The organism is Micromonospora sp. RTP1Z1, assembly GCF_033804685.1.
Classification (GTDB): domain Bacteria; phylum Actinomycetota; class Actinomycetes; order Mycobacteriales; family Micromonosporaceae; genus Micromonospora.
The window spans coordinates 1-55,977 of sequence record NZ_JAPFQV010000004.1 but is presented as its reverse complement, the minus strand read 5'-3'; the positions used below and the strand labels follow the sequence as shown (position 1 = coordinate 55,977).

Genomic DNA, 55,977 nt, shown 5'->3' with positions numbered 1-55,977 from the left:
CGGCGGGAGGACGACCTCCTTGACGGCAACGTCGCGGCGCAGCAGCGTGTCTGTGGCGCGCCAGACCGTGCCCATGCCGCCGTTGCCTACCGGGGACACCAGCGAGTAGCGACCACCGATGGTGGTGCCGGGTGCCGCGCGTCCGTTGGGAGGACTGACTGGTCCGCCGCTCCACGTCGGGATCTGAGTCACAGAAAAGCCACCGGGGGATATCGAGGGGGGCTGGGACACAACCCCCCTATCTTGCGGGTTCCGACGGCCGATGCGAAACCCGACGCGGCGGACGTTTACCTACTCGACGGTATGTGGGCCAGGTGTTCACCTCTCGTCGACCTCCGTCGGCCGGGTGTGCGGTATCCCTCACCCACCGACGTCCGATCCCGTCCTACCATCCGGTAATGAGCGAACGGCGGTCAAGCGAGTCCGGTTTCCCCATCAAGGGCGTCTACACGGCGGCCGACCTCCCCGGGGAGCTGGCGGACCGGCTGGGCGCCCCGGGCGAGTACCCGTACACCCGCGGGGTCTACCCGACCATGTACACCTCCCGCCCGTGGACCATGCGGCAGTACGCCGGCTTCGGCACCGCCACCGAGTCCAACGCGCGTTACCACCAGTTGTTGCGGGCCGGCACCATGGGCCTCTCCGTCGCCTTCGACCTGCCCACCCAGATGGGGTACGACTCCGACGACCCGATCGCGCACGGCGAGGTGGGCAAGGTCGGCGTCGCCATCGACTCCATCGAGGACATGCGGCTGCTCTTCGACGCCATCCCGCTGGACAAGGTCTCCACCTCGATGACCATCAACGCGCCCGGCTCGGTGCTGCTCCTGCTCTACCAGCTCGTCGCGGAGGAGAACGGGGTCGCCGGGGGCGTGCTCAACGGCACCATCCAGAACGACATCCTCAAGGAGTACATCGCCCGGGGGACGTACATCTTCCCGCCGAAGCCCTCGCTGCGCCTGGTCGCCGACACCTTCGCGTACTGCCGCAAGGAGGTGCCCAAGTGGAACACCATCTCCATCTCCGGCTACCACATGGCGGAGGCCGGCGCGACGCCCGCGCAGGAGATCGCGTTCACGCTGGCCAACGGGGTGGACTACGTCCGCGCCGCGCTGGCGGCCGGGCTGGCCGTGGACGACTTCGCGCCCCGGCTGTCGTTCTTCTTCGTCGCCCGGACCACCCTGATCGAGGAGGTCGCCAAGTTCCGTGCGGCCCGGCAGATCTGGGCCCGGCTGATGCGCGACGAATTCGGGGCGAAGGACCCGAAGTCGATGATGCTGCGGTTCCACACCCAGACCGCGGGCGTGCAGCTCACCGCCCAGCAGCCGGAGGTCAACCTGGTCCGGGTGGCGATCCAGGGGCTCGGCGCGGTGCTCGGCGGCACCCAGTCGCTGCACACCAACAGCTTCGACGAGGCGATCGCGCTGCCCACTGAGAAGGCGGCCCGGCTGGCGCTGCGTACCCAGCAGGTGCTGGCGTACGAGACGGACCTGACCGCCACCGTGGACCCGTTCGCCGGGTCGTACGTGGTGGAGGCGATGACCGCAGAGCTGGAGGCGGCGGCGACCGAACTGATGGAGCGGGTGGCCGACCACGGCTCGGCCGTGGACGCGATCGAGGCGGGCTTCCAGAAGCGGGAGATCGAGCAGTCGGCGTACCGGATCGCGCAGGAGATCGACTCCGGCGAGCGGGTGGTGGTCGGCCTCAACCGGTTCACCCTCGACGAGGAGGAGCCGTACGAGCCGCTGCGGGTGGACCCGACGATCGAGGCGGCCCAGGGGGAGCGGCTGGCGAAGCTCCGCGCCGAGCGGGACAACGGCGAGGTCGAGCGGGCTCTCGCGGAGTTGCGCGATGCCGCCGAGGGCTCCGCGAACGTGCTCTACCCGATGAAGGAGGCGCTGCGGGCCCGGGCCACGGTGGGTGAGGTCTGCGGCATCCTGCGTGGGGTGTGGGGCACGTACCGGCCGAGCGACCGGTTCTGACCTTCGTCGACGGCGGCCTCCGCCGGCGCCCCGGCGTCGGCGGGGGCCGCCGTTTACGCTTCCGAGCTGCGAAAACGGGCGTCGCCGGAGGTCGTCGGACGGCGCTACAGTCGGTGTTCTCCCCGTACGTCGGCGGAGCGGAAGGCGCGGCACGGACCTCCCGGGCGACGTCGCCCGGCCAGTCCGTCCGGCCCGGGGCAGTGGGGCCGCCGCCCGCGCGAGTGTGCGGATCGGGAATGCGGGTAACCCGATCGGGTGAACCGGACGGACAGCCTGTGCGGTCGCGTTCCGGTCGGTCATGTCACCGTCGGGAGTCGTCCGGCAGCCGAGTGTCGTCGGCTAATTGTCGAAGCGGCAGTTAATTGTCGCGACTAATGCGACAATTCGGAACGACGGCCGGGTTTTCGTGACCGCCGAAACGGTTACGCGTTGTAGGAGGTGGGGGGCAGATGACGGCGTTCGACCGCGATCTACCTGCTGTCCCGCAGATATTCGAGCCCTCTCACCAGGGCATTCGTGACGCTACGCGGTCCGATCGCTACGGGAAAGATGTTGCCCAGCGTCACCGCCGAAGGTCTAGGCTGTCTGCTGTTCTCCCCGATGATCCATCCATCTCTAGTGATCGAGAATTCGACGTGACGAGTGCGTTGACGCTGCCCACCGGTGGCCAGCTGGCGTCGTCCTGGCCGCAGGCGCCATCCGGGTCCCAGCCCCTGCCCTTCGAGCTCGACCATCTGCTCGCCCTCCGGGTACCCGGCCTCATCGCCACCCGCCGTCACATCCACTCCCACCCGGAGCTCTCCGGCGAGGAGTTCGAGACGGCGGCCCTGATCGCCCGGGAGCTCGCCCTCGCGGGGCTGAACCCGCGCCTGCTGCCCAAGGGCAACGGCGTCATCTGCGACATCGACGGGCGGCCGGACGGTCCGGTGATCGCGCTCCGCGCCGACATCGACGCGCTGCCGCTGACCGACCCGAAGGACGTGCCGTACCGGTCCACGGTGGACGGCGTCTGCCACGCCTGCGGGCACGACGTGCACACCTCCGTGATGCTCGGCGTCGGCATGCTGCTGGCCCAGCTCGCCGACCTGGGTCGGCTCGACGGCCGGGTCCGGCTCATCTTCCAGCCGGCCGAGGAGATCCTGCCCTGCGGCTCCCTGGAGGTCATCGAGGCCGGCGGCCTCGACGACGTGGTACAGATCTTCGCCGTGCACTGCGACCCGAACCTGCCGGTGGGCAAGGTCGGCCTCCGGGTCGGCCCGATCACGGCGGCGGCCGACAACGTCACCGTCCGGCTCACCGGGCCGGGTGGGCACACCGCCCGCCCGCACCTGACCGTCGACCTGGTCGACGCGCTCGGCCGGCTGGTCACCGAGGTGCCCACCCTGGTCAGCCGCCGGGTGCCGGCCAACAGCGGACTGCTGCTGGTCTTCGGCCACGCCTCGGCCGGCACCCGTTACAACGTCATCCCGTCCGAGGCCTGCGCCGCTGGCACCCTGCGGGTGATGGACCGCGACACCTGGGAGCTGGCCCCGAAGATCGTCGCTCAGGTGGTCCGGGACGTCATCGCCCCCACCGGGGCCACGGTCGACCTGGAATACCTGCGCGGTCGCCCGCCGGTCAGCAACGACGCCCGCGCCATCGGGGTGCTGACCGCCGCGACCGCCGCCGCGCTCGGCCCCGAGGGGATCGCGGAGACCCCGCAGAGCATGGGCGGCGAGGACTTCTCCTGGTACCTGGAGCACGTGCCGGGGGCGCTCGCCCGCCTCGGCGTCGGCCGGGCCGGTCCCAACGTGGACCTGCACCGGGCCTCGTTCGACCCGGACGAGCGGGCCATCCCCGCCGGGGTGCGACTCATGGTCCAGACCGCGCTGCGGGCACTGGCGGCGGCGCGGTAGCCGCCGGCGGGCGCGGCCCGGTGGGAGCCGGCGGCTGCGGCCCGCCGTCCGGCCAGGTCGGCGGTGCCGGTGGCGCGGGCCGATGCCGACGCCGCCGGCGCAGCACCACCATGACCACCACCAGGGGTACGCCGAACATCAGCAGCCAGGGCAGCACCGCCCCCAGCACGGTCAGCAGGATGGTCATCGAGGCCACGAAGACCTTCCAGCCGCCGCGCAGCCCGACCATGAAGCCGGTCTGGGTCTCCTCCTCCGCCGTCGAGGCGTCCTTCCCGACGAATGTCACCGTGATGGTGGAGAGCGCCGTCAGGTCGGCCAGCCGACGCTTCTTCGCCTCCAACGAGGCGAGGTCGGCCTCCCGCCGGCCGAGCTCGTTCTCCAGGTTGATCAGCTCGGTCGTCGAGGTGGCCCGGTCCAGCAGCAGCTTGCGGGCGCTCTCCACCCGGGCCCGCTGGCTGATGATCCGGGCGTCCAGGTCGACCGTCTCCTCGGTGACGTCCTGGGTGTGCACCTCCCGCCGCTGCTGCCGGCCGAGCTTCGCCAGCTCCTCGACCACCGCGGTGAACTTCGCCGCCGGCACCCGCAGCTCCAGCTCGGCCCGCGCATCCGCCGACTGGCTTCGCCGCTGGTCGCCGCCGACGAACCCACCCGCTGCGGTCACCGCGGCGATCGCCTCCCGCGCGGCCCGCTCCACGTCGTCCACCTGCACCTGCATCGTCCCGGTGTAGATGATCGACCGCTGGTCCACCCGCAGGTCCGGTGTGCCCGCACCGGCCTTCCCCGGCTCCGCGGCCCCGCCCACCGGTGCCCCGCCGGCCGGCGCCTCGGCCGCCGAGTCGCCCGTCGAACTCGAGCGGTCCGCCGCTCCGCAACCGGCCAGCAGCACCGCCGCCAGTCCCAGCGCCGTCAGGGCCCTGCCCCGGCGTCGTCCCGTCTGTCTGCCCATCCCCGCTCCGTCCTCTGACTGCCCCGGTCCCGGGGCGATAGTTCGGACGCGGCGCGACACCGCGCCGGTTCCGGCAGACTGCGCTGAGGACATCACGATTCGATAATCGAGGAGTCACGATGCAGGTCACCAAGTACGCCCACTCCTGCCTCCGGGTGGAGCACGACGGGGGAGTGCTCGTCGTCGACCCCGGAGTGTTCAGCGAGCCCGAGGCGTTGGACGGGGCGGACGCGGTGCTGATCACCCACCAGCACCCGGACCATGTGAACCCGGAGACGCTCGCCCGGGCGCTGGAGCGTCGCCCGTTCACCGTCAACGGTCCGGCCTCGCTCGCCGGCGTCCTCGGGGACGCGGCCGACGCGCTGACCGTGGTCGCGCCGGGAGAGTCGTTCACCGCCGCCGGCGTGGCGATCCGCGCGTACGGCGGCCAGCACGCCGTCATCCATCCCGAGATTCCCGTGATCGAGAACCTGGGCTATCTGATCAACGACGTGGTCTACCATCCGGGGGACTCTCTGGTCGTCCCCGAGGAGGTCCAGGTGGACACTCTCTTCGCGCCGATCCACGCGCCCTGGTCGAAGTTCTCCGAGGTGGTCGACTTCATCCGGGCGGTCGCCCCGCGCCGGGCGTACGCCCTGCACGACGGCCTGCTCAACAGCAACGGGTTCGCCGTGCTCGACCGGCAGTACACCGCGCTGTCGAACACCGAGTACCAGCGGCTCGAGCCGGGCTCCCGGTTCGACGCCTGACCCGTGGCCGGCCCCTCCCGCGAGCTGGTCGAGCAGCTCTACGCGACCCCGCCGGACCGTTTCGTCGCCGCCCGGGACGCCGCCGTCGAGGAGGCCCGCCGGGCGGGTGACCGGGCCACCGCCCGGGAGGTCGCCCGGCTGCGCCGACCCACCGTGGCCGCCTGGCTGGTCAACCTGCTGGCCATCCGCCGGCCCGAGCTGGTCGCCGACCTGGCGCAGCTCGCCGACGCGCTCCGCGCCGCCCAGCGCGACCTGCGCGGCGCCAAACTCCGTGAGCTCTCCGCGCAGCGCCGGGCCGTGGTCGGCGCCCTGGTCGCCGAGATACGCAAGCTGGCCGCGGAGACCGACGACGCCCCGCCGGCCGGGAAGTTGCCGCTGGCCGAGGTCGAGGCGACCCTCAACGCGGCGCTCTCCGACGCCGAGGTGGCCGAGCAGGTCCGCTCGGGCCGGCTGCTCCGGGCCACCAGCTACGCCGGCTTCGGCGAGGTGCCCCGCCCGCAGCTGCGGCTGGTCACCGGCGGTGCGGAGGAGCCCGCCGTACCGGACCGGGCGGCCGAGCGGGCCGAGGCCCGGCGGGCACGCGACGACCGGGCGGCGGACCGGGCGGCCCGGGCCGAGCGGGCGAAACGCCGCCGGGCGCTGGACCGCGAGCTGGCCCGGGCCCGATCCGACCAGGAACGCGCCGAGGCGGAGCTGACCGGCGCGGTGCGGTCCGCCCAGGACGGCGCGGCGGAGCTGGACCGGATCGAGACCGAACTCGCCGAGCTGGAACGCCGGCGGGCCGTCGCCGAGCAGGAGCTGAGCCGCGCCAAGCTGGCCCGCCGAGCCGCCGAACGGGCGGTCACCACCGCCCGCCGGCGCGCCGGTGAGGTCGAGGCCGCCGTGGAGGCGCTGGACGCCGAAGAGGGGGATGCCGCCGGCGGCGGTCAGGAGGCAGACTGACCGGGATGGATGACCACGGTGGACGGACGGTGTCCGCGCCCCCCCGCTGCGGTGTCCCGCGGATGACCCCGGAACAGGTCGCCGCCGCCAGCAAGCCGCTGGTGCTGGAGCTTGGCGAGGCCTTCAGCCGCTGCCCGGGGACACTGCGCCGGGCCCGGCTGCTCGGCATCCCCGGCTGGGCGTTCTACATCACCGGCCGGGCCGGCGCGCTCGGCGACGTACGCGCCGAGACGGTCGCCGCGGCCCTCGGCTTCATCGCCCCCGACGCGGTCGCTGACGGCTGGGACGCGGCTGTCCGTACGGTCCGACCGCTGGAGGTGGCCGCGGCGAACCTGGCCGAGTGCTGCCGCTGGGGCGCCCAGCATCTCGGCGACGCGCCGGAGGTGGCCCGGCTGGTCGGGCTCCTGGAACGGATCGTCGACGCGGCGGAGGCCAGCGGGATGCCGCTCTTCGCCGCCTGGCGGGCCATGCCGGTGCCGGACCGGTCGCCCGGGGCCCGGACGGCCGTCGGGCTGCTCCTGCTCCGCGAGCACTTCGTCGGGGCGTACCTGCTCGCCGTCCGGGCGGCCGGGATGACCCCGCTGGAGGCGGTGCTGGCCGGGCCGGAGGGCGAGGCGGGCGCCGCCGCCTGCGGCTGGCCGCCGCCGTACCCGCCGGTCGGGCCGCTGGTCCGGCGGCGGCTCTGGGCCGAGGCGGTGACCGACCGGCTGGCCTCGACCGCGTTCCGGGCACTCGGGCCTGGCGAGGGGGCGGAGCTGCTCGACCTGCTCACCACCCTCCGGCTGCACCTGCGTGGTCCTGCCGGCTGAGAGGGCGCGACCCGTTCGGCGACGGTACTTCCGATGCCCCGATGTAACAGGCCCGTCGCGCCCTGCGACCCGGTACCCGCCAGCTGACTACCCGGCGATCGTCGGGCGATAAATGGGGGGCGTGGGCGGCGGGCGGGCTGTCAGGATCGGCGGCGTGACGCTCCCCGCCGGCTGGACCGCCCGCCGACCCACCCTGGACGACGTACCGGCGATTTTGAAGGTGGTGCACGCCGCCGACACCTTCGCCATCGGGTACCCGGACTTCTCCGCGGAGGACGTGACGGAGTGCCTGACCGCACTCCACGTGGACCGGGCCGCCGACTCGTGGCTCGGGCTGGACCCGGACGGCACGGTCGTGGCCTGGGCGATCATCGACAACCCGACCGGCGTCGGACGCGAGTTCGTCGAGGTGTACGTCGACCCGGACCGGGGCCGGCCGCTGCGCGCCCCGCTGTTGGCCCGGCAACTGACCCGGGTCGCCGAGCGGGCCGCCGCGCGTGGCCTGCCGGCGCTCACCGTCCGCTGCGCGGTGTACGGGCCGGAGAAGGAGTGGGAGCAGACCCTTCTCGACGCCGGGTTCATCCTGGCCAAGCGGTATGTCCGGATGAGTCGTCCGCTGGCCGGCCTGCCCACCGCGCCGCCCGCCCCGCCACAGGGCGTCACGGTCCGCCCGGTCCGCCCCGACGACGACGCCGAGCTGCGCACCTTCCACCGGATCTATGACACCGCCTTCCGCGACACGCCGGACCACGAGCCGCAGGACTACGACCGTTGGCGGGCCCGGATCGGTGACGTCGCCGCCTGGGACGAGTGGTTCGTCGCCGAGGTCGACGGCGAGCCGGCTGGCGTCCTTCAGTCCTCCGACCAGGGGCTCGACCAGAACGAGGGCTTCGTGAAGAACCTCGCGGTGCTGCCCGGGCAGCGGCGCCGGGGGGTGGGCGCCGCCCTGCTCCAGCACGCCTTCGCTCGGTACGCGGCCAAGGGTCGCGCCGCCGCGGGCCTCGGGGTCGACCTGACCAATCCGACCGCGCCGGTCTCGCTCTACCGGTCGGTGGGGCTGCGCGACGCGCGGATCGTCGACATGTACCAGCTCGCCGTCCCGGCCACCGCCTGACCCGTTTCGCCCCGGCGAGTACCACGGGTGTGTGATTGACGACCCGTGCCGGGGTCGGCGGCCGGCCGGGGTGGCGGCCGGAGCAGACTGGAGGCGTGCGATACGCGCTACGCCGACGCGGTGCCGGTGGGGCGGGACCGCAGCTCGGTGACGTAGTCGTCCGGCGCGCCCGCCTTCTCCGCCGCGTTCGCGATCTCCGACAGGTACCACGACGTCGGCAGGCCGCCCTCGTACCCGTCGAAGACGTAGACCCAGGCGGTCGCGTCCCCGTCCAGGGTCGAGACGCGGACGGTGAGCTTGCGGTACGTCCCGGCGGTCACGCCCTCGATCTCGTCGAGCTGGGCGGCGTCGTACAGGTGGATGTCGTAGAGCGCCACGAAGACCCGGTCACCCGGGGACTCGACCACCGTGCTGACCGAGCCCTCCCAGCCGATGACGTCCGCGCCCGCGAAGGTGAGCCGCCAGCCCTCCAGCCAGCCGGTGCCCACCATCGGCGAATGCGGGCAGTAGGCGCGCATCCGAGCGGGGTCCAGGTTTGAGCCGTAGGCGGCGTAATGACGCACGGCGATGACGATAGCCCGGCCGGCGGGTGGAGGAGAATACGACGGTGCGTGTCGGGCGCGTTGGGGAGAAGAAAGTCACTGTGAGCACTGACGAGGGGCGAGCGCTGTGAGCCAGATCGTGATCATCGGCGGGGGGCCGGCCGGGTACGAGGCCGCGCTGGTCGCCGCCCAGCTCGACGCCGAGGTCACCGTGGTGGAGGCGGAGGGGGCCGGCGGCGCCTGCGTGCTCTCCGACTGCGTCCCGTCGAAGACCTTCATCGCCAGCTCGGAGGTGGTGACCGGCTACCGGGACACCGAGGAGTTCGGGGTGCACTCCGACGGGCTGGAGGCGGTCACCGTCGACGCCCGGGCGGTGCACGGGCGGGTGAAGCGGCTCGCGCTGGCCCAGTCCGCCGACATCCACGCCAAGCTGGTCAAGGCCGGGGTGGAGTTCGTCGCCGGCACCGCCCGGCTCGGCGAGGACACGCTCGGTCACACCCACCGGATGATCGTGACCCCGGCCGACGGTGCCGCGGAGTACTCCATCGCCGCCTCGACCGTGCTGGTCGCCACCGGCGCCACCCCCCGCCAGCTCGCCACCGCCGTGCCGGACGGCGAGCGCATCCTGACCTGGCGCCAGGTGTACGACCTGCCGGAGCTGCCCGCGCACCTGATCGTGGTCGGTTCCGGCGTGACCGGCGCCGAGTTCGCCTCCGCGTACCTCGCGATGGGCGTCGAGGTCACCCTGGTCTCCAGCCGCGACCGGGTGATGCCCCACGAGGACGCCGACGCGGCGATGGCCATCGAGCGGGTGTTCCGCAACCGAGGCATGAGCATCCTCAACAACTCCCGGGCGGACGCGGTCCGCCGTATCGAGGACGGCGTCGAGGTCGAGCTCTCCGACGGCCGCAAGGTGTACGGCACGCACGCGCTGATCGCCGTCGGCTCGATCCCGAACACCGCCGGCCTCGGCCTCGCCGAGTACGGCGTGGAGCTGGCCCGGGGCGGCTACGTCACGGTCGACCGGGTGTCCCGGACCAACGTCCCCGGCGTCTACGCCGCCGGCGACTGCACGGGGGTGCTGCCGCTGGCCAGCGTCGCCGCCATGCAGGGCCGGATCGCGATGTGGCACGCGCTGGGCGAGGCGGTCCGCCCGCTGCGGCTGCGTACCGTCGCGGCGAACGTCTTCACCGACCCGGAGCTGGCCACCGTCGGCGTCTCGCAGGACGAGGTGGACGCCGGCAAGGTCCCGGCCCGCCAGGTGATGCTGCCGCTCTCCGGCAACGCCCGGGCGAAGATGGACGACCTGGCCGACGGCTTCGTCAAGCTCTTCTGCCGCCCGGCCAGCGGTCAGGTCGTCGGCGGCGTGGTGGTGGCCCCCAAGGCCAGCGAGCTGATCCTGCCGATCACCATGGCGGTGGAGAACAACCTCACGGTGAACGAGCTGGCCCAGACCATCACCATCTACCCGAGCCTGTCCGGCTCGATCACCGAGGCCGCCCGCCAGCTCATGCTCCACGAACTCGAGTAACCCCGGGTCAGTGGAAGGCGGCGGCATGGTCGGCGGCCCATTCGGCGTACGGGCGGGCCGGTGGACCAGGGTCACCGCGACCACGGCGAGCACGCCGACCTCGGCGAGGATCAGCAGCCGTTCGGCGAGGCCGATCAGCACCCGGTCGCCCGGGTAGGCGGACCAGACCATGGCGCCGGCCAGGGCCAGGCTGGTCAGGGCGAGCGCACGCAGCCAGGCCGCACCGCGCCCGCCCAGCCGCCCGGCGAGCAGCCAGCCGGCGGGCGGCAGCGCGAGGAAGGCGACCACCGAGGCGTACCGGTGCAGGTAGGCGGCGGTGTCCATGGGCAGGCCGGGCTCGTTGGTCGGCACCAGCGCGGCGACCACCAGTCCGGCGGTCCACGCCCCGAGCAGGACCGCCACCAGCCGGCCGGATCCGGCGCCCGACCCGGCGGGCCCCGACGTCTCCGTCGTCCCGTCCGCGCGGCGGGCCCGACCCGACCGGCCGGGGGCGCAAAGGACCCGGATCAGGACGGCGCTGGCCGCGGCCAGCACCGCCATCGCCACGTCGATTGCGCCGCCCCGATCCGAGACGGCGAAGTCGCTGACGGTCAGCGACCAGGGACTCAGGTCATCGTTCACCTCGAGGTGACCGATCAGGGCGAGCACCAGCGCCAGGGCGATCCCGCCGAGGGCGAGCAGCCCGTGTCTCCGGGTTCCAGGCATGCCTCAGCCTGTCGTCGCCAGCACCCGAAGCGGATCCGGGACCGCCACCGACCTCGATCCCCGGGACCACCCCTACAGGGAACCGGACTGCGGGGCCCCCGCGCACCTCCGTCGAGCCGGCCGAGCCAGGTCGCTGAGTGTCAGTCGACCGGGACCTCGGGGCGGGCGTTGCGGGCGCTGATCGCGGTGATCGCCCAGCCCGCGCCCGCGAACCCGGCCGCCGCCGCGCCGCCGATCAGCGCCAGCCGCCAGGCCGACTCGGTCAGCGCGGTTCCGCCCAGGTGCCCGACCAGCGTCCCGTACGTCGCCCAACCGGCCGCCGCGGTGGTCTCGTAGAGCAGGAAGAGCCGGTACGGGTAGCGGCTGCGCCCGGCGGAGAAGCAGGCCGCCATCCGGCCGCCCGGCACGAAACGACAGAGCAGGATCACCAGGGGTCCCGGTTCGCGCAGCCCCCGGGTGACCCGGCCGGCCATCCGGCGGGCCCGGCCGGGCATGGCGTGCCGGGCCTCCCGGCGGTCCGGGGCGCTCCGTCCGAGCAGGTAGCAGGCCAGGTCGCCGGCGAAGACGCCGAGCGCGCCGACGGCGATGGTGAGCGGCAGGCTCAGGCCACCGTAGACGGTCAGCGCGCCGCTGGTGATCATGACGACCTGGGTCGGGATGACCGGTATGAAGGCGTCGGCGACGAGCAACCCCAGCAGCACGAGGTACGCCCACGTCGGCGACGCGACGTCAGTGATGAGTTCGGGCACGACTGCCACCTCGCCGGTTTCCCCCGCCTGCCTGCACAGAGCCTGACGGCGCGTCCGGCGTCACGGGGCGGGGCCCTGGCCGGTGGTGACCGCTGACACCGCAGGACCACTGAGTGACAACGACCCTGCGACGCGGGATGTGACGGAACGTCGGCGCGGTAGCGGGCGGCGGATCGGCGAGCGTCGGCGTACCGTTGTCGGCGCGCGGCCCCACGGACGTCGGGTCCCCCGTTCCTGACGACCGGGCCGCCGCGGGTCGCCGGCAGGTCCCGTGCCGGCGACCCGCCCCCGCTCTCCGCCCCCGCTCGTCGTCGGTGCGCGGCCAAAATCCGGGTGCGCGCCCCGTCGGCGCGGGCGTACCGTCGCCCCATGCGCAGCGCGGTGGTGACCACGACGCCGGGAATCCCCGGCGCGCCGCACTGACGTAACCGTCGACGAGGCCCCGGGGCGAACCGCCCCGGGGCCTCGCGGCGTTCCGGGCCGCGTCGCCTCCGGGTCGTACCCGATCAAGGAGAGCGACATGATCGACCACCGCAGGCTCGGCCGTGAGCTGGAGCTGTTCGTCTCCGACCCGCTCGCGGGCTCCGGGCTGCCCATCTGGCTGCCGGCCGGCGCCGCAGCCCGGCACGCCGTCGAGGAGTACGTCCGCGACCTGGAGCGCCGGGCCGGCTACCGGCACGTGTACTCGCCGCCGCTGGGTAAACGGGAGCTGTTCGAGCTCTCCGGGCACCTGGGCTACTTCGCCGACGACATGTTCCCGCCGATGCGGCTGAGCGCCGACGACGAGTTCGTGCTCCGGCCGGCGCTCTGCCCGCACCACGCGCTGGTGTTCCGGGCCCGCGGCCGCTCCTACCGGGAGCTGCCGTTGCGGATCGCCGAGCTGGGCGCGATGTACCGGGCGGAACGCTCCGGCGTGCTGGGCGGCCTGTCCCGGGTCCGCGCCATCTCGCTGAACGACGCGCACAACTTCTGCGCCCTGGAGCAGGTCGGCGACGAGGTACGCGAGATCCTGCGGCTGATCCGCGAGGCGCACGCCGCGCTCGGCGTACGACCGGCCGGATTCCGGCTGTCGCTGCGCGGGCCGGGGGAGAAGTACGTCGGCGACGACGCCCAGTGGGCGCGGGCCGAGGAGCTGCTCCGCGCCGCGCTCCACGGGGTGGACTTCACCGAGGCGCCCGGCGAGGCCGCCTTCTACGGCCCGAAGATCGACATCCAGATCGGCGACGCGGCCGGCCGGGAGTCCACCATCTCCACCATCCAGCTCGACTTCGACAAGCCGGAAAAGTTCGACCTGTCGTACACCGACTCGGACGGGGCGCGACGGCGGCCCGTGATGGTGCACCGCAGCCTGGTCGACAGCATGGAGCGGCTCTTCGCGTACCTGATCGAAGTGCATGCGGGGGCCTTCCCGGCCTGGTACGCCCCGGTGCAGCTGGTGCTGCTGCCGGTCGATGAGGGGCAGGCCGGCGCGGCCGTCGACCTGGTTCGCCGGGCCGAGGCGGCCGGCCTGCGGGCCGAGGTCGACGTGGCCGGCTCGCTGGGCGCCCGGATCCGCGACGCGGCCCGCCGGAAGGTCCCGTACGTCGGGGTGCTGGGTGCCCGCGAGGCGGCCGACGACCGGGTCTCCCTGCGCCTGCGCGACGGCCACGGGTTGGAGCCGATGCGCGCCCCCGACGCGCTCGCCCTGATCGGCCAGGTGGTCGCCACCCGCGCGCACGACCTGCTCCCGGCCGCCTGAGCAGGTCACGACGACAGCGCTCGCTGGACCGACGGTGTCCGCGGGGCCTCGTCGTCGGCCACCGCACCGGTGAACTGGGACCGGTACAGCCGGTGGTACGCCCCCTCGGCGGCGACGAGCTGGTCGTGAGTGCCCTGCTCGACGATCCGGCCGTTCTCCATCATCAGGATCAGGTCGGCGTCGCGGATGGTGGAGAGCCGGTGCGCGATGACGAAGCTGGTCCGGTCCGACCGCAGGGCGGCCATCGCCCGCTGCAGCAGCACCTCGGTGCGGGTGTCCACCGAGCTGGTCGCCTCGTCCAGGATGAGCAGCGACGGCTCGGCCAGGAACGCCCGGGCGATGGTGATCAGCTGCTTCTCGCCGGCGCTGACGTTGTTCCCCTCCTCGTCGATCACGGTGTCGTACCCGTCGGGGAGGCTGCGGACGAACCGGTCCACGAAGGTGGCCCGGGCGGCGGCCAGGATCTCCTCCTCGGTGGCGTCCGGCCGACCGTAGGCGATGTTGTCCCGGATGGTGCCGCCGAAGAGCCAGGTGTCCTGGAGCACCATGCCGATCCGGCCGCGCAGCTCGTCCCGGGGCATGCTGGTGATGTCCACCCCGTCCAGGGTGATCCAGCCCGCGTCGAGCTCGTAGAACCGCATGATCAGGTTGACCAGGGTGGTCTTGCCGGCGCCGGTCGGGCCGACGATCGCCACGGTGTGACCCGGCTCGGCGACCAGCGACAGGTCGTCGATCAGCGGCTTGTCCGGGTCGTACCGGAAGGAGACGTGTGCGAACTCGACCCTGCCGGTGACCCGGGGCGGTGCGGCCCGGTCCGGGGTCTGCTCCTCGGCGTCGAGCACCGCGAAGACCCGCTCGGCGGAGGCCACCCCGGACTGGAGCAGGTTCGCCATCGAGGCGACCTGGGTGAGCGGCTGGGTGAACTGCCGCGAGTACTGGATGAACGCCTGCACGTCGCCGAGGCTCATCGACCCGGAGGCCACCCGCAGCCCGCCGACCACGGCGATCGCGACGTAGCTGAGGTTCCCGACGAACATCATCGCCGGCATGATGATCCCGGAGATGAACTGGGCCCCGAAGCTGGCCCGGAACAGCTCCTCGTTCTTCTCGTGGAAGGCGGCCTCCACCTCGCGCTGCCGACCGAAGACCTTGACCAGCTCGTGGCCGGTGTACGCCTCCTCGATCTGGCCGTTCAGCTCACCGGTGTGCCTCCACTGTGCGATGAACCTGCGCTGCGACCGCTTGGCGATCCGCTGGGTGACGAGCACCGACAGCGGCACCGCGACCAGGGCGACCAGCGCCAGCAGCGGCGAGATCCAGAACATCATCGCCAGCACGCCGACCACGGTCAGCAGCGAGGTGAGCAGCTGGCTGAGCGTCTGCGACAGGGTCTGCGAGATGTTGTCGATGTCGTTGGTGACCCGGCTGAGCAGTTCGCCCCGGGGCTGCCGGTCGAAGTAGGGCAGCGGCAGCCGGTGGAGCTTCTCCTCCACCTCGGCGCGCAGCCGCAGCACGGTCCGCTGCACCACCCCGTTGAGCAGCCAGCCCTGCCACCACATCAGCAGGCTGGCCACCAGGTAGAGCGCCAGGGCCAGGGCGAGCACCCGGCCGAGGGCGGTGAAGTCGATCCCGGCGCCCGGCACCACGTCCATCCGGGCGAGCATGTCGGCGAAGTTGTCGTTGCCGGCGGCCCGGGCCGCCGCCGTGGCCTGCTCCGTGCTGGTCCCGACGGGCAGCTGCCGGCCGATCACCCCGCTGAAGATCAGGTCGGTGGCGTGGCCGAGGAGCTTCGGCCCGATGACACTGAGCCCGATGCTCGTCACGGCGAGCGTGATCACCGCGGCCAGCTGGAGCCGGTGCGGCCGCAGCCGGGCGAGCAGCCGCCGGGCCGACGGCCCGAAGTTCATCGACTTCTCGGCCGGCATCGCGGCGCCCATCCACGGCGGCCCGCCGGCGCGCCGCCCGGCGGGCGGCAGACGCTTCGGCATCGCCGCCTCCGGGCCCTGCTTCTGACCCGGTACGGCGACCCTGCCGTCCCGGGGGCCGAGCTGTCTGTTCGGCTCGCTCACGCCGGCACCTCCGCCGTCTGCTGGGACGCCACGATCTCGGCGTACGTCGGGCAGGTCTGGAGCAGGTCCTCGTGGCGTCCCATCCCGACGACGCCCCCGTCCTCAAGCACGATGATCTGGTCGGCGTCGACGATCGTGGAGACCCGCTGGGCCACGATCACCACGGCCGCGTCCGCGGTGACCGGCTTCAGCGCGGCCCGCAGCCGGGCGTCGGTGCCGAGGTCGAGCGCCGAGAACGAGTCGTCGAAGAGGTAGATCTCCGGCTGGCGGACCAGCGCCCGGGCGATCGCCAGCCGTTGCCGCTGACCGCCGGAGACGTTCGTGCCGCCCTGGGCGATCGGGGCGTCCAGCCCGCCCGGCATCTCGGCCACGAAGTCCCGGGCCTGGGCGATCTCCAGCGCCGCCCACAGCTCGGCGTCGGTGGCGTCCGGGTTGCCGTACCGCAGGTTGCTGGCCACCGTGCCGCTGAACAGGTACGGCCGCTGCGGCACCAGCCCGATCCGGCGCCACACCTCGTCCGGTTCCAGCAGTCGCACGTCCACCCCGTCGACCAGCACCGCGCCGGCGGTCGGGTCGACCAGCCGGGGGACCAGCGTGAGCAGGGTGGTCTTGCCGGCGCCGGTGGAGCCGATGATGGCCGTGGTCCGGCCGGGGCCGGCCCGGAACGAGATGTCGTGCAGCACCGGCGCGCTCGCCCCGGGGTACTGGAAGGCGACGCGGCGCAGCTCCAGCTCGGCGTGCCTGGTCATCGCGATCATCGGCTCGGTCGGCGGCACCACCGACGACTCGGTGTCCAGCACCTCGACGATCCGTTCGGCGCAGACCGCTGCGCGCGGCACCATCATCAGCATGAAGGTGGCCATCATGACGGCCATCAGGATCTGCATCAGGTACTGCAGGAACGCGGTCAGCGCGCCGATCTGGATCTGGCCGGCGTCGACGCGCTGCGCGCCGAACCAGAGCACCGCGACGCTGGAGACGTTGAGCACCAGCATGATCACCGGGAAGATCAGCGCCATCAGCCGGCCGACCCGCAGCGCGGTCGCGGTCAGGTCGGCGTTGGCGACGCCGAACCGGTCCGTCTCGTACGGCTCGCGGACGAACGCCCGGATCACCCGGATGCCGGTGATCTGCTCGCGCAGCACCCGGTTGACCGTGTCGATCCGGGTCTGCATCTCCCGGAATCCCGGCACCATCCGCCAAACGACCAGGCCCAGCGCGATCGCCAGCACCGGCACGCAGACCAGCATCAGGCGAGAGAGCGCGAGGTCCTCCCGCAGCGCCATCACCACCCCGCCGACGCACATGATCGGCGCGGCGACCAGCATGGTGCAGCTCATCAGCACGAGCATCTGCACCTGCTGCACGTCGTTGGTGTTGCGGGTGATCAGCGACGGCGCGCCGAACCGGGCGACCTCGCGGGCGGAGAAGCTGTTGACGTGCCCGAAGATGGCCCCGCGTACGTCCCGCCCGAATCCCATCGCGGTCCGCGCGCCGAGGTACACCGCGGCGATCGAGCAGGCGATCTGCAGCAGGCTGACCACCAGCATCCATCCGCCCGTACGCATGATCTGGTCGGTGTCGCCGAGGGCGACACCCCGGTCGATGATGTCGGCGTTGAGGCTCGGCAGGTAGAGCGAGGCCATCGTGCCGACGAACTGGAGGGCCACCACGGCCGTGAGGAGCCGGCGGTACGGGCGCAGATGGTGGCGGAGCAGGCGGATCAACATGGACGGCTCCCCGGCGTCGGGTCGGTTGCGGAATCCTCGCTCTGGTTCAACCGACTGACCTCCCCGTCGGACATGCTCGTGATCAGCTCGGTCAGGAACTCCCGGATGACCGCCTTCTTCGCCGGGTCTGCGTCGACGGAGGTGAGCGGGCGGTCGCTGTGGATCAGGTCGGTGAGGTCCTGGGCGTGCCGGCGACCCTTGTCGGTCAGGGTCAGTTGCACGGTGCGGCGGTCGGTACCGTCGCGGCGACGCTCGACGAATCCGTCGCGTTCGAGGGTGTCGACGATGCCGGTGAGGGTGGCGGGTCGGACGAAGCAGCGTTCGGCGACCTCCCGGTGGGTGCTGTCGCCGGTGCGGCTGAGGATGAACAGCACCCGCATGCCGGCCGAGGTGAGGCCGTGGTGCTCGGCCAGGTAGCGCCCCCAGTGCTGCTCGACGACATGGCCGGCGATCGCGAGCAGTCGACCGAGCGGCGCGTGCTGGAGCATGTCGGGGAAGCGGACGAGCGGTTCCATCTTCACAGCCGTCAGATTAGCCACCGGATCGTCAGGGACCGAACCATTTTCCGACAGTCACATCTTGTCGCTGCCAAGATATGCTCCAGGGGTGACGACGACGACCCGCGGATACCACCACGGCGACCTGCGACGAGCCCTGCTCGCCGCCGCGGTCGAGGCGATCGGCGAGTCCGGGCCGGCCGCGCTGAGCCTCCGTGACCTGGCCCGTCGGGCGGGCGTCTCACACGCCGCGCCCGCGCACCACTTCGGCGACAAGGCCGGCCTGCTCACCGCGCTCGCCGTCGAGGGCTTCGACCTGCTCGCCGAGGCGCTGCGCCGGCCCGGCGACGACCTGCTCGAGATCGGGGTGGCGTACGTCCGCTTCGCGGCCGACCACCGCGCCCACTTCGAGGTGATGTTCGCGCCGGGGCTCTACCGGGCCGACGACCCCGAGGTGGCCGCCGCGCGCGCCCGGGCCGGGGCGGCGCTGCGCGGCGGGGTCGCCGCCCTGCCCGCCGGGTCGACCCCCGACCGGGACGCGCTCGCCGCCTGGTCGATCGTGCACGGCTTCGCCACCCTCTGGCTGGCCGGCGCCCTGCCGCCCGACGCCGGGCGGGACCCGGAGGCCACCGCCCGCACGGTCATCCGCCGCCTCTTCGAGTGACCGCCTGCTGCCGTTGCTCGGGGCCCGCTCCGTGGTCGGCTCACCAGCTGGTGGGCAGGGGCATGCCCTCGGTGTAGCCGGCGGTGCTCTGCACCCCCACGAGCGCACGCTCGTGGAACTCGTCCAGGTTGCGCGCACCGGCGTAGGTGAAGGCGCTGCGTACCCCGGAGATGATCTCGTCGATCAGGTCCTCGACGCCGGGGCGGGCCGGGTCCAGGTACATCCGGGCCGTGGAGATGCCCTCCTCGAAGATCGCCTTCCGGGCCCGGTCGAACGCGCTGTCCTCGGCCGTACGCGCGCTGACCGCCCGGGCCGAGGCCATCCCGAAGCTCTCCTTGTACCGGCGGCCGTCCGCATCGGTGTAGAGGTCGCCGGGGGACTCGTAGGTGCCGGCGAACCACGAGCCGATCATCACGTTGGACGCCCCGGCCGCCAGGGCCAGCGCCACGTCGCGCGGGTGGCGTACGCCGCCGTCCGCCCAGACGTGCCGGCCCAGCGCCCGGGCCGCCGTCGCGCAGTCGAGGACCGCCGAGAACTGCGGCCGGCCGACGCCGGTCATCATCCGGGTGGTGCACATCGCACCCGGGCCGACGCCGACCTTGATGATGTCGGCGCCCGCCTCGACCAGGTCGCGTACGCCGTCCGCGGTGACCACGTTGCCGGCCGCCACCGGGACCGCCGGGTCGAGCTTGCGCACCGCCCGCAGCGCCGAGATCATCCGCTCCTGGTGGCCGTGCGCGGTGTCCACGACCAGCGTGTCGACGCCCGCCTCGAGCAGGGCGGCGGCCTTGCCGGTCACGTCGCCGTTGATGCCCACCGCCGCCGCGATCCGCAGCCGGCCCCGGTCGTCCACGGCCGGCTTGTAGAGGGTGGCGCGCAGCGCGCCCTGCCGGGTGAGCACCCCGACCAGCCGACCCTCCGCGTCCACCACCGGGGCGAGCCGCCGCCGCCCGGCCGAGAGCCGGTCGAAGCCGGTACGCGGGTCCGCGTCCGCCGGCACGATGTGCAGTTCGGTCGACATCACGTGCCGGAGCTGGGCGAACCGGTCCACGCCGACGGTGTCGGCCTCGGTCACCACGCCCACCGGGCGGCCGGCCTCGTCGACCACGATGACCGCGCCGTGCGAGCGCTTCGGCAGCAGGTGGATCGCGTCGCCCACGGTGTCCGTCGGACCGAGGGTGATCGCGGTGTCGTGCACCAGGTGCCGCTGCTTGACCCAGGCGACGACGCTGGCCACCACCTCGATCGGGATGTCCTGCGGGATCACCGCGATGGCGCCGCGTCGGGCGACGGTCTCGGCCATCCGGCGGCCGGCGACCGCGGTCATGTTCGCCACCACCAGCGGGACGGTGGTACCGGTGCCGTCGCCGGTGGCCAGGTCGACGTCGAGTCGCGAGCCCACCTCGGAGCGGGCCGGCGCCATGAAGACGTCGTTGTAGGTCAGGTCGTGCGCGGGAGCCGCGCCATGAAGGAACCGCACCCGAACATCATTCCTGCTCGCGGCCGCTCCCGCCGCCGCTGGTGTCCCACACCACCCGTCGGGCCCCGCCGGTCGGCCTCGATCCGTGGTCCAGGCCCGCCCGGCGGTGAGTCAGGCGATGGTGCAGATCGCGGCGCCGGCCGTGATGACCGCACCGACCTCGGCGGAGAGGCCGCTGACCGTGCCGGCCTTGTGGGCGTGCAGGGGCTGCTCCATCTTCATCGCCTCCAGGACGACGACCAGGTCGCCCTCGGCGACGGTGTCCCCGTCCGCCACGGCGATCTTCACGATGGTGCCCTGCATGGGGGAGGTGAGCGCGTCACCGCTGACCGTGGCCCCCGCCTTGGCCCCGCCGCCCCGGCGAGCCGGCTTCTTCGCGGCGGGCGCGCCGGTGGTCGTACCGGCGCCGAGGCCGGCGGGAAGGGTGACCTCCAGCCGCTTGCCACCCACCTCGACCACGACGGTCTCGCGCTCGGCCGGCGCCTCGGCGGCGCCGGCGGCGGCGGTGAACGCCGGCACGGTGTTGTCGAACTCGGTCTCGATCCACCGGGTGTGCACGGTGAACGGCTCGGCGGTGAACGCCTCGTCCCGGACCACCAGCCGGTGGAAGGGCAGCGCCGTGGCCATGCCGTCGACGACCATCTCGTCGAGTGCCCGGCGGGCCCGCTCGATCGCCTCGGCCCGGTTCTCGCCGGTGATGATCACCTTGGCCAGCAGCGAGTCGAAGTTGCCGCCGATCACGTCGCCGGCCGAGATGCCGGTGTCCACCCGGACGCCCGGGCCGGTGGGGAGCCGCAGCGCGGTCACGGTGCCCGGGGCGGGCAGGAAGTTGCGGCCCGGGTCCTCGCCGTTGATCCGGAACTCGATGGAGTGGCCGCGCGGGGTCGGATCCTCGGTGAAGCGCAGCTTCTCGCCGTCGGCGATCCGGAACTGCTCGCGGACCAGGTCGATGCCGGCGGTCTCCTCGGTCACCGGGTGCTCGACCTGGAGCCGGGTGTTGACCTCCAGGAAGGAGACGATGCCGTCCCTGCCGACCAGGTATTCCACCGTGCCGGCGCCGTGGTAGCCGGCCTCCCGGCAGATGGCCTTGGCGCTGTCGTGGATCTGGGTGCGCTGCGCGTCGGTGAGGAACGGCGCGGGGGCCTCCTCGACCAGTTTCTGGTGCCGGCGCTGCAGCGAGCAGTCCCGGGTGCCCACCACGATCACGTTGCCGTGCTGGTCGGCCAGGACCTGCGCCTCGACGTGGCGGGGCTGGTCGAGGTACCGCTCGACGAAGCACTCGCCCCGGCCGAACGCGGCGACCGCCTCCCGGGTGGCCGACTCGAAGAGCTGCGGGATCTCCTCCATGGTGCGGGCGACCTTGAGGCCGCGACCGCCACCGCCGAAGGCGGCCTTGATGGCCACCGGCAGGCCGTGGTCGACGGCGAAGGCCATCACCTCGTCCGGGCTGCCCACCGGGTCCGGGGTGCCGGGGACCAGCGGCGCGCCGGCGCGCTGCGCGATGTGCCGGGCGGTGACCTTGTCGCCGAGGTCCCGGATGGCCTGCGGGGTGGGGCCGATCCAGGTCAGCCCGGCGTCGACGACGGCCTGGGCGAAGTCGGCGTTCTCGGAGAGGAAGCCGTAGCCGGGGTGCACCGCGTCGGCGCCGGCCTTCCCGGCGATGTCGATCAGCTTGTCGATCCGCAGGTAGCTCTCCGCCGCGGTGTCGCCGCCGAGCGCGTACGCCTCGTCTGCGAGGGTGACGTGCAGGGCGTCCCGGTCGGAGTCCGCGTAGACGGCGACGCTGCCCAGACCGGCGTCGCCGCAGGCGCGGATGACGCGGACGGCGATCTCGCCGCGGTTGGCGATGAGTACCTTGCGCACCTTGGTGGCTCCTCCCGGGAGGTCGATGTCGGGAGTGTATCGGCCGGCCTCGCGACCCTAACGATCGCTCAGTGTGGGATGCCGCACTCGAATGCGCGCACTAGTCAAACTTGTTTATTACGCTTGTCCGATGTCGGCGACGCGGATGATGATTCTCGGGCTGGTCAAGTGGATGCAACCGGTGCACGGCTACGACGTGCGCCGTGAGCTGCTGAGCTGGAGCGCCGACAAGTGGGCCAACATCCAGCCTGGTTCGATCTACCACGCGTTGCGGAAGCTGGCCGAGGAGGGGCTGCTCCGCGCGGTCGCCACCGAGCAGGTCGGCGGCCGGCCGGCGCGGACCACGTACGAGATCACGGATAAGGGCGCGGACGAGTTCGAGACGCTGCTGCGCGGACTGTGGTGGCAGTTGCAGGAGCCCGCCGATCCGTTCACCGCGGCCTTCTCCTTCCTGCCGGCCCTGCCCCGGGAGGAGGCGGCGGCGGCCCTGCGGAACCGGGCGATGCTGTTGCGGGCCGGCGTCGAGTCGATGCGGGCGGCGATGGACTCCGAGTGGATGCGGACCACCCGGCCGGTGCACGTGGGCTGGATCTTCGAACTCTGGTCGGCCCGCTCGGAGGCGGAGATCGCCTGGTGCGAGCGGATCGCCGAGCGGATCGAGTCCGGGATGTCGTACCTACCTGCTGGACTGGTCGGCGGGGAGAGTTGGGTCGAGTGGCAGCAGCAGAACCTGGGCGCGGCCGGCGAGTCCGGCGGCGACCGGGGCCTGGACGCGACCACCGAGCAATAATCAACGTTGACTACAGACGCTATATCGCGTTAGCCTGAGCCCCGCACAACGGGGGGAGTACGCCGTCCGGCGTCGTCCCCAGGCGAGAACGGCCGGTGCGCCGGCCCGGACGACCAGGAGCAGAAATGATCGAGACCAGGGGACTGCGGAAGTCGTTCCGCTCCCGGGCAGGTCGCGAGACGAAGACCGTGGACGCCGTCAGGGGCGTCGACCTCACGGTGGCGGAAGGGGAGATCTTCGGCTTCCTCGGCCCCAACGGCGCCGGCAAGACCACCACCCTGCGGATGCTCGCCACCCTCATCGAGCCCGACGGCGGCGAGGCCACCATCGCCGGCGCCGACCTGCGCAAGGACCCGGCCGAGGTGCGCCGCCGGATCGGCTACGTGGCCCAGGGCGGCAGCACCTGGGACGAGTCCACCGCCCGCGAGGAGCTGGTCCTGCAGGCCCGGCTCTACGGCATCGGCAAGGCCGAGGCGCACCGACGGGCCGCCCGCGCGCTGGACGCCTTCCAGCTCACCGAGTACGCCGACCGCAAGTGCAAGACGTACTCCGGCGGCCAGCGGCGGCGGGTCGACATCGCGCTCGGCATCATCCACGAGCCGAAGATCGTCTTCCTGGACGAGCCGACCACCGGCCTCGACCCGCAGAGCCGGGCGCACATGTGGGACGAGATCCGCCGGCTGCGGTCCGACGGGATGACGGTCTTCATCACCACGCACTACCTGGACGAGGCGGACGCGCTCTGCGACCGGATCGCGATCATGGATCACGGCGAGGTGGTCGCCGGGGGCACCCCGGCCGAGCTGAAGCGGGAGATCTCCGGCGACGTGGTGCTCGTCGGCCTCGACACCGCCACCACCCCGCAGGCCGCGGAGCTGCTCGACGCCGAGCCGTACGTCAGCAAGCTGGAGACCGCCGAGGAGGGCGGGCTGCGCCTCTACGTCGAGGACGGCGCGACGGCCATCCCGCAGGTGCTGCGCCGCCTCGACCACGCCGGGCTGGAGCTGCGCTCCATCGAGCTGCACCGCCCGAGCCTCGACGACGTCTTCCTCACCAAGACCGGCCGCTCGCTGCGCGAGTCCTGAGAAACCGGAGACCGACCATGAAACTCGCCCGCGACACCTGGCTCATCTTCGAGCGCCAGATCCAACTGCTGCTGCGCAACCCGGTCTGGGTCTTCGTCGGCGTCTTCCAGCCGGTGATGTACCTGCTGCTCTTCGCCCCGCTGCTCAAGCCGGCGCTGAACGCGCCCACCCAGGCCGCCGCGTACAAGATCTTCGTACCCGGCCTGCTGGTGCTGCTGGCCATCTTCGGCGGCCTGTTCCAGGGCTTCGGCCTGATCGCCGAGCTGCGCGCCGGGGTCATCGAACGGTCCCGGGTCACCCCGGTCAGCCGGCTCGCCCTGCTGCTCGGCCGCTCGCTGCGGGACGTGGTCTCGCTGCTCGTACAGGCCGTCATCATCACCCTGCTGGCGCTCCTGTTCGACCTGCGGGTGTTCATCGGGGACCTGCTCCTGGCGTACCTGATGCTCGCGCTGATCGCGTTGATGACCTCGGCCGTCTCGTACGGCGTCGCGCTCAAGGTCAAGAGCGAGGACGCGCTCGCCCCGCTGATGAACACCGTCGCCCAGCCGGTGCTGCTGCTCTCCGGCATCCTGCTGCCGCTCACCTTCGCCCCCGGCTGGCTCCAGGGCGTCGCCGAGTGGAACCCGTTCTCCTGGGCGGTCGACGGCACCCGTGCGCTCTTCGCCGGCGACCTCGACAACGACAAGGTCTGGCAGGGGCTGACCATCACCGCGGTGCTCGCCGTGGCCGGCGTGGTCTGGGCCGCCCGGCAGTTCGCCCGCAGCGTTCGCTGAGAGAGCTGCCTCTCACCTGGGGCGGGGCGCCGGTCCGACGCTTGTAGCGTAAGGCCGGTGCCCCGCCTCACCCGTGACAAGATCACCTGGCTGACCTACGCCCAGCTGGGGCTGTGGGGCTTCTTCCTCTACGGGTTCGGCCCGGTCGTACCGCTGCTCCGCGACGAGCAGGGCACCAGCGCCGCCGTCGCCGGCCTGCACAGCACCGGCATCGCGGTCGGCGCGCTGCTCGGCGGGGCGCTCTTCGCGCCGGTCGCCCGCCGCCTCGGTCGCGGCTCCGCGATCTGGCTCGGGCTCGCCGGGGTGGCCGCCGGCGTCGCCGCGCTCGGCCTCCTGCATCCGCTGCCGGCGACCATCGCCTCGGTCGCGGTGATCGCCACCTTCGGCATGATGGTGATCAGCGGGGTCAGCGTCGTGCTCACCGCCCGCCACGGCGAGGCCGCCCCCGCCGCCCTCACCGAGGCCAACGCCGCCTGCGCCGGCATGGGCATCCTCGCCCCGCTGGTCATCGGCGCCACCGTCGGCGCGGGCCACGGCTGGCGGCCGGTGATGGCCGTCGAGGTCGGGCTGATCGCGCTGGTCGCCCTCGCCGCCCTGACCTTCCGGGTACGCCTCCCGCACGCCGACCGACCCGTCACCGGGGCCGACCCGGCCGGCTCGCGGCCGGCCTACGCCGGTGCCGGCGACCCGACCGGCGACGGGCCGACCCGGGCAGCGGCCCAGCGGCTACCCCGGACATACTGGATCGCCTGGGTGCTGATGGCGTTCACCGGCTCGATCGAGGTGTGTCTGTCGCTGTGGACCGCCGACGTGCTGCGCACCCACGCCGGACTGAGCGCCGGTGGCGCGTCGGCGGCGGTCGCCGCGATCGTCTGCGGGATGTTCGTCGGCCGGGTGGCCGGCGGCCGGTTCGCCCTGCGCTGGCCGGCGGTGCCGCTGCTGCTGGCGGCGCTGACCGTGTCGCTGCTCGGCTTCGCCCTGTTCTGGGTCGCCACGGTGGGCTGGCTCGCCGTCGCCGGCCTGGTCGTGCTCGGGCTGGGCAACGCCCTGCACTACCCGCTGGTGATCTCCATCGCGCTCGCCGTCGCCGGGCCGGCCGCCGACAAGGCGGCGGGCTGGTCGTCGTACTCGATGGGGGTGGGCTTCGGCATCGCGCCGGTCGCGCTGGGGTGGGTGGCCGACGGCGTGGGCCCGCACCTGGCTTTCCTGCTGCTGCCCGGCTTCATCGCGGCGGCCGGGCTGCTCGCCGTGCGGCTCGGCCGCGCCCTGCGGGCCGCTCACCCGGCCGACGAACGGGCCCCGATCCCGATTCCCGCCTGAGCCCGGGCGCTGCCGGCGGCCCTGCCCCACCGCGCCGGGCCTGTGCCGTCGGCCGGCGCGGCCCGGCTTGACGCCGGCCTCAGCGCACCCGGGCGAGCGTGACGCCGTCGGCGATCGGCAGCATCACCGGCTCCACCCGGACGTCGGCCAGGACCTCGTCGTTGAACGCGGCGATCGCCCGGTCGTCGGCGTTCTGCGGGGCGAGCACCCGGCCGCCGCGCAGCGTGTTGTCCACCGCGATCACCGCGCCCGGACGCATCCGCGGCACCAGTTCGTCCCAGTAGATCGGGTAGCCGACCTTGTCCGCGTCGATGAACGCGAAGTCCAGGTACCGCTCGCGGGGCAGCTCGCGCAGCGTCTCCCCGGCCGGACCGATGCGCAGGTCGATCCGGTCGTCGACGCCGGCCCGGACCCAGTAGCGGCGGGCGACGCTGGTGTACTCCTCGGAGATGTCGAAGCAGGTGAGCCGGCCGCCGTCGGCCAGCCCCCGGGCGATCGCCAGGGCGGAGAGCCCGGTGAACGTGCCGACCTCCACCGCCTGCCGCGCCCCGAGCAGCCGGGTGAGGAAGGTCAGGAAGGCGGCCTGCTCCGGCGCGACCTGCATGTCCGCCTGGGCCGGCAGCGCGGCCAGGGTCTCCTCGGTCAGCTCATGGACGATCTCGTCCGGGGCGGACCCGTGCGCGACGAGGTAGGCGTGCAGTTCCGGGGTCAGTGCCAGCGGCTTCGTGCTCATGACCGGACGTTAGCCGAGATGCTCGATCTCCTGGCCCCCTGGCGCAACCTTCGTCCACAGGTCCGTCACGCTCAGCTCCAACTCGCCGAGCAGGCCGCGCAGCAGCGGCAGGCTGAGCCCGACCACCGTGCCCGGGTCGCCCTCGATCCCGGTCAGGAACACGCCGCCCAACCCGTCGATGGTGAACGCCCCGGCCACGGCCAGCGGCTCACCCGTCGCCACGTACGCGGCGATCTCCGCGTCGCTGATGTCGGCGAAGTGCACGGTGGTGGAGGCGACCCGCTCCGCGCGCGCCTCACGGGTGACGTCGATCAGGCAGTGCCCGGTGTGCAACACGCCGCTGCGCCCCCGCATCCGCTCCCACCGCCGCGTGGCGTCCGCCGCGTCGGCCGGCTTGCCGAGGATCTCCCCGTCGAACGCGAGCACCGAATCACACCCCAGCACCAGCGTCCGCTCGTCCGGGGTGGCCCGCAGCCGACCCAGCACCGCCTCCGCCTTGAGCCGGGCCAGTTCCAGACACAGTTCCTCGGCCCGGTCACTGACCACCTGGGACTCATCCACCCCACTGACCAGCACGTCGGGCTCGATCCCGGCGGCCTGGAGCAGCTTGCGGCGGGCGGGACTCTGCGAGGCGAGGACGAGGCGCAGCGGTACGGAGTTCAGCACCCGACCGACGCTACCGGCTGATCCGCGGCGGCGGGCCGTCGGCACGTCGACGCCGCCGCCAGAGCAGGTAACCGCCGCCCGCCGCCACCAGCACACCGAGCGTGGCCAGGCCGCGCGCCGTCGCGCCATCGTCCCCGCCGGCCGACGCCGGCTCCGCGGCGGTCGTCGTGGTCGGCGCGCTCGCCGCCACGGATTCGAAGCCGAGCGGGGGTACGTCCGCCGTCAGCGCCGCGACCAGGTCGATGACGCCGTAGCCGTACTCGTCGTCCCGGCCAGGTGGGCCCTTGTCGATCGCGGTCGCGGTGAGCCGGTGCGCGACTTCCTGGGCGGGGAGGTAGGGGTACTTCGACCTGATCAGTGCAGCTGCTCCCGCCACAATGGCGGTGGCGTCGGAGGTGCCGGTGCCCTTGCGGTACTTGCCGTCGGTACTGGTGCTGTAGATGTCCACGGCAGGTGCGACAACATCAATCTCTGGCCCACTGACGGATACGGCAGCGTGGTGGCTAGTTCGATCGATACCGCCGACCGCGACGACGCCGGGATACGCAGCAGGATATTTGACTCCTTGATCCCGAGGCTGGTTTCCGGCTCCAGCTACTACGATCACATTTTCTCGGACAGCGTTGTCGATGGCCTTGCGCAATTGGGGGCTGGAGTCCGCAACTGAGGAGATGCTGATAACGTCGGCGTCCTTGGAGACGGCGAAGTTGATGGCAGTGGCCAGATCGTCGCTATCTCCGTCCTCGTTGTCAACCTTCGTGCGAATGGGCAGGATTTTTGCCCTAGGAGCTATGCCTAGAGCGCCGGTGCCGCCTTTCTGTCCGTGGGCAGCGATCAGTCCAGCCATTCCGGTGCCATGGCTATTGCGGTCTTGACGCCCATCTCCGCTGCCTCCCGTGATGATGTCTCGACCATAAAGGAGGTTGTCTCTGAGGTCGGGGTGTGGGTCTACCCCTGTGTCTGGCACTGCGACTATTGTCCCCTCGCCCGTGCTAATTTGCTGCGCTTCCGCGGCCTTGAGATAGCGCAGATGCCACTGGTCGGTGCGGATTCTTTGAGCCCCAGGCGGCTGAGCGCCAGCCGCCTGTGGGGCTGGCGAAGGGATTACGGCGGATGCAAGTAAGAGGCCAACGGTTGCTGGGATGAACTTCATCAGCGGTCGAAGCCGATGGCCGGACCTGGGTTGATCGGGCCTTCTTCGTCTGGCGGTCGAACCACTGGAGAGACCCCTTCCTCTGTCTCCCAAGGATGGTCTGGATTCCAGCGGTGCGATTCGGAGCCGGCGCCACCTTGGGAACGATTGGGCTGCGCACTCCCAAGCCCGGATGTGTTGCCCATGCCCGGCGCTCCACCGATCGGGGATGCGCCGTGCAAGCCGCAAACTTGAGAAGCACGTCCCGCGCCCGGGCGAGAACCCGCGCCTCCCGTTGGCGAAGTGCCAGCACCACCGCTACCAAATACGCCTCCGACTGGGTTCACTCGACGTGGCGGATTGGTGCCGCCGGGTTGACCTAGTCCCATGGCAGGCGTGCCACCTATCAGTCCGCTTGGCGGCATCGATCGCGGCGGGGTAGGCGGAGCAACGTGTGGCAGACCACTTGCTCCACCGGCGCTCGGCCGGCCGATTGGGCCAGTCTGGACGCGAACTGGCCCCGCCGTACCGACATCTCTAGAGGAGCCGGTGAGGGGCGGCAGGCCTATCGTCTGACCAGGCTGAAGGGGGGAGGGAGGTGTGACGGCGGGCGTAACTGGAGCGACTGGGGGCGTCGCCAATCCAGCGCCTGCACCACCGAGTACGGGTCCGGCGCCGAGAACCGGACCGGTGCCAGGCGCCGTCGGCGTCGTCACCTGCCGCGCGCTTGCCGCAGGCCGACCTGCCGTGGTTGCGGGACGGGTTGCTGTGACTGGAATGGGCACGATAGGGGGAATCACCGGGGCAGCCGATGCTCCCGAATACACATCGGCGTTTGTTTGGTCTACCTGAGGGTTGATGCGGGGCCTCGGCGGCGGTTGGCGGAGCATTACTTGGGCTTGCTGGAGTTCGCCGCTGAGCCCCGTCATCAGGCCGCGCGCCTGCACGTTCAGCCGTTCCAGGTCCGCGTCGGTCACCGGTGGCTGCTCCGGCAGCCGGCTCCCGGCCACCGCCTTCGGATCGGCAACTGTCGCCTCGTACGCCTGCTTTTGCTGGAGCTTGGTCGCGTACTCCTTGTAGAGCGGCTCAAGCTCGGCGCGGGTGCTGCCGATGGCGCGGGTTGCGGCGGCGAGCGCGTCGTGGTTCCCGGCGGCCGCGTCGTGGGTTCGTTGCACCTGGTCGATGAGCTGATCCAGCTCGCCGATGTACGCGCGGGCGGCGGCGTTGGTCTCCGGCGGCCAGGCTGCGGCGAGGCCGCGCCGGTATTCCTGCAGACGGCTCAGGTGGGCCAGGGCGAGGTCGCAGACCTTGCGCCAGCCGGCGACCTGCTTCCAGTGCCCGGTGGTGTCGTGGTCCTGGAGGCAGGCCCACATGCTGAGCACGTCCATCAGTCGCCAGTCGGTGAGGCCGGACGTCCGGCCGCTGCCCCGCTCGATCACGGCAGCACCACCCGCCCGCTCTCCGGCCCGGTCGGATCGGGGAGCGCGGGCAGGGGGTGTGCCGCCGTCGCGGAGGGGCCGGCCAGGGCGCGCTCGACGTCGGAGACCCGGGCGGACGAGAACGCGTCGGAGCCGGCATAGTGGTCGGCGATCGTGCCGGCCGCCTGGGCCAGGCGGCCGGTCGCGGGGACCATGCCCCAGACGACCTTGGTGGTGGCTCGCTGGGTTTCGTGGTGCGCCTGGAGGAACTGGACCAGCTCGACGAAAGCGTCGGCCGGGTTGGGGATGGGGGCCTTCATGTCGTCCGCGATGTACGACAGGTGGGGGGCGTAGTTGCGCTCGACCTCGGCCTGGAGCCGGTCGGCGAACTCGCGCATCTGTCGGATGTCGGCCTCGATGCCGGCGTAGTCACGCAGCCAGCCCGCTGGCCGGTCCTCCTCGGGGATCATCGGCCCTCCTGCCCGTCACCGCACCGTTTCCCTGAGTGAGGTTAATGGCTGCGGCGCGATCTCGGCAGTCCCGACAAACTTCTCCCAGCTCAGAAACCGCCGTACCCGGGAAAAGGTCAGCGGGGGAGGCCGGCGGCGCGCCACGCGCCCGGGCCGGCGGCGGGCGTCGCGCCGGCCGGACGGCCGCTGCGCGCCCACGTCGACACGGCGGCCGGCGCGGGGGCGGCGGCCGGGCGGGTCCGGACGACGATGGCGCCGACGAGGGCGGCCAGTTCCTCGGCGGTCGGCGCGCCGCGGACGATCCGGAACAGCGGCTCTTCGGCAGACATGACGTCAGGGTACGCGTCGAGAACTTGACCTTCGCCGCACAGTGGCGTGCCGACGGTGTGAGGGTCGGGCCAGCCGGGTACCGTCTCACCGATGTCGAATGCGCTTCCCCAACTCGTCGCCGACCGATACCGGCTCATTTCGCCGCTCGGCCAGGGCGGCATGGGTCGAGTATGGAAGGCGCGCGACGAGGTGCTGCACCGGGACGTTGCCATCAAGGAACTCGTCCCGCCGCCCAGCCTCACCCCGGAGGAGCGCCGCGAGATGCGGGAACGCTCCCTGCGGGAGGCGCGGGCCATCGCCCGGCTCAACAACGGCAACGTGGTCCGCATCTTCGACGTGCTGCGCACCGACGGCGACCCGTGGATCGTCATGGAGTACGTGCCGTCCAAGTCGTTGCAGGACACCCTCGCCGCGGACGGGCCGGTGTCGCCGGCCAAGGCGATCGAGATCGGCCTCGGTGTGCTGGGCGCGTTGAAGGCCGCGCACAAGGCGGGCGTGATGCACCGGGACGTCAAGCCGGGCAACGTGCTGATCGGGGACGACGGCCGGGTGGTGCTGACCGACTTCGGTCTGGCCACCATCCCCGGCGACCCGAACGTGACCCGCACCGGCCTGGTTATGGGCTCGCCGGCGTACATCGCGCCCGAGCGGGCCAGGGACGGCACCGCCGGGCCGGAGGCCGACCTCTGGTCGCTGGGCGCGACCCTCTACGCGGCCGTGGAGGGCAAGTCGCCGTACGCCCGGCCGTCCGCGATCGGCACGCTGGCCGCGCTGGCCACCGAGCCGATGCCGCTGCCGAAGAACGCCGGGCCGCTCAAACCCGTGCTCAACGGCCTGCTCCGCAAGGACCCGGCCGACCGGATCACCGCCGAGGTGGCCGAGCGTCTGCTCCGCAAGGCCGGTGGCAAGCGTGCGAGGGTCATCCCGCTGCTGGAGGGCGTACGCCGGCCGGGGCCGAACGGCCCGCGCGAGCCGCGCCCGCCGATGGTGCCCGCGCCGCGCCCGGCCGACGCGAGCTCCGGCCGGCCGGCCGCCGCGCCGGCCCCGCGCAAGCCCGAAATGGGTACGGCCGCTGCCGCCGCGTTCGCGGCCGACGCCGCCACCAGGACGCCCACCGGGTCGGACGCCGCCCCGACCGCCAAGGTCGACCCGCCCGTGTCCACTCCGGACGCCGAGCCGACCGCGAAGGTCGAGGCCCCGGCGACCGCCCTCGACGAGACCCGCGTGGACGCGTCGGCACCTACGGCGGCCGACGACGACACCCGGATGGATGCGCCGCCGACCAAGCCGGCGAACCCGACCTCGGTCATGCCGGCACCGGTGAGCCCGGCGCCGTCGACCGGTCGGGCCACCGTCGTTCCCGGCACGAAGCCGGACCACAAGCGGCGCAACCTGCTGATCGGTACGCTGGTCGCGCTCCTGCTGCTCGGGATCGTGGTCGCCGTGCCGCTGCTCAACGGCGGCGACCCGAAGGGCGGCGGGGGCCAGCAGGCTGGCGGCACCACCGCCCCCTCGGAAGGGCCGTCCGCGGCTGCCACCTCGGAGCCGGCCGCGCCGGCCCCGTCCAGCGCCGCGCCCAGCGTGACCCCGTCGGCCAGCCAGTCGACCGGTGCCCGGCTACCTCGCGGCTGGAGTCTCTACAAGGACCCGACCGGCTTCTCAGTGCCGGTGCCCCCCGGATTCGGCCGGCCTTCCCGCGTGCACTTCGGCCGCGGGCCGGAGGACTGGCGGATCCGTTTCTCGGACGGCAAGGGTCGCGCCCTGCTGATCGACCAGACGACGCGGCCGCTCAAGGATGCCGAGGCGGACTGGCGGGACCAGGAGCGTAGTCGCCGGGGAAGCTACTCCGGCTACCAGTTGGTGAAGATCGCCTCGGTGGACTACTGGGACGAGGCGGCCGACTGGGAGTGGATCTACAACGAGAACAATCGGCGGACCCACGTGCGTAACCGAGGTTTCGTGACCGCGCCCGACAAGGGTTACGCCATCCGCTGGGACTGCCCGGAGGCGGACTGGGCGGCGAACGAGCCCAACTTCAAGATCATCGCAGACGGGTTCGTGCCGGTCCGAAAGTGACTCGCATGGCCTTCCGTTGAATGGGGTACTGATCCCGTGACGACGGAAGGAGGTACGACATGAGTTACCGACGCAAGGACATCCGGCCCCGACTGGCACTGTGGATGCTGGTCGCGCTGGGGGACATCGTCCTGCTACTGGTGAGCGCCGGCGTCTCCGCGCTGGTCGCGCTGCTCGGTGTCGTGGCCGTCACCGTCGCCGGGGTGGCCGCCCGGCGTCTGACGCGGCGGAACGCCCTGGCCGGAGAGGGCACGGTGCCCGTGCCGGTCGCGGCCCGACGGAGGGCCTGACCGACAGCAGCGACGGTGGCGGCAGCCGGACCAGCTATCGACCGAAGGTGATAGGCGATCCCGCTGCCGCCGACCTTTCGGGCCGCCGCCGCGGTGCCGTCAGCGGAGGGTGGCGGGGTCGATCTGCCAGCGGAATGGCTCCGTCAGGGTCAGCGTCTCGCCGGCCTTGGCCACCCGTTCCTCGACGTAGTGCGAGCTGTCGAGCTGGTGCAGCCGGAGCGAGTGGCTGTCGCCGTCCTGCTCGACCAGCAGGTAGCACTGGATGCGGGCGATCGCGTAGAGCTGCATCTTGAGTTGACCAGCGGGCAGGTGGCGTCGATGGCCTTGGCGTGGCCTTCCAGGGGAGCCGCGCTCACCGGCGTCCACCTCCCGCTCCGATCGCTACCCGGTCAGTCTCACACGATACGGGTCAGCGTCCGTCGGACGACACAGGTCAAGCCGGTAGGCTCCCCGCCCATGCCCCTGATCGACGGCCTGACCACCCTCTGGGACAAGCTCCTCGGCGCGCAGCCCGACCCGCCGCCGCTGCTTGTCCTGCTGACCGCCGCCGTCGCGCTGGTGGTCGTCGCCACCCGCCTGCCCTGGCGGATCGCCCGCAACGCGGTCACCATCGCGCACGAGGGCGGGCACGCATTGGTGGCCCTGCTGACCGGCCGGAAGCTGCGCGGCATCCGGCTGCACTCCGACACCTCCGGGCTCACCCTCTCCGCCGGCCGGCCCACCGGTCCGGGGATGATCCTCACCCTGCTCGCCGGGTACGTCGCCCCCTCGCTGGTCGGCCTCGCCGGGGCCTGGCTGCTCGCTGGCAACCGGATCACCTTGCTGCTCTGGGTCGCCGTGGCGCTGCTGCTGGCCATGCTGGTGCTGATCCGCAACGTCTTCGGCGTGCTCTCGCTGCTGGTCACCGGCGGGGTGGTGCTCGCCGTCTCCTGGTACGCCTCCTCGCAGGTGCAGGCCGCGTTCGCCTGGACCTCCGTCTGGTTCCTGCTCCTCGGCGGGGTACGGCCTGTGGTGGAGCTGCAACGGCTGCGCAGCCGGGGCCGGATGCCGGAGTCCGACGCCGACCAACTCGCCCGGCTGACACCGTTCCCGGCGCTGCTCTGGGTGACCGTCTTCGCCCTGGTCAGCCTGGCCGCCCTCGGCGTCGGCGCGCTGCTGCTCGCCGGCCCGATCCTGACCGACGCCGGCTTCACCCTCTGACGAACCGGGCAGCCGACCGAGGGGCGGCCGGGACCCGGTCGAGGGGGCAGCCCCGGCCGGCAAACGGTGGCTCTGCCACCTCGCCACGGCGGGATGATCCGACGGCGGGCAGAATCGGACAGATGCGATACGTGATCATCGGGGCGGGCGCGGTCGGCGGCACCATCGGCGTACGGCTGGGGGAGGCCGGCCGGGACGTGACGCTGGTGGCCCGCGGCGCGCACCTGGACGCGATCCGCGCCCATGGGCTGACCCTGCGCACCCCGGAGGGCACGGTGACCTGGCGTGGGCCGGCCACCGACGGGCCGCCGGCGGCGCCGCTGCCGGCGGACACCGTGCTGGTGCTGACGGTGAAGTCGCAGGACACCGACGCGGCGCTGGCGACCTGGGTGGACGCCCCGGTCGAGGGCGGCGGTACGGCCGGGGAGCGGTTGCCGCTGCTCGTCGCCCAGAACGGGGTGGCCAACGAGCGGGCCGCGCTGCGGCTCTTCGCCCGGGTGTACCCGGTCTGCGTCTGGCTGCCCGCCACCCACCTGGAGCCCGGTGTGGTCGTCGCCAACGGCCACCCGCACCCGGGGATGCTGCAGCTGGGCCGCTATCCGTCCGGATCGGACGACACCAGCCGAGTGGTGGCCGCCGACCTGGCCGCCGCCGGGTTCGTCGTCCCAATCCGCGACGACGTGATGCGCTGGAAGTACGGCAAGCTGCTGAGCAACCTCGGCAACGGCTTGCAGGCGCTGCTCGGCCGCGACTTTCCCGATCCACTCGCCGAGCGGGTCCGGGCCGAGGGGGTCGCGGCGCTCGCCGCGGCCGGGATCGCGCACACCACTCCCGAGGAGGAGGCGGCCGAGCGCGGCGACCAGGTCCGGCACCGGCCGGTCGACGGCGAGCAGCGGGCCGGCGGATCCACCTGGCAGAGCCTGGCCCGGGGCGCGGGTTCCGCCGAGGCCGACCACCTGAACGGCGAGGTCGTGCTGCTCGGCCGGCTGCACGGCGTACCGACCCCGGCGAACGCCGCCGTCCAGCTCGCCGTCCGCCGGGCGGTACGCGAGCGGATCCCGGCCGGCGGCTTCCCCCGGGCCGAGCTGGAGAAAATGATCGGCTGACCGGCAACCGCGGGCCCGCCGACAGGCGTCTCCCCTGCGACCGCCACGGGGGAGGTACCAGAGTGCCGGACGTCGACGGGTTCGACGAGTTCTACCGGGGCAGCCGACAACGTTTGCTCGGTTTCGTCTACGTGCTCACCAGCGACCTCGCCGAGGCCCAGGACGCCGTGCAGGAGGCGTACATCCGGGCCTGGCAGCGCTGGTCGACGGTGCGCGACTACGACGACCCGGAGGCCTGGTTGCGGGTGGTGGCCAGCCGGATCGCGGTGAGCCGCTGGCGCAGCCTGCGCAGCCGGGGCCGCGCCTACCTGCGGCACGGCGTCGAGGAGACCAGCCCCGCCCCGAGCATCGACACGGTCGAGGTGGTGGCCGCGCTGCGCCGGCTGCCGGAGGAGCAGCGCACCGCCATCGCCCTCTACTACCTGCTCGGCATGCCGGTCGCCGAGGTGGCCCGGGAGACCTCGGCCCCCGTCGGCACGGTGAAGGCCCGGCTTTCCCGGGGGCGTGCCGCGCTCGCCGGGCTGCTCGCGGTCGTGGATCTGGAGGAGGAGGCCGCAGATGCGTGACGAGGACCTGACGTTCGTCGAACTGGTGCACCGGGACCTGCGGGACGTCCGCTGGCTCGAGGCGGCCGAGCTGCGGGCGCGGGGCAGCCGCCGCAGCCGGCGTGCGACGGTGGCTGCGGCCGCGGTGGTGCTGGCGGCCGTCTGCGGCTCGACGGTGGCGTTGGCCGGGGCGGCCCGGGAACCCGCGGTCACCGCCCCGGCGAGCCGGTCCGGTGCGGCGGAGATCCCCGTCGAGGCGCTGCTGTCCAGGACCGACCCGGAGCTGCGCGCCCTCGGCGCGACCGCCGACATGGAGCTGGGCGACTCGGGAATGGCGGAGCCGGTCCGGGTCGACGCACTGCTCGACGTCTGCGCCCGGGAGCACGGCGAGCCGGCACGAACGCTCGTGTCGCGCTACTCACGCTCCCGCAATCTGCTCCGCCACAGCTCGCCGGATCGGCCTGACTCGGTGTATCCGGTGCTCGCACAGGACATCTACCGGATGACCCCCGACGCGGCCGCTCAGGTCTTCGACGACATCGACCGGCACACGTCGGTGTGCGCGGCCTGGGAGCAGACGGTGCCGAACATGGTCAAGGGGGAGGTGTCGGGGACGAAGCAGCTGCTGCAACGCTGGCAGGTGGTGGACCGGAACTTCGCCGGCGACCGGGCGGTCCTGCTGCGGCACACCGAGTCCGAGGGAACGAGCACGCACATCGTCCGACCCGACCAGCAGCTCAACGTACGAATGGTCGTCCAGGTCGGTGACGTCGTCACGGTGCTCGCCCCCGAGGTCGGCGTGGTGCCCTGGACCACGGATGAGCAGCTACGGACGTTGGCCCGAGGCGCGGCCGCCCGGATGTGCGCCGCAGCCGACCCGCCATGCTGACGCGTCCGGGCCCCCGTCGTGGACACGACGGGGGCCCCGAAGGCGTGGATCAGAGCGGGATGTTGCCGTGCTTCTTCGGGGGCAGGGTCTCGCGCTTGGTGCGCAGCACCCGCAGCGCCCGGACGATCTGGGTCCGCGTCTCGTGCGGCGGGATCACCGAGTCGACGTAGCCGCGCTCGGCGGCGATGTACGGGTTGGCCAGGGTGTCCTCGTACTCGGCGATCTTCTCGGCGCGGACGGCGGCGGGGTCGTCGGCGTTCGCCAGCTCCGAGCGGTACAGGATGTTCACCGCGCCCTGCGCGCCCATCACCGCGATCTGCGCGGTCGGCCAGGCGAAGTTCAGGTCCGCACCGAGGTGCTTCGAGCCCATCACGTCGTACGCGCCGCCGTACGCCTTGCGGGTGATCACGGTGACCTTCGGGACGGTCGCCTCGGCGTACGCGTAGATGAGCTTCGCGCCGCGGCGGATGATGCCGTCCCACTCCTGCCCGGTGCCGGGGAGGAAGCCGGGGACGTCCACGAAGGTCAGCACCGGGACGTTGAACGCGTCGCAGGTGCGCACGAAGCGGGCCGCCTTCTCCGACGCGGCGATGTCCAGCGTGCCGGCGAAGTGCATCGGCTGGTTCGCGACCACGCCGACCGGGCGCCCCTCGACCCGGCCGAAGCCGACCACCAGGTTCTGCGCGTAGAGCGGCTGGACCTCCAGGAACTCCCCGTCGTCGAGGACGTGCTCGATGACCCGGTGGATGTCGTACGGCTGGTTGGCCGAGTCCGGGATCAGCGTGTCCAGCTCCCGGTCGGAATCGGTGATGTCGAGGTCGGCCGGCGCCGGGTAGACCACCGGCTCGTCCAGGTTGTTCGACGGCAGGTACGACAGCAGCGCCTTCACGTACTCGATGGCGTCTTCCTCGTCGGTGGCCATGTAGTGCGCGTTGCCGCTGCGCGAGTTGTGCGTCCGCGCGCCGCCCAGCTCCTCCATCCCGACGTCCTCGCCGGTGACCGTCTTGATCACGTCGGGGCCGGTGATGAACATGTGCGAGGTCTGGTCGACCATCACGGTGAAGTCGGTGACCGCCGGGGAGTAGACCGCGCCGCCCGCGCACGGGCCCATGATCAGCGAGATCTGCGGGATGACGCCGCTGGCCCGGACGTTGCGGAAGAAGATCTCGCCGTAGAGGCCGAGGGAGGCGACGCCCTCCTGGATCCGGGCGCCGCCGGAGTCGTTGATGCCGACGACCGGGCAGCCGATCTTCATGGCCAGGTCCATCACCTTGACGATCTTCTCGCCGAAGACCTCGCCGAGGGAGCCGCCGAAGACGGTGAAGTCCTGCGCGAACACGCAGACCTGCCGGCCGTCCACCGTGCCGTAGCCGGTCACCACGCCGTCGCCGTACGGGCGGGTCCTCTCCAGCCCGAAGTTGATGGACCGGTGCCGGGCCAGCTCGTCCAGCTCGACGAAGGAGCCCTCGTCGAGCAGCATCTCGATGCGCTCCCGCGCCGTCTTCTTGCCCCTCGCGTGCTGCTTCTCGACCGCGCGCGCCGACCCGGCGTGCACCGCCTCGTCGACCCGACGGTCCAGGTCCGCCAGCTTGCCCGCGGTGCTGTGGATGTTGATCCCGGTCTCGGTAGTCACCCAGGGAATATAACGATGGTTCAGGCGGTCGCCGCTGTGCAGTGCGCCTCATCGGGCTCGGGGCGACATCCGGCCGAGCGTGCCACGCCGGGGCCGTAGGCTGGCGGGATGCCCGGCTCGCCGTACACCGATCTGGACCGCCCGCCGCTGTCGGCGGCCCGGCTGCGGCGCGCGCTGGTCGCGCCGCACGGCCCGTGGCGCCGGCTGGAGCTGCGCGCGGAGACCGCCTCGACCAACGCCGACGTGGTCGGGGCCGCCCGGGCCGGCGAGCCGGAGGGTCTGGTCGTGGTCGCCGAGCGGCAGACCGCCGGCCGGGGCCGCCGCGGCCGGGTCTGGCAGTCGCCGCCCCGGGCCGGCATCGCGACCAGCGTCCTGCTCCGGCCCGGCGAGGCCGTCCCGGAGCGCGGCTGGTCGCCCGTCCCACCCGCCGGGTACGGCTGGCTGCCGCTGCTCGCCGGGGTGGCGCTGGTCGAGGCGGTGGTCCGGCTCGCCGAGCTGGAGGCGGCCCTGAAGTGGCCCAACGACCTGCTGATCGACGGCGCCAAGTGTGCCGGCGTGCTCGCCGAGGCGGTGCCCGGCACCGTCCCGGACCAGCCGCCGGCGATCGTGGTCGGCATCGGCCTCAACGTCACGCTCCGCGCCGACGAGCTGCCGGAGAACCCGACCGGGCTGCCGGCCACCTCGCTGCAGCTCGCCGGGGCGGCGGCGACCGACCGGGATCCGCTGCTGCGCGCCCTGCTCCGCTCGCTCGCCGACTGGTACGACCGCTGGCGCGACGCCGGGGGTGACGCGGTGGCCAGCGGGCTGCGCGACGCCTACACGGCCGCCTGCGCGACGATCGGCCGCCAGGTCCGGGTGCTGCTGCCGGACGGGCGCGAGGTGAAGGGGACCGCCACCGGCGTGGACCCGCACGGCCAACTGCTGGTCGAGGGCCCGACGGGGGAGCTGCGCCTCGCCGCCGGCGACGTGCTGCACGTGCGCTGACCTTCTTTACCGCCGCGCGGCCGATCCCCTCGGCGGGCGTCGACCGGTTACGGTCAGCGCGTCCTGTTCTACGAGGAGGTTTCCGTGGCGTTCCCCGAAGACGTGCTCACCGAGGATGAGCACGTCGTGCTCCACCTGCACCCGCACTGGAAGGCGCTGCTCCGGCCGATCCTGGTGCTGGTGCTCGTCGTCGCGGCGGTGGTGGCGGGCTGGGTCCTGCTGCCCGACGGCGACGGCGCCACGATCGCGCTCTACGCGATCGCCGCGCTCGGCTTGGTGCTGGTGCTCTGGCTGGGCTTCTGGCCGTTCCTGGTCTGGCGCACCACGCACTACCTCTTTACCGACGAGCGGGTGCTGCTCCAGGAGGGCGTGTTCTCCCGGAACCGGCGGGACCTCCCGCTGACCCGGATCAACGACCACTCGATGCACCAGCGCTTCCTCGAGCGGCTGCTGGGCTGCGGCACCCTCACCATCGAGTCGGCCGGCGAGCGTGGCCAGTCGGTGCTGAACGACGTCCCCCACGTCGACCGGGTGCAGACCAAGCTCTACGAGCTGGTTGAGGCCCACCACGACAAGCACTCCCTGGGCGACGGCGAGATGCGCGACATCCTCGCCGACATGCATGACGGCAAACCCCTCCGCGACCCCAGCGCCTGACCGACCCTCCGGCCACCGCCGGAGGGCGGGAATGGGGTGGGTTCAGCGGCGGGGGGAGCGGCGGCTGCCGGCTTGGAGTTCGGCGGCGAGCTCGGCGTCCAGGTCGCTCTTCAGGTTGCGGCCGAGGGCGGCGTCCGCCGGGGCGGGGCGACCCTGGGCCGGGGCGCCGTACTCGGCGGTGGCACGCCGGCCGGCCGTCCGGCGGCGGCGCTCCCCGGGCGGGGGCTCCGACTCCTCCAGCTCGCTGACCGACTCGGCCAGCTCCGCCACCGGGTCCATCTCCGCCATGGTGTCCCATTCGTTGCGCGGGATGGTGTGCCAGGTCTCCTCCGCGTGCTGCGGGACCGGCTGGAAGACGAACGTCCGGTACGACCAGAAACGGAAGGTGGTGGCCAGCAGCACGCCGCCGGTCTTCGCCACGTTCAGCGCCAGCAGGCTGGTCACGCCGAGGCCGTACTTCGCCGCGGCCAGCACGCCGAGTTCGATGATCAGGCCGGTCGCGTTGAACACGAAGAACAGGACGTATTCCCGACGCATGGCCGATTTCGGGCGATCACGGTACGTCCAGTGCCGATTCATCAGATACGAGGTGATAGTGGCCACAATGGTCGCGATCACCGTCGCCTTGAGCTGCCCATCGCGGAAAACGGTCAGCGCCAGCGCGTTGAACACCGCGTAATTGATGACGGTGTTGATGCCGCCGACGATGCCGAATTTGAGCGCCTCGTGGATGAACTTCTGCCAACGCTCGGGCAGCAGACGGACCAGACGCATGCGGAACACCTTAGGGCAGCGGGCAGGGCCGACTAGGCCCGGCAGGACGGGGTGGGCGGTAGGTCACGCCCCGGAGTCTCGGTCGAGGCTCGTTTCCGGAACGGGCGGAGTTCCCGCTTCCACGAAAACGAACCGCCGGTACGACCAGAATCGGAACAGCGTCCCGAGGCCGGTGCCGACGATGAAGCTGGCGATGTTGTCGGCCAGTGGGGTCTGGAACACCTCGGGCCAGATGCTGCCCAGCCCGTAGCGGCTGATCGCGAGGCAGGCGATGGCGATGCCCAGGCCGACCCCGTTGAAGAAGAAGAAGAGCGCGTACTCGCGGGCGGGGTTGGAGCGCTGACGGTGCCGCCAGGTCCAGAACCGGTTGCCCACGAACGCCATGGTCGCGGCGATCACCGTGGAGATGGTCTTCGCGGCGACCGGCGGCATGTGGCGGACGCTGGCCAGGTAGTTGAAGAGCGCGAAGTCCACCAGGAACGCGAGCCCGCCCACCGTGGCGAACTTGCTCAGCTCGCGGACGAGGTGACCGAAACGGTCGAGGAGGGAACCGATCAGACCCGGACGGGTCTGCGGAGCGCCCGGTTGGTCCCCGGTCATCGTCGCGGCCACCCGCCGAGCCTACCGGTTGCCGGCACGCCGAACAGGCAGCAATGGCGAGCCGGACGCACCGTCGTCGCCCGGGGCCGGTGAGCAGAGCGTAACCAGCTGTGGCGGAATTGCGGACCGGATCGCTGAATCGTCGCCCTCGGCCCGGGCGGGCGCTTCCGCGCATCGTGCACCGGGACCGGACCTCGCTACCGGCGCCCGCCGGAGGTTCACCGCAGGTTTTGCGTGAAACTGCGCGCGAAAGCGGGTATCAGATCGCGATGCCGCAGCGTGGCCGTACCTTGTGCAGTTCTTCACAACCAGTCCCACTGACTCGGAAGGCCGGCCGGTTTACGCTGAGCCCAATCCCAGGTTTCCACGAAGGCGACGCCTCGCTCGCCAGAACTCGTGCACCCCATACATCGGTCAGCGTCGACCACAAGGAGATGTGACATGGTTGCTCCGGCTACTGTTCGGGGTATCGATCAGGCCCCGACGTCCCACCCCAAACTGCTCGCCTGGGTCCGAGAGGTCGCGGAACTGACCACCCCCGAACGGGTGGTCTGGGTGGACGGGTCCGATGAGGAGTGGCGCCGCCTCACCGACGAGCTTGTCGAGGCCGGCACCCTGATCCGGCTGAACCCGGAAAAGAAGCCCAACTCGTTCTACGCGCGGACGGACCCGACGGACGTCGCCCGGGTCGAGGAGCGCACCTTCATCTGCTCCGTCGACGAGGCGGACGCCGGCCCCACCAACAACTGGATGGCGCCGTCCGAGATGAAGCGGACGATGACCGAGCTCTACCGCGGTTCGATGCGCGGGCGGACCATGTACGTCATCCCGTTCGTCATGGGCCCGGTCGAGGCCAAGAGCCCGATGTTCGGTATCGAGATCACCGACAGCCCGTACGTGGTCGCCTCGATGCGGATCATGACCCGGATGGGTGCCAAGGTGCTCGAGGCGATGGGCGACGACGCGGACTTCGTGCACGCGCTGCACTCGATCGGCGCCCCGCTCGCCCCCGGTCAGCAGGATGTGGCGTGGCCGGCCAACGAGACGAAGTACATCTCCCACTTCCCGGAGACCCGGGAGATCTGGTCCTTCGGCTCCGGCTACGGCGGCAACTCGCTGCTCGGCAAGAAGTGCTACTCGCTGCGGATCGCCAGCGTGATGGGCCGGGACGAGGGCTGGCTCGCCGAGCACATGCTGATCCTCAAGATCACCTCGCCGGAGGGGAAGGTCCACCACATCGCCGGCGCCTTCCCGTCGGCCTGCGGCAAGACCAACCTCGCCATGGTGGAGCCGACCATCCCGGGCTGGAAGGTCGAGACCATCGGCGACGACATCGCCTGGATGCGGTTCGGCCAGGACGGCCGGCTCTACGCCGTCAACCCGGAGTACGGCCTCTTCGGCGTCGCGCCGGGCACCGACTGGAAGACCAACGCCAACGCGATGCGGACGCTGGACCGCGGCAACTCCATCTTCACCAACGTGGGCCTCACCGACGACGGCGACATCTGGTGGGAGGGCATGGGTGAGCCGCCGGCGCACCTGATCGACTGGAAGGGCAACGACTGGACGCCGGAGAGCGAGAGCCTCTCCTCCCACGCGAACAGCCGGTTCTGCACCCCGATCACCCAGTGCCCGATCCTGGCCGACGACTACTACGACCCGAACGGCGTGCCGATCGACGCGATCCTCTTCGGCGGCCGGCGTCGGGACACCATCCCGCTGGTCACCGAGGCCCGCGACTGGGTGCACGGCGTCTACATGGGCGCGACGCTCTCCTCGGAGACCACCGCCGCCGCCTCCGGCGCGGTCGGCGTGGTCCGGCGCGACCCGATGGCGATGCTGCCGTTCATCGGCTATCACGCCGGTGACTACTTCCGGCACTGGATCGAGATGGGCAAGGGCACGGACGGCGACGCGGCCAAGCTGCCCAAGATCTACTACGTGAACTGGTTCCGCAAGGACCCCGAGGGCTCCTTCCTCTGGCCGGGCTTCGGCGAGAACTCCCGGGTGCTCAAGTGGGTCGTCGAGCGGCTCGAGGGCGCCGCCGGCGCCGTGGAGACCCCGATCGGCATGGTCCCGGCGCAGGACGCGCTGGACGTCGAGGGTCTCGACATGACCCCGGAGGACGTCCGGATCGCCCTCAAGGTCGACCCGGAGGAGTGGCGCAAGGAGCTGCCGCTGGTCACCGAGTGGTTCGAGAAGTTCGGTGACAAGCTGCCCGGCGTCCTCTGGGCCGAGCTGGACGCGCTGCGCGCCCGGCTCGACGCGGAACAGCCGCAGAGGTAGGTGTGACGGTTGCCCGTACCGGGCAACATCGGATCCCATGGAGACGGCCGCCGAGACCGAGGTCCGGCGGCCGTCTGCCGTCCGGGCGCTGACCACCCTGCTCGCCGTCACGGCGGCGGCCACCGTCGTGGTCGAGCTGCTCAACTACTGGTACGCCCCGCAGCAGGAGTTCGGGCTGGCCGTACGCACCGGCTGGGCGATGCTCCGCTCGCTCGGCTTCCTGGTGCTCATCGGGCACGTCAACCGCGGTCGTACCGTGGCCCGGCCGTTCGGGCTGATCCTCGGGGTCACCACCGTCTTCGCGGTGGGGCGGCTGGTCGTACCCCGGGAAGGGGTGCCGCCACTGCCCGGCCTGCTCGGCTTCGGCCTGCTCACCGCGCTCTGCGTGGCGGTGGTGGCGCTGCTCTACCGCTCCGACGCGGTCGGCGGGCACCTGGTCCGGCACCGGAAGTCGCTGGTCGTGGAGGGCGGGACGATCTCCTGGCGGGAGGGGACGCCGAAGCGCCCGCCGGTGACCGGGTGGCTGCTCACCAGCCGGGTCGCCGCGTTCACCTACAGCCCGCTGATGCTGGTCCCGGCGCTGGTCGCCGGTGGGTCCATCCTGGACGGCCGGCTCAGCGCCGTGCCGGCCGTGGTCTTCTGGTTCCTCGCCGGGATCGCGGTCAGCTACCTGGTCCTCTTCTGCACCGCCTTCCTGATGCGCGGCCGGGCTTGGGCCCGCCGGTTCCTGGTCGCGATCACCCTGGGCGTGCTCGCCGTCGACCTGCCGCTGTGCTGGTGGCTGCTCGGCCTCGACGGCCTGATCCGCGACGGCGGCCCCCTGGTGGCCGCCGCCCTTCTGTCCCTCTACGGCCTCTTCCGCGCCACCCACCCCGCCACCCCGGACCCACCCGGTTGATCAAGAAGTTTCGGTCGTGATCGGGCCCGAATTCGGACGCGAACTTCTTGATCAACACGGCTGACGGGTGGGCGTGGGCGGGGCAGGATGGCGGAGAGGTCCGGTGAGTGGGGGTGAGACCGGTCCGTGCCGTCGGGTCGTCGGCGGCGACCGGGAGGGGGAGGGGCCGCCGTGGGCGACGAGTTCGACGTGATCGTGGTCGGGGCGGGGCCGGCCGGCTCGGCCGCCGCGCTGTCCGCCCGGCGGGCCGGGGCCCGGGTGCTGCTGCTGGACCGGGCCGACTTTCCCCGGGACAAGGCGTGCGGGGACGGCATCGCCGCGCACGCGCTGGACGTCCTCGCCGAGCTGGGCGTCACCGGCGCCGTCGACGGCTACCCGCCGCTGCCCGCGCCGCGGTGGGTCGGGCGCGGTGGGTCGGCGGGGGCCCGGGCGCTGCAGCGCCCGGCGTACACGGTGCCCCGGAAGGTCTTCGACGCCCGGCTGGTGGCGGCGGCGGTCGCGGCCGGCGTGGAGCTGCGCCGGCACCCGGTGCGCCGGGTGGAGCTGCGGGGCGACCGGGTGGTGCTGGACGGGGAGCTGTCCGGGCGGGCGGTGGTGGGTGCGGACGGCGCCGGTTCGGTGGTCCGGCGGGCGCTCGGCCACCCGGTGAACCCGGACCGCCACCTGGCGCTGGCCATCCGGGGGTACGCCCCGGCGCTGCCCGGCCCGCCCGAGCAGCTCATCGTCACCTCGGCGCCGCGCTGGCCGGCGTACGCCTGGTCCTTCCCGATCGGCGACGGCCGGGCGAACGTCGGGTACGGGGAGGTGCTGCGCGGCGAGCCGCTGACCCGGGCGCACCTGATGGACCGCCTCGCCGTCCTGCTGCCCGACACGGACCCGGCGACGGTCACCGGGTTGCGGGCCCACCACCTGCCGCTGTCCACCCACCGGCCGGCGCCGGGGCGGGACCGGGTGGTGCTGGCCGGCGACGCGCTCTCGCTGATCAACCCGTTCACCGGTGAGGGCATCTTCTACGCACTGCGGTCCGGCGCGCTGGCCGGCGCGGCGGCGGCGGGTTCGCCAGGGCAGGCGGCCCGCCGGTACGCGGACGCGCTGCGCCGGCGGCTCGGCACGCACCTGCGGCACAGCTCGGTCGCGGCCTGGCTGGCCCGGCGCCGGCGGGTGGTCGACGCGGTGGTCCGGGCGGCCCGCCGCGACGACCGGGTCTACCGGACGGTGGTGGAGCTGGGCCTGGGTGACGGACGCCTGGACGCCCGCACGCTGGCCATGATCGGCATCGGTCTCCCGACCGGGGATCGGCCACCGCGGCACTGATCTTCCGCGGGGGTCGCTACCCTGCAAGGTGATGACTCTGCGGAAACTCCTCTACGCCGTGTACGAGCGCCGGCTGACGGCGATGCTCGCGGGTAAGCCGGTGCCCCGACACGTCGGGGTGATGTGCGACGGCAACCGCAGGTGGGCCCGGGAGATGGGCTTCGTCGACCCCAACGACGGCCACCGGATGGGCGCCGAGCGGATCAAGGAGCTGCTGCGCTGGTGCGACGCCGCCGGTGTGGGTCACGTCACGCTCTGGCTGCTCTCCACCGACAACCTCTCCCGGCCCGCCGCCGAGCTGGACCCGCTGCTGCAGATCATCGCGGACCTCACCACCGAGCTGGCCGAGGAGGGCAACCCCTGGCGGGTGCGGCTGGTCGGCGCGCTCGACGTGTTGCCGGCGCAGCACGCCGCCGCGCTCAAGGCCGCCGAGGAGCGCACCCGGGACCGCAGCGGCGGCGCCCAGGTCAACATCGCGGTCGGGTACGGCGGCCGGCGGGAGATCGCCGACGCGGTGCGTTCCCTGCTGCTGGAGCACGCGGCGACCGGCGGGACGATCGAGGACCTGGCGAACTCGATCGACGTCGACCACATCTCCGAGCACCTCTACACCAAGGGCCTGCCCGACCCGGATCTGATCATCCGGACCAGCGGCGAGCAACGCCTCTCCGGCTTCATGCTCTGGCAGTCGGCCCACTCGGAGTTCTACTTCTGCGAACTCAACTGGCCGGACTTCCGCCGAGTCGACTTCCTCCGCGCCCTACGCTCCTACGCCAACCGCCAACGCCGCTTCGGCTCCTGACCCCCGTCCCCACGCTCTCTCCTCACCGACGCCGGTGAGGGGTGGGTCAGGTGAGGTGGGGGAGGGCGCTGGTGAGGAAGGTGGCCAGGGCGGCGGGGGAGTCGAGGGTGAGGTCGGCGGCGTCGGCGACCTCGTGACCGGTCTCCGGGTTGGCGACGGCGACGCAGATGCCGACGAAGTCCGGGTCTGCGTCGCCGCGGGCGCGCAGGGCGGCGAAGGCCTTGATGTCGGAGACGTCGTCGCCGAAGTACCAGGCGCCGCCGACGTCCCGGACGATCTCGCCGATCACCATGCCCTTGTCCCGGTCGACCGGGGGCTTGAGCTCCAGCACCATCCGGCCGGCCTGGCAGCGCAGCCCGAGCCGCTCGGCTTGGGCCCGGCCCCACTCCTGGACCAGGTCGCCGAGCTGCGGGGCGGTGCGCCAGTGCAGGGCGACGGAGAGCCGCTTGAACTCCACCAGGGCGCCGGGCGGCAGCTCGGCGCGGGCCTGCTCGGCCAGCTCCGACATGGTGGGCACCCAGGGCAGGGCGGCCGGCTCGGTGACCGTCTCGCCGCCGGAGTGGCTGTGCTCCAGGCCGTAGAGCCCGTACAGGTCGATCCCGGCCAGGCCGCCGAGGTGGTCGCGGAGGAACTCCACCGGCCGGGCGGAGACGATGGCGATCTGGCGTACGAGCGGCGCAAGCGCCTCCAGTGCGGCGAGCACCTTCGGGGCGGGCTGCACCGCGGTGGGGTCGTCGTCGACCGGCGCGAGAGTGCCGTCGAAGTCGAAGAAGAGCACCGTGTCAGCTGCCCTCTCGGCGGTGACACGCCATGCGTTCTCGGCGTCCAACGGGGTCTTCGGCGGCTGGTTGCCCAGATTCAACGGCGGCACGCGCGACAGCGTACCCCGGCCGGGGCGGCTCATTCCTGGCCGAGACGTGTTGCTCGACGGTCGGGCGGGCTCAGCGTTCGGCGGCTCCCCGTCCCCGGCGTCCGAACGGCACCACGGCCGCCTCCTGGCCGTGGCTGAGCAGGTAGCCCTCCACGAAGCCGGTGTTCCGGTCGCCGGTGTGCGTCTCGATCTCGTTCAGCCGGGCCACCATGAACTCGGTGAGCGCGCTGAGCCGGTCGTTGAGCCGGTCGTGCAGCTCGGCGAGCACGGCGAGGACCACCGCGGTGCCGGCGGCGGTGAGCGCGAAGAGGTTGACGACCAGGGGAAGCTGCCCGCCGTCGATCACGCCGACCACCACGTTGCCGGTCACGCACGATGTCACCGACACCACCGCGACCACGACTGCCAACCATTTCAGGGTCATGAACAGACCCCTCCTTCTGTCCCGCAGGGCTGGGTTCGGCCTTGTCCCGTCCCCCCGCCGATGACGAGCCCAAGCAGTACGAATACGGACGCTAGCGCGCCCATTCCGGCCCCGGAGTCGAACGATCCAGTCTGCCCTACCGTTCTTTCGCCATCTGAGCAATCGGCCCGGGTTGTTAACTACCCGGCCTGCCTGCCTCGTTTTCCCACGTCAACCTGAAGAGTCGGGCGATAGGCGAGGTAGCGGATGGTCTCTCGGATGTGGAACTTCTCCGCGTCGGAGACGTTCGGGTCGACCAGGCGGCGCAGCAGCGCCTCGACGTCGGGATCCATCGACGGCGGGGTGGGGGCGCTGCGCGGCGGAGCGGCCCGGTCCCAGCCGAGCGCGGTGAAGGCATTCGCCGGGTTCAGGCCCAGTCCCTCGCAGAAGGCGACCACCCGCTCCGCCTCCGGGTCGCTGGCCCAGTCGCCGCGTACCCAACGGTTGATGGTCTGGCGGGAGACGCCGGTGCGGCGGGAGACCTCGGTTCCGCTCCAGGCCCGCATGGCCCGGGCGTCGTCGAGCGCGCGCCGCACGAAGGTGGCGAAGGCGATCTTCCGTGCGTTGGCCGTCTCGGTCACCCCGTGACGGTACGACCAGTCGTCCTCGCCGGGGTGGCCGGGCACGCTGTTGTCACGCATACGTGACGGCATTCTCGGATTTCCGGTAAACGATCCAGAACTGCTCTTGAGGGGTGTCACCCGGGCAGAATAGATGCCCGCCAGTACGGCGGTAAACAGACGAAAAGCTGATACTGTCACGCTCATGAGACAACTTACGGTGTGTCACGTGGATGAGACGATTAGTGCTCACATGCGTCACTCCGCGGGTTACAGGGGGGTCCGGTGACCGAGCTCGCCACCCGCGCTCAGGCGTTCGGCCTGATCGCGGAGGGGGTGGCCGCCGGGCTGAGCGCGCCGTGGCGCCTCTACCTCGCCCGGGGTTGCCGCTACCTGTCCCTGAGCGTCGGGGATCGGGACGAGTGGAACGCCTGGCGTACCCACCTCGGCTGTCCCGAACTGAGCGTCCGGGTCTACGACGCCGGCGGCGAGATCCGGCGCTCCTCGGTCGCCGAGGTCGTCCTGGACGGCTGCCGGATCACCGTCGAGCTGGTCGAGGAGGTCAGCACCGCCGATCTGGAACGGCTGCTGGTCGTCGACCCCGCGGCCGAGCCGGAGGAGCGATGACGCGGCGGGCGACGGCGGTGCCCGGCGACCCGACGCCGGCGGGAGCGGCCGGATGAGCCCTTTCCTCGCGGTCTTCCTCGTCCTCGTCCTCGGCTCGACCAGCTACGCGGCGGGCCGGCTGCACGGTCAGCTCAGCTACCGGATCGGCTACCGCTTCGGTTACCGGCAGGGCTACTTCGACGGTGACCGGGGCGCCTGGAACCGCCGGCGTCGCGATGCCCAGGCCGCCATCGCCTCGGCGCTGGCCGGCCCGGTCGTCGCCCCGGCGTCCGCCGCGGTGCCGCCCGGCGGCGGGGGCCCGCGCGACGGTACGACGCCAGCGGTCGCGCTCGGCCGGCCCGCGCCGGGCCCGTCCTCCAGTGGCACCGCGACCGCGCAGCTCGGCGGGATCGCCACCCGGCAGGGCACGACCTACACCGGTTCCTCGTTCACGGCGTCCGTCGTCGGCGGCCGGCGCCCGGCCGGGACGCTGGTCCGCCGGCAGGGCTGAGAGCCGCCAGGGACACGGTGCGTCGTCCGCGGCGGACACGCACCGTCGGGACCACGTCAGACCGGTGACGGTGGTCCCACCGGCCGGGATGCGCGCAGGGGGCATGCATCCCGGCCGGTTCCGCCGCCCGGCGTTCACGCCCCGGTCGGGTGGGATCCACGGTCCGCCCACTAGCCGAAGGGCCCTGACGCGGTTAGCGTCTAGTCATGGCACGGGGTTCTCCCGGGCCAGCCGGCCAGCCCGGACCTGCGACCTCGCGCACGGGGCCCGCATCCGACCCCGTGTCCACCGGGCACCGGACGAGGCGGAACACGGGTGGCCGGGTGCCCATCCACGGAGCAGGCCTGTGACGACTCGCCGTACCCCCGCCGGTGCCGACCAGACCCCGGCCGCGACTGCCACGACCCGCCGGACCACCCGCAGCCGCCGTACGGCGGCTGCCGCGTCGGTCGGCACTGAGGAGCCCCGACCAGCCGGCCAGGCCTTCGTCCTGGACACCTCGGTCCTCCTCTCCGATCCCGCGGCGTTCCACCGCTTCGCCGAGCACGAGGTGGTGCTGCCCCTCGTCGTCATCTCCGAGCTGGAGGGCAAGCGGCACCACCCGGAACTGGGCTGGTTCGCCCGGCAGTCGCTGCGCATGCTCGACGAACTGCGGGTGACGCACGGCCGACTGGACCGGCCGGTGCCCGCCAACGACCAGGGCGGGACGCTCCGGGTGGAGCTGAACCACACCGACGACGGGGTGCTGCCACCCGGCTTCCGCAACGAGTCGAACGACGCCCGGATCCTCTCCGTGGCGCTCAACCTGGCCGCCGAGGGGCGCGAGGTCACCCTGGTCAGCAAGGACATGCCGCTGCGGGTGAAGGCGGCCTCGGTCGGCCTGCGGGCGGACGAGTACCGGCACGGCCAGGCCAGCGACCCCACCTGGACCGGCATGGCCGAGCTGGAGCTGGGCGAGGCGGAGATCGGCCGGCTGTACGCGGGCGAGACGCTCGACCTGGACGGGGCCGCCGGGCTGCCCTGCCACACCGGCCTGGTGCTGCAATCTGCCCGTGGCTCGGCGCTCGGCCGGGTGCTGCCCGACAAGACCGTACGACTGGTCCGCGGAGACCGGGAGGCGTTCGGCGTGCACGGTCGCTCGGCCGAGCAGCGGGTGGCGCTGGACCTGTTGCTGGACGAGTCGATCGGCATCGTCTCGCTCGGCGGGCGGGCGGGCACCGGCAAGTCCGCCCTGGCGCTCTGTGCCGGGCTGGAGGCGGTGATGGAGCGCCGCCGGCACAAGAAGGTGATCGTCTTCCGCCCGCTCTACGCCGTCGGCGGCCAGGAGCTGGGCTACCTGCCCGGGTCGGAGTCGGAGAAGATGTCGCCCTGGGCTCAGGCGGTCTTCGACACCCTCGGCGCGGTGGTGCACGAGAACGTGCTGGAAGAGGTCACCTCCCGGGGCATCCTCGAGGTGCTCCCGCTCACCCACATCCGGGGGCGGAGCCTGCACGACGCATTCGTGATCGTCGACGAGGCGCAGTCGCTGGAGCGGGGTGTCCTGCTCACCGTTCTGTCCCGGATCGGCCAGGGGTCGCGGGTGGTGCTCACCCACGACGTCGCCCAGCGGGACAACCTGCGGGTCGGGCGGCACGACGGGGTGACCGCCGTGATCGAGGCGCTGAAGGGCCATCCTCTCTTCGCGCACGTCACGCTCAGCCGTTCGGAGCGGTCGCCGATTGCCGCCATGGTGACGGATCTGCTGGAGGACATTCCGCTCTGATACCGATCCACTGCCAGGTTTGTCACTGTTTGTGGGTCTTCACTTTGTGGCCCAGATCACAAATGAGGCCCTTGGTTTCCCATCGGCCTCACTGTGCGCGATGGTGTCCAACGAGCGCCCACGCACCAGGAAGATCGTCGGTCATCGTTCGCCCCTCGGGTGACGGAGATCGGTGAAAGCCGGTGCGTCGGCTGCGACCGCCGGGTCGGGGCGCTCACGACGCCGGCGCGGCCGGACGGCCACGCGTCGCGTCGTGCCCTTGCCCCCGACGAAGGGACCACTTCGTGAGTCGGCTGTGGAGCCGGTTCGGCGCCCGCACGGCCGCTGTCGCACTGCTCTCCGTGGGCGTTGCCGGCGGTTTCTATCTGGGCGAAGACCGGGAAACCCAGCAACAAGGCCTGACCGCACAGGTCGGCCTCGAGGTAGACCAGGCGGAGTACGCGTACCAGCGTGACCTGCAGGCCGACCACCGGCTGGACTCGGCCAAGCAGCGGGCCGCCGAGTACCAGGCGAAGCTGCGGGCCACTGCGGCGGCCAAGGAGGCCGCCGACCGGGCCCGCGAGGCCGAGGCCGCGGCGGCGTCCCGGAAGAAGGAGCGGACAGCGGCGGCGGCCGCGGCGGTCACCGCCAAGCCGTACGACGGCCCGATTCCGGCCTCCTGCAAGGAGTTCAGCGGCAACCGGGCGATCGGCTGCGCCCTCATGCTCGACGACGGCTTCGGCATCGACCAGTTCCCGTGCCTGGACAAGCTCTGGACCAAGGAGAGCGGCTGGAACGACAAGGCCTACAACTCCGGCTCCGGCGCGTACGGCATCCCGCAGGCCCTGCCCGGCAGCAAGATGGGCTCGGTCGCCGACGACTGGAAGACCAACCCGGCCACCCAGATCAAGTGGGGGCTCGGCTACATCGAAGGCCGGTACAACGACCCGTGCGGCGCCTGGTCGCACTCGCAGAGCACCGGCTGGTACTGATCTGACGCGCCGACGACGGCGGGTGTGCGGGAAGCCGCACACCCCGCCGTCGTCGTGTCGCGGCGGGACGCGCCCCACGAGTGGCGGTCGACCGCGATTGCTGATAGCCATTGGTACATGACCTGGCGCGGCGGCCCGACGGGCGGCGATCCCCACCGGTTCGGCACCGAGGCGTTCTACGCCTCCCTGGGCCGGGCCTTCGTCGCGATGTGCGCGGTCGTGCCGGTGCTCTTCCTCATCGAGGCGCTCGACGTCGGGCTGCACGCCGACCTCGACGTGGCGGCCGGGATCATCCCGCACCGGATCCAGGGGCTCGACGGCATCTTCTTCTCGCCGTTCCTGCACGCCGGCTGGAACCACCTCTACAGCAACAGCATCCCGCTGATCCTGCTCGGCACCTTCGTGCTCGCCGCCGGCACCCGCCGATTCCTCTGGTCGACGGTGGTGATCATGCTGGTCAGCGGGCTGGGAGTGTGGTTCACCGGCTCGCCGAACTCGGTGGTGGTCGGCGCCAGCGGCGTCATCTTCGGGTACCTGGGCATCCTGCTCACCCGGGGCATCGTCGAGCGGAGCTGGTGGAACTTCGCCGTGGTGCTGTTGGTCGGCCTGCTCTACGGCTGGCAACTGCTCGGCGTCCTCCCCACCGACGAGCGGATCTCCTGGCAGGGCCACCTGTTCGGGCTGCTCGGCGGGATCGTCGCGGCGATCCTGTTCCGGCGTCGCCGCGCCGAGCTGCACCAGCCGCAGCACATGGAGCCGCCGCTCACCCTGCCCTGACCGGTCGTCACGGTCGCCCGAAAGGGTCATGGGAGGTGCTTGCCCGGCGGCACCCGCCCGCCTACCGTCGGCATCAGCACACGTTGATCCGTGAGGCGAAAGTGACGGTACGCATGCGCGAGGTCGATGTCGCCGTGATTGGGGCCGGTCCGGCCGGGCTCTTCGCCGCGTACTACGCCGGGTTCCGTGGGCTCTCCGTCGCGGTGATCGACGCGCTGCCCGAACCGGGCGGCCAGGTCGCCGCGATGTACCCGGAGAAGCTGATCCTCGACGTCGCCGGGTTCCCCGTCGTCAAGGGGCGGGACCTGGTGGCGAACCTGGTCGCCCAGGCGGCGCCGTTCGCGCCGACGTACCTGCTCGGCACCCGGGCGGAGAAGCTCTCCTACGCCGACGGGCTGCCGGTGCTGGGTCTCGCCGGGGGCGAGCAGGTGAACTGCGGAGCGGTGATCGTCACCGGCGGGCTGGGCAGCTTCACACCCCGGCCGCTGCCCGCCGCCGACAGCTTCGTCGGCACCGGGATCGTCTACTTCGTACCGCAGCCAACCGAGCTGGCCGGCCGGGACGTGCTGATCGTCGGCGGCGGCGACTCGGCCTTCGACTGGGCCCTGACCCTCCAGCCGCTGGCCCGGTCGGTGACCCTGGTGCACCGCCGGGAGCGGTTCCGCGCCCACGCGTCGACCGTCTCCCGGGTGCTGGCCCTGCCGGTCCGGGTGCTGGTCAACGCCGAGGTGACCCGGCTGTACGGGGAGGACCGGGTGGCTGCCGCGGAGGTCGTCGTCCGGGGTGGCGCGGCGGAGACGCTGCCGGTGGACACCGTCGTCGCGGCGCTCGGCTTCACCGCCGACCTGGGCCCGCTCGCCGAGTGGGGCCTGCGGCTGGACCGTCGGCACATCGTGGTGGACAGCGCGATGGCGACCAACCTGCCCCGGGTCTTCGCCGCTGGTGACATCACCGAGTACCCGGGCAAGGTGCGGCTGATCGCCACCGGCTTCGGTGAGGCCGCCACGGCGGTGAACAACGCGGCGGTGGCGATCGACCCGACCGCGCACCTCTTCCCCGGCCACTCCTCCGACGGCAGCTGACGGCCGCCACCCGCGCGCCGGTGGGGGCCCCGGGTCGGGCCGGGGTCCGGTCAGGACGCTCGGGGGAGGCCGATCAGGTCGGCCATCAGGTCGGTCTGGTGGTCGAAGTACTCGTCGCGGTGCGGGACGGTGCGGTTCAGCCGGCCGAAGAGCTCGAAGCTGATCAGCCCGAAGAGCTGGGTCCAGCCGGCCATGCCCCGGGCCAGCAGCGCCTCGGGCAGGTCGGGGAAGAAGCCGGCGGCGAGCTCCGCCAGGTCGGCGCGGACCGGCTCGGGGAGCTCCTCGTCGGGCGGGGTGAGCCGGCCGGTGGCGATGCCGTCGTGGAGGATGCCGACCAGCACGACCGGGGGTCGCTGGGCGGGCAGGACGGTGTCGTCGGGGGCGGCGTATCCGGGGACCGGACTGCCGTAGAGCAGGGCGTACTCGGCCGGATGGGTCAGCGCCCAGGCCCGGGCGGCCCGGCAGGCGGCGTGCCAGCGCCCGCGCAGGTCGTGCCGCTCGACGGCCGCGTCGGCCGCCTCCACCGCGTCGCCGAGCGCGTCGTACGCCTCCAGGATCAGCGCGGTCAGCAGGTCGTCGCGGCTGGGGAAGTAGCGGTAGATCGCCGACGAGACCATGCCCATGTCCCGGGCGACCGCGCGCAGCGAGAGGTCGGCGCCGTCCGTGGCCAGGTGGCGGCGAGCCACCGTCTTGATCTCGTCGATCATTCCGGCCCGGACCCGGGCGCGCAGCGAGGGAGCGACCATGTCCCCACCCTGCCACGGCGAGAGCGCCAATCAAAATAGAGAGCACTGCTCTTGACGAAGCGCCGCACCGCGCGTCATGCTGGTCCCGTTCCCGGCGAGAGCAGCGCTCTCGGATCGGATCTCTGCTTCGAAAGGTGGCCTCCCATGGCCCTGCACGTCATCGTCGGCGCCGGTCCTGTCGGCACCGCCACCGCACTGCTCCTCGCCCAGCGCGGCGACCGGGTGCGGGTGGTGACCCGCCGGGGCACCGGACCGGAGCACCCGGCCGTCGAACGGGTCGCCGCCGACGCCGCCGACCCGGACCGGCTGGCCGCGCTGGCCGACGGCGCCGACGCCCTCTACAACTGCGCCAACCCTGCGTACCACCGGTGGCCGACCGACTGGCCGCCGCTCGCCGCGGCGCTGCTCGCCGCTGGTGAGCGGAGCGGTGCGGTGCTCGCCACGGTCGGCAACCTCTACGGCTACGGCCCGGTCGAGGGGCCGATGACCGAGGCCACCCCGTTGGCCGCCACCGGCGTCAAGGGGCGGGTGCGGAACCGGATGTGGGCCGACGCGCTCGCCGCTCACCGGGCCGGGCGGGTCCGGGTCACCGAGGTCCGCGGCTCCGACTACCTGGGCGTCGCCGCCACCGCGCTGCCGATGATGGTGCTGCCGAGGGTCATCGCCGGCCAGCGGGTCTTCCTGCCGGTCGACATGGACGCCCCGCACACCTTCACGTACGTCGACGACGTCGCCCGTACCGTCGTCGCGGCCGCGACCGACCCGCGGGCGTGGGGCCGCGCCGGGCACGTGCCCAGCGCGCCCGCCCTCCGCGTGCGGGAACTGGCGACCCCGACCGCGGGCCAGACCAGC

General features: G+C 72.4%; 54 protein-coding genes and 1 pseudogene (1 of these 55 only partly in view). 32 read left to right on the top strand and 23 right to left on the bottom strand.

What is annotated here, in order from left to right:
• Positions 1–192, bottom strand: the beginning of a protein-coding gene (locus SLP03_RS03440) for a serine/threonine-protein kinase (RefSeq protein ID WP_319459021.1). Its footprint begins 1,806 nt before the window's first position; only the first 192 of its 1,998 coding nucleotides appear in the window; it begins with the start codon at positions 190–192; the stop codon falls past the left edge of the window.
• 206 nt (positions 193–398) lie between these two features.
• Here SLP03_RS03440 and SLP03_RS03435 point away from each other — a divergent pair, with 206 nt between their 5' ends.
• Complete coding sequence (locus SLP03_RS03435; RefSeq protein ID WP_319459020.1) at positions 399–1,982, top strand: methylmalonyl-CoA mutase; 1,584 nt, start codon at positions 399–401, stop codon at positions 1,980–1,982.
• Positions 1,983–2,617: 635 nt separating this feature from the next.
• On the top strand, positions 2,618–3,877 hold the full coding sequence (locus SLP03_RS03430) for an amidohydrolase (RefSeq protein WP_319459019.1): 1,260 nt from the start codon (positions 2,618–2,620) through the stop codon (positions 3,875–3,877).
• Here SLP03_RS03430 and SLP03_RS03425 read toward each other — a convergent pair.
• The gene (locus tag SLP03_RS03425) at positions 3,834–4,823 is read right to left on the bottom strand and encodes a DUF4349 domain-containing protein (RefSeq protein ID WP_319459018.1); all 990 of its coding nucleotides are present in this window, start codon (positions 4,821–4,823) and stop codon (positions 3,834–3,836) included. The genes SLP03_RS03430 and SLP03_RS03425 overlap by 44 nt on opposite strands.
• Positions 4,824–4,942: 119 nt before the next feature.
• Here SLP03_RS03425 and SLP03_RS03420 point away from each other — a divergent pair, with 119 nt between their 5' ends.
• The 4 genes from SLP03_RS03420 (at position 4,943) to SLP03_RS03405 (ending at position 8,437) form a co-directional block, all read left to right on the top strand.
• Positions 4,943–5,572, top strand: coding sequence for an MBL fold metallo-hydrolase (locus SLP03_RS03420; protein ID WP_319459017.1), 630 nt, complete (start codon positions 4,943–4,945; stop codon positions 5,570–5,572).
• Between the two features lie 3 nt (positions 5,573–5,575).
• Positions 5,576–6,514 (top strand): hypothetical protein, encoded by a 939-nt coding sequence (locus SLP03_RS03415; RefSeq protein WP_319459016.1) that lies wholly within the window; start codon positions 5,576–5,578, stop codon positions 6,512–6,514.
• A gap of 62 nt (positions 6,515–6,576) precedes the next feature.
• Positions 6,577–7,323, top strand: coding sequence for an SCO6745 family protein (locus SLP03_RS03410; RefSeq protein WP_319459015.1), 747 nt, complete (start codon positions 6,577–6,579; stop codon positions 7,321–7,323).
• A 154-nt stretch (positions 7,324–7,477) separates the two neighbouring features.
• Positions 7,478–8,437, top strand: a complete 960-nt coding sequence (locus SLP03_RS03405; RefSeq protein ID WP_319459014.1) for a GNAT family N-acetyltransferase — start codon at positions 7,478–7,480, stop codon at positions 8,435–8,437.
• Positions 8,438–8,544: 107 nt separating this feature from the next.
• On the opposite strand, the gene SLP03_RS03400 is transcribed toward SLP03_RS03405, so the two are convergent.
• Entirely contained in the window at positions 8,545–9,000 is a 456-nt protein-coding gene (locus SLP03_RS03400) for a gamma-glutamylcyclotransferase (protein ID WP_319459013.1), read from the bottom strand.
• A 106-nt stretch (positions 9,001–9,106) separates the two neighbouring features.
• Between SLP03_RS03400 and SLP03_RS03395 the strand changes: the two genes are divergently transcribed.
• A complete protein-coding gene (locus SLP03_RS03395; RefSeq protein WP_319459012.1) occupies positions 9,107–10,510 on the top strand; it encodes an NAD(P)H-quinone dehydrogenase in 1,404 nt (467 codons plus the stop codon).
• A gap of 84 nt (positions 10,511–10,594) precedes the next feature.
• Here SLP03_RS03395 and SLP03_RS03390 read toward each other — a convergent pair.
• Positions 10,595–11,050 (bottom strand): annotated as a pseudogene (locus SLP03_RS03390) (DUF998 domain-containing protein); the annotation flags it as partial.
• 305 nt (positions 11,051–11,355) lie between these two features.
• Complete coding sequence (locus SLP03_RS03385; protein WP_319459011.1) at positions 11,356–11,964, bottom strand: DedA family protein; 609 nt, start codon at positions 11,962–11,964, stop codon at positions 11,356–11,358.
• 520 nt (positions 11,965–12,484) lie between these two features.
• Here SLP03_RS03385 and thrS point away from each other — a divergent pair.
• Entirely contained in the window at positions 12,485–13,702 is a 1,218-nt protein-coding gene (gene thrS, locus SLP03_RS03380; protein ID WP_319459010.1) for a threonine--tRNA ligase, read from the top strand.
• A gap of 5 nt (positions 13,703–13,707) precedes the next feature.
• Here the strand turns inward: thrS and SLP03_RS03375 are convergent, their stop codons facing one another.
• The 3 genes from SLP03_RS03375 to SLP03_RS03365 all read right to left on the bottom strand — a co-directional run bounded on the left by SLP03_RS03375 (position 13,708) and on the right by SLP03_RS03365 (position 18,016).
• Entirely contained in the window at positions 13,708–15,690 is a 1,983-nt protein-coding gene (locus tag SLP03_RS03375) for an ABC transporter ATP-binding protein (protein WP_319459132.1), read from the bottom strand.
• A gap of 77 nt (positions 15,691–15,767) precedes the next feature.
• Positions 15,768–17,501, bottom strand: a complete 1,734-nt coding sequence (locus SLP03_RS03370) for an ABC transporter ATP-binding protein (RefSeq protein ID WP_319459009.1) — start codon at positions 17,499–17,501, stop codon at positions 15,768–15,770.
• Positions 17,495–18,016: a MarR family winged helix-turn-helix transcriptional regulator gene (locus SLP03_RS03365; protein WP_319459131.1), complete on the bottom strand. Its 522-nt coding sequence runs from the start codon at positions 18,014–18,016 to the stop codon at positions 17,495–17,497. Before SLP03_RS03365 ends, SLP03_RS03370 begins: the two co-directional genes overlap by 7 nt.
• 91 nt (positions 18,017–18,107) lie before the next feature.
• Between SLP03_RS03365 and SLP03_RS03360 the strand changes: the two genes are divergently transcribed.
• Complete coding sequence (locus SLP03_RS03360; RefSeq protein ID WP_319459008.1) at positions 18,108–18,662, top strand: TetR/AcrR family transcriptional regulator; 555 nt, start codon at positions 18,108–18,110, stop codon at positions 18,660–18,662.
• 40 nt (positions 18,663–18,702) lie between these two features.
• Here SLP03_RS03360 and SLP03_RS03355 read toward each other — a convergent pair whose 3' ends face one another.
• Both SLP03_RS03355 and SLP03_RS03350 read right to left on the bottom strand, forming a co-directional pair.
• Positions 18,703–20,142, bottom strand: a complete 1,440-nt coding sequence (locus tag SLP03_RS03355) for a GuaB1 family IMP dehydrogenase-related protein (RefSeq protein WP_319459007.1) — start codon at positions 20,140–20,142, stop codon at positions 18,703–18,705.
• A 111-nt stretch (positions 20,143–20,253) separates the two neighbouring features.
• Complete coding sequence (locus tag SLP03_RS03350; RefSeq protein ID WP_319459006.1) at positions 20,254–22,005, bottom strand: acetyl/propionyl/methylcrotonyl-CoA carboxylase subunit alpha; 1,752 nt, start codon at positions 22,003–22,005, stop codon at positions 20,254–20,256.
• Between the two features lie 130 nt (positions 22,006–22,135).
• On the opposite strand from SLP03_RS03350, the gene SLP03_RS03345 reads away from it, so the two are divergent.
• From SLP03_RS03345 to SLP03_RS03330, 4 genes are all read left to right on the top strand, one after another.
• A complete protein-coding gene (locus SLP03_RS03345; RefSeq protein WP_319459005.1) occupies positions 22,136–22,795 on the top strand; it encodes a PadR family transcriptional regulator in 660 nt (219 codons plus the stop codon).
• A 125-nt stretch (positions 22,796–22,920) separates the two neighbouring features.
• Positions 22,921–23,880, top strand: coding sequence for an ATP-binding cassette domain-containing protein (locus SLP03_RS03340; protein ID WP_319459004.1), 960 nt, complete (start codon positions 22,921–22,923; stop codon positions 23,878–23,880).
• 17 nt (positions 23,881–23,897) lie between these two features.
• The gene (locus SLP03_RS03335) at positions 23,898–24,653 is read left to right on the top strand and encodes an ABC transporter permease (RefSeq protein WP_319459003.1); all 756 of its coding nucleotides are present in this window, start codon (positions 23,898–23,900) and stop codon (positions 24,651–24,653) included.
• Positions 24,654–24,710: 57 nt separating this feature from the next.
• Positions 24,711–25,973, top strand: a complete 1,263-nt coding sequence (locus SLP03_RS03330; RefSeq protein WP_319459002.1) for an MFS transporter — start codon at positions 24,711–24,713, stop codon at positions 25,971–25,973.
• 79 nt (positions 25,974–26,052) lie between these two features.
• On the opposite strand, the gene SLP03_RS03325 is transcribed toward SLP03_RS03330, so the two are convergent.
• The 5 genes from SLP03_RS03325 to SLP03_RS03305 form a co-directional block, all read right to left on the bottom strand.
• Positions 26,053–26,706, bottom strand: a complete 654-nt coding sequence (locus SLP03_RS03325; protein ID WP_319459001.1) for an O-methyltransferase — start codon at positions 26,704–26,706, stop codon at positions 26,053–26,055.
• A gap of 9 nt (positions 26,707–26,715) precedes the next feature.
• Positions 26,716–27,372, bottom strand: coding sequence for a Maf family protein (locus SLP03_RS03320; protein WP_319459000.1), 657 nt, complete (start codon positions 27,370–27,372; stop codon positions 26,716–26,718).
• A gap of 10 nt (positions 27,373–27,382) precedes the next feature.
• Positions 27,383–28,525, bottom strand: coding sequence for a type VII secretion-associated serine protease mycosin (gene mycP / locus SLP03_RS03315; RefSeq protein WP_319458999.1), 1,143 nt, complete (start codon positions 28,523–28,525; stop codon positions 27,383–27,385).
• 1,414 nt (positions 28,526–29,939) lie between these two features.
• Positions 29,940–30,392 carry a hypothetical protein gene (locus tag SLP03_RS03310; protein ID WP_319458998.1) on the bottom strand — a complete coding sequence of 151 codons (453 nt, stop codon included), beginning with the start codon at positions 30,390–30,392 and terminating at the stop codon, positions 29,940–29,942.
• Between the two features lie 116 nt (positions 30,393–30,508).
• Positions 30,509–30,721, bottom strand: a complete 213-nt coding sequence (locus SLP03_RS03305) for an acyl-CoA carboxylase subunit epsilon (RefSeq protein ID WP_319458997.1) — start codon at positions 30,719–30,721, stop codon at positions 30,509–30,511.
• 91 nt (positions 30,722–30,812) lie between these two features.
• On the opposite strand from SLP03_RS03305, the gene SLP03_RS03300 reads away from it, so the two are divergent.
• Positions 30,813–32,798, top strand: coding sequence for a serine/threonine-protein kinase (locus tag SLP03_RS03300; RefSeq protein WP_319458996.1), 1,986 nt, complete (start codon positions 30,813–30,815; stop codon positions 32,796–32,798).
• 59 nt (positions 32,799–32,857) lie between these two features.
• The gene (locus SLP03_RS03295) at positions 32,858–33,088 is read left to right on the top strand and encodes a hypothetical protein (protein WP_319458995.1); all 231 of its coding nucleotides are present in this window, start codon (positions 32,858–32,860) and stop codon (positions 33,086–33,088) included.
• Between the two features lie 99 nt (positions 33,089–33,187).
• On the opposite strand, the gene SLP03_RS03290 is transcribed toward SLP03_RS03295, so the two are convergent.
• Positions 33,188–33,376 (bottom strand): hypothetical protein, encoded by a 189-nt coding sequence (locus SLP03_RS03290; RefSeq protein ID WP_319458994.1) that lies wholly within the window; start codon positions 33,374–33,376, stop codon positions 33,188–33,190.
• Between the two features lie 168 nt (positions 33,377–33,544).
• Here SLP03_RS03290 and SLP03_RS03285 point away from each other — a divergent pair, with 168 nt between their 5' ends.
• The 4 genes from SLP03_RS03285 to SLP03_RS03270 all read left to right on the top strand — a co-directional run bounded on the left by SLP03_RS03285 (position 33,545) and on the right by SLP03_RS03270 (position 36,828).
• On the top strand, positions 33,545–34,288 hold the full coding sequence (locus SLP03_RS03285) for a M50 family metallopeptidase (protein ID WP_319458993.1): 744 nt from the start codon (positions 33,545–33,547) through the stop codon (positions 34,286–34,288).
• 122 nt (positions 34,289–34,410) lie between these two features.
• Complete coding sequence (locus tag SLP03_RS03280) at positions 34,411–35,394, top strand: ketopantoate reductase family protein (protein WP_319458992.1); 984 nt, start codon at positions 34,411–34,413, stop codon at positions 35,392–35,394.
• Between the two features lie 62 nt (positions 35,395–35,456).
• On the top strand, positions 35,457–35,960 hold the full coding sequence (locus SLP03_RS03275) for a SigE family RNA polymerase sigma factor (RefSeq protein WP_319458991.1): 504 nt from the start codon (positions 35,457–35,459) through the stop codon (positions 35,958–35,960).
• Positions 35,953–36,828, top strand: coding sequence for a hypothetical protein (locus SLP03_RS03270; RefSeq protein ID WP_319458990.1), 876 nt, complete (start codon positions 35,953–35,955; stop codon positions 36,826–36,828). Before SLP03_RS03275 ends, SLP03_RS03270 begins: the two co-directional genes overlap by 8 nt.
• Before the next feature lie 49 nt (positions 36,829–36,877).
• Here the strand turns inward: SLP03_RS03270 and SLP03_RS03265 are convergent, their stop codons facing one another.
• A complete protein-coding gene (locus tag SLP03_RS03265) occupies positions 36,878–38,461 on the bottom strand; it encodes an acyl-CoA carboxylase subunit beta (RefSeq protein ID WP_319458989.1) in 1,584 nt (527 codons plus the stop codon).
• Between the two features lie 108 nt (positions 38,462–38,569).
• Between SLP03_RS03265 and SLP03_RS03260 the strand changes: the two genes are divergently transcribed.
• Positions 38,570–39,445: a biotin--[acetyl-CoA-carboxylase] ligase gene (locus tag SLP03_RS03260; RefSeq protein WP_319458988.1), complete on the top strand. Its 876-nt coding sequence runs from the start codon at positions 38,570–38,572 to the stop codon at positions 39,443–39,445.
• Positions 39,446–39,529: 84 nt separating this feature from the next.
• Entirely contained in the window at positions 39,530–40,102 is a 573-nt protein-coding gene (locus tag SLP03_RS03255; RefSeq protein WP_319458987.1) for a PH domain-containing protein, read from the top strand.
• A gap of 42 nt (positions 40,103–40,144) precedes the next feature.
• Here the strand turns inward: SLP03_RS03255 and SLP03_RS03250 are convergent, their stop codons facing one another.
• Positions 40,145–40,876: a GtrA family protein gene (locus SLP03_RS03250; RefSeq protein WP_319458986.1), complete on the bottom strand. Its 732-nt coding sequence runs from the start codon at positions 40,874–40,876 to the stop codon at positions 40,145–40,147.
• Positions 40,877–40,939: 63 nt separating this feature from the next.
• Positions 40,940–41,476, bottom strand: coding sequence for a GtrA family protein (locus SLP03_RS03245; RefSeq protein ID WP_319459130.1), 537 nt, complete (start codon positions 41,474–41,476; stop codon positions 40,940–40,942).
• Between the two features lie 441 nt (positions 41,477–41,917).
• Between SLP03_RS03245 and SLP03_RS03240 the strand changes: the two genes are divergently transcribed.
• The 4 genes from SLP03_RS03240 (at position 41,918) to SLP03_RS03225 (ending at position 46,776) form a co-directional block, all read left to right on the top strand.
• Positions 41,918–43,762: a phosphoenolpyruvate carboxykinase (GTP) gene (locus SLP03_RS03240; RefSeq protein WP_319458985.1), complete on the top strand. Its 1,845-nt coding sequence runs from the start codon at positions 41,918–41,920 to the stop codon at positions 43,760–43,762.
• Between the two features lie 37 nt (positions 43,763–43,799).
• The gene (locus tag SLP03_RS03235; RefSeq protein WP_319458984.1) at positions 43,800–44,660 is read left to right on the top strand and encodes a hypothetical protein; all 861 of its coding nucleotides are present in this window, start codon (positions 43,800–43,802) and stop codon (positions 44,658–44,660) included.
• A gap of 126 nt (positions 44,661–44,786) precedes the next feature.
• Positions 44,787–45,974 carry a geranylgeranyl reductase family protein gene (locus tag SLP03_RS03230; RefSeq protein ID WP_413644268.1) on the top strand — a complete coding sequence of 396 codons (1,188 nt, stop codon included), beginning with the start codon at positions 44,787–44,789 and terminating at the stop codon, positions 45,972–45,974.
• 31 nt (positions 45,975–46,005) lie between these two features.
• Entirely contained in the window at positions 46,006–46,776 is a 771-nt protein-coding gene (locus tag SLP03_RS03225) for an isoprenyl transferase (protein ID WP_319458982.1), read from the top strand.
• Between the two features lie 46 nt (positions 46,777–46,822).
• Here the strand turns inward: SLP03_RS03225 and otsB are convergent, their stop codons facing one another.
• The 3 genes from otsB to SLP03_RS03210 all read right to left on the bottom strand — a co-directional run bounded on the left by otsB (position 46,823) and on the right by SLP03_RS03210 (position 48,691).
• Positions 46,823–47,647 carry a trehalose-phosphatase gene (otsB, locus tag SLP03_RS03220; protein WP_319458981.1) on the bottom strand — a complete coding sequence of 275 codons (825 nt, stop codon included), beginning with the start codon at positions 47,645–47,647 and terminating at the stop codon, positions 46,823–46,825.
• 70 nt (positions 47,648–47,717) lie between these two features.
• Complete coding sequence (locus SLP03_RS03215) at positions 47,718–48,071, bottom strand: hypothetical protein (RefSeq protein ID WP_319458980.1); 354 nt, start codon at positions 48,069–48,071, stop codon at positions 47,718–47,720.
• A 179-nt stretch (positions 48,072–48,250) separates the two neighbouring features.
• Positions 48,251–48,691: an XRE family transcriptional regulator gene (locus SLP03_RS03210; RefSeq protein WP_319459129.1), complete on the bottom strand. Its 441-nt coding sequence runs from the start codon at positions 48,689–48,691 to the stop codon at positions 48,251–48,253.
• Between the two features lie 264 nt (positions 48,692–48,955).
• Here SLP03_RS03210 and SLP03_RS03205 point away from each other — a divergent pair, with 264 nt between their 5' ends.
• The 6 genes from SLP03_RS03205 to SLP03_RS03180 all read left to right on the top strand — a co-directional run bounded on the left by SLP03_RS03205 (position 48,956) and on the right by SLP03_RS03180 (position 54,379).
• Positions 48,956–49,297 carry a hypothetical protein gene (locus tag SLP03_RS03205; RefSeq protein ID WP_319458979.1) on the top strand — a complete coding sequence of 114 codons (342 nt, stop codon included), beginning with the start codon at positions 48,956–48,958 and terminating at the stop codon, positions 49,295–49,297.
• Between the two features lie 52 nt (positions 49,298–49,349).
• Positions 49,350–49,787, top strand: coding sequence for a hypothetical protein (locus tag SLP03_RS03200; RefSeq protein WP_319458978.1), 438 nt, complete (start codon positions 49,350–49,352; stop codon positions 49,785–49,787).
• A 346-nt stretch (positions 49,788–50,133) separates the two neighbouring features.
• Positions 50,134–51,549, top strand: coding sequence for a PhoH family protein (locus SLP03_RS03195; RefSeq protein ID WP_319458977.1), 1,416 nt, complete (start codon positions 50,134–50,136; stop codon positions 51,547–51,549).
• Between the two features lie 284 nt (positions 51,550–51,833).
• Positions 51,834–52,520, top strand: coding sequence for a lytic transglycosylase domain-containing protein (locus SLP03_RS03190; protein WP_319458976.1), 687 nt, complete (start codon positions 51,834–51,836; stop codon positions 52,518–52,520).
• Positions 52,521–52,637: 117 nt separating this feature from the next.
• A complete protein-coding gene (locus tag SLP03_RS03185; RefSeq protein ID WP_319458975.1) occupies positions 52,638–53,297 on the top strand; it encodes a rhomboid family intramembrane serine protease in 660 nt (219 codons plus the stop codon).
• Between the two features lie 113 nt (positions 53,298–53,410).
• Positions 53,411–54,379 (top strand): NAD(P)/FAD-dependent oxidoreductase, encoded by a 969-nt coding sequence (locus SLP03_RS03180; protein WP_319458974.1) that lies wholly within the window; start codon positions 53,411–53,413, stop codon positions 54,377–54,379.
• Between the two features lie 50 nt (positions 54,380–54,429).
• Here SLP03_RS03180 and SLP03_RS03175 read toward each other — a convergent pair whose 3' ends face one another.
• Positions 54,430–55,125 carry a TetR/AcrR family transcriptional regulator gene (locus SLP03_RS03175; RefSeq protein WP_319458973.1) on the bottom strand — a complete coding sequence of 232 codons (696 nt, stop codon included), beginning with the start codon at positions 55,123–55,125 and terminating at the stop codon, positions 54,430–54,432.
• A gap of 144 nt (positions 55,126–55,269) precedes the next feature.
• Between SLP03_RS03175 and SLP03_RS03170 the strand changes: the two genes are divergently transcribed.
• Positions 55,270–55,977 (top strand): NAD-dependent epimerase/dehydratase family protein (locus SLP03_RS03170; RefSeq protein WP_319458972.1); only part of this gene is annotated, 708 nt, incomplete at its 3' end.

Bases quoted from the DNA above. Each gene is read 5' to 3' on its own strand.
- SLP03_RS03365 (WP_319459131.1), bottom strand. From the start codon at position 18,016: ATGGAACCGCTCGTCCGCTTCCCCGACATGCTCCAGCACGCGCCGCTC.
- SLP03_RS03410 (WP_319459015.1), top strand. From the start codon at position 6,577: ATGACCCCGGAACAGGTCGCCGCCGCCAGCAAGCCGCTGGTGCTGGAG.
- SLP03_RS03345 (WP_319459005.1), top strand. From the start codon at position 22,136: ATGTCGGCGACGCGGATGATGATTCTCGGGCTGGTCAAGTGGATGCAA.
- SLP03_RS03270 (WP_319458990.1), top strand. From the start codon at position 35,953: ATGCGTGACGAGGACCTGACGTTCGTCGAACTGGTGCACCGGGACCTG.
- SLP03_RS03200 (WP_319458978.1), top strand. From the start codon at position 49,350: ATGAGCCCTTTCCTCGCGGTCTTCCTCGTCCTCGTCCTCGGCTCGACC.
- SLP03_RS03290 (WP_319458994.1), bottom strand. From the start codon at position 33,376: ATGCAGCTCTACGCGATCGCCCGCATCCAGTGCTACCTGCTGGTCGAG.
- SLP03_RS03305 (WP_319458997.1), bottom strand. From the start codon at position 30,721: ATGTCTGCCGAAGAGCCGCTGTTCCGGATCGTCCGCGGCGCGCCGACC.
- SLP03_RS03180 (WP_319458974.1), top strand. From the start codon at position 53,411: ATGCGCGAGGTCGATGTCGCCGTGATTGGGGCCGGTCCGGCCGGGCTC.
- SLP03_RS03280 (WP_319458992.1), top strand. From the start codon at position 34,411: ATGCGATACGTGATCATCGGGGCGGGCGCGGTCGGCGGCACCATCGGC.
- thrS (WP_319459010.1), top strand. From the start codon at position 12,485: ATGATCGACCACCGCAGGCTCGGCCGTGAGCTGGAGCTGTTCGTCTCC.
- SLP03_RS03295 (WP_319458995.1), top strand. From the start codon at position 32,858: ATGAGTTACCGACGCAAGGACATCCGGCCCCGACTGGCACTGTGGATG.
- SLP03_RS03225 (WP_319458982.1), top strand. From the start codon at position 46,006: ATGACTCTGCGGAAACTCCTCTACGCCGTGTACGAGCGCCGGCTGACG.
- SLP03_RS03300 (WP_319458996.1), top strand. From the start codon at position 30,813: ATGTCGAATGCGCTTCCCCAACTCGTCGCCGACCGATACCGGCTCATT.
- SLP03_RS03335 (WP_319459003.1), top strand. From the start codon at position 23,898: ATGAAACTCGCCCGCGACACCTGGCTCATCTTCGAGCGCCAGATCCAA.
- SLP03_RS03260 (WP_319458988.1), top strand. From the start codon at position 38,570: ATGCCCGGCTCGCCGTACACCGATCTGGACCGCCCGCCGCTGTCGGCG.
- SLP03_RS03325 (WP_319459001.1), bottom strand. From the start codon at position 26,706: ATGAGCACGAAGCCGCTGGCACTGACCCCGGAACTGCACGCCTACCTC.
- SLP03_RS03285 (WP_319458993.1), top strand. From the start codon at position 33,545: ATGCCCCTGATCGACGGCCTGACCACCCTCTGGGACAAGCTCCTCGGC.
- SLP03_RS03185 (WP_319458975.1), top strand. From the start codon at position 52,638: ATGACCTGGCGCGGCGGCCCGACGGGCGGCGATCCCCACCGGTTCGGC.
- SLP03_RS03245 (WP_319459130.1), bottom strand. From the start codon at position 41,476: ATGACCGGGGACCAACCGGGCGCTCCGCAGACCCGTCCGGGTCTGATC.
- SLP03_RS03310 (WP_319458998.1), bottom strand. From the start codon at position 30,392: ATGATCCCCGAGGAGGACCGGCCAGCGGGCTGGCTGCGTGACTACGCC.
- SLP03_RS03175 (WP_319458973.1), bottom strand. From the start codon at position 55,125: ATGGTCGCTCCCTCGCTGCGCGCCCGGGTCCGGGCCGGAATGATCGAC.
- SLP03_RS03425 (WP_319459018.1), bottom strand. From the start codon at position 4,823: ATGGGCAGACAGACGGGACGACGCCGGGGCAGGGCCCTGACGGCGCTG.
- SLP03_RS03375 (WP_319459132.1), bottom strand. From the start codon at position 15,690: ATGCCGAAGCGTCTGCCGCCCGCCGGGCGGCGCGCCGGCGGGCCGCCG.
- SLP03_RS03370 (WP_319459009.1), bottom strand. From the start codon at position 17,501: ATGTTGATCCGCCTGCTCCGCCACCATCTGCGCCCGTACCGCCGGCTC.
- SLP03_RS03340 (WP_319459004.1), top strand. From the start codon at position 22,921: ATGATCGAGACCAGGGGACTGCGGAAGTCGTTCCGCTCCCGGGCAGGT.
- SLP03_RS03435 (WP_319459020.1), top strand. From the start codon at position 399: ATGAGCGAACGGCGGTCAAGCGAGTCCGGTTTCCCCATCAAGGGCGTC.
- mycP (WP_319458999.1), bottom strand. From the start codon at position 28,525: ATGAAGTTCATCCCAGCAACCGTTGGCCTCTTACTTGCATCCGCCGTA.
- SLP03_RS03235 (WP_319458984.1), top strand. From the start codon at position 43,800: ATGGAGACGGCCGCCGAGACCGAGGTCCGGCGGCCGTCTGCCGTCCGG.
- SLP03_RS03250 (WP_319458986.1), bottom strand. From the start codon at position 40,876: ATGCGTCTGGTCCGTCTGCTGCCCGAGCGTTGGCAGAAGTTCATCCAC.
- SLP03_RS03215 (WP_319458980.1), bottom strand. From the start codon at position 48,071: ATGACCCTGAAATGGTTGGCAGTCGTGGTCGCGGTGGTGTCGGTGACA.
- SLP03_RS03240 (WP_319458985.1), top strand. From the start codon at position 41,918: ATGGTTGCTCCGGCTACTGTTCGGGGTATCGATCAGGCCCCGACGTCC.
- SLP03_RS03420 (WP_319459017.1), top strand. From the start codon at position 4,943: ATGCAGGTCACCAAGTACGCCCACTCCTGCCTCCGGGTGGAGCACGAC.